The sequence below is a fragment of the Candidatus Nitrosopumilus sediminis genome (assembly GCF_000299395.1).
Lineage (GTDB): Archaea > Thermoproteota > Nitrososphaeria > Nitrososphaerales > Nitrosopumilaceae > Nitrosopumilus > Nitrosopumilus sediminis.
In genome coordinates, this window is sequence record NC_018656.1 from 672,745 (window position 1) to 724,931 (window position 52,187).

Sequence of the window (52,187 nt, forward strand, 5' to 3'; positions counted from 1 at the left end):
ATATTGGTTAGATAATTTGAGATTAAAACCTTTGAATTATTCTGCAGGTTTCTTTTCTTTTCTTTTTGCAGTATCTTTTTTCCGTCTTGCTCCGAAGCTTATCAGTACCAGTAAAAATCCAATACCAATTAAAATTCCTGATAACATCTGATAAGCTTGGTTTTGGTCTTCGGCTATCATAAGATCAATGATTTCCTCCTCACTCATTCCTGCTTGACCTGTTGGTTGTTCTGCATATGCGCCAGTAAGTACAATTCCTGCAATTATCATTGCAATTCCCCCTGATAGAATTCTCTTGTCTACTAAAACCAACTCTACTTATCTTTGATTTTTATCATATATTAGGTATTTTCTCATTTTAATTTTTGGCACTAGAAAAAAAATGGTCACTATGTTATATGTAATGTTTCAGAATTTTTAATCACTGAATTCAAAAATTGAATCATTGATTGTATTTGGAATGATGGGTGGAATACTTTTGCCTGCTAGATTACTCTTTGTGGAATTTGTTACAGATGATTGGTTGGGATCTTTTGGAATAATTGCATTGGTATCTATCTCTTTAATTCTTCTTGCAAAGAAGAACAAACTGGGCTTCTTTGGACCTATGCTTGAAAGGCAGATTTTCAAATTCCAAAAAGGCAAAAGAGGAATTTTGATTTTTGCTGAATCTGCATTCTTACTTGTAATATTAGGTACGATGATTTTTGCAATAGACCAAGGGCACTCTGTTTATGCTGAACAAAAAATGCAACACGTTTCTAATTCCCAAAACCAAAAAAATCAAGTAATTGAATCTGCAAAGAACATGACTCCTTCTGATTGGATATATGGGACAATTATGGCCCCTATGGGATTTGTGACTGCATTTCCTCAAATGAGTGCTGCCATGGCTTCAATTGATCAAAAATTAGATGGATGGCTAATGCATTTTTACACTGTGGGTTTTGTCGAATATTTGGAATTATTAGGAATTTTGACATATTACAGAATATCCTATAAACAAAAAATATCTCAGAATGTTTTCCAATTTAAAACTCCAATTCGATAATTATAATTTAAAAATATTTTAGATTCCCTCTTTGGTTTTTATTGCATTGATTATCCCATCTCGTTTTTTGTATTCAATTTGCAAATTTTTTTCTAGTCGTTTCATAGTTTCTAAAAGCCTTTGACTTTCTTCATTTGATTTGGGATTTTTTAATTGTGGTTCTATTGATTTTTTATGTTCTTCGAGTTTTTTGAGTCTTTGATTATTTATCTCCAATTCTTTTTTTAATAGGATCGAATCTTCGTCCATACTGTTTCACCAAATATGGTTAATTGCTTGGATTACTAAAATCCTTCAGGGGGTCTTTGGACAAAAACATTGCAAACTAGTGCATCTGTTTTTTCATCTCTGTATTGAACATTACATGAAACAAACTTTCCTTTTAGTGCACGTTCCAAATCTTCTTTAGTCTTTTCTTCATATTGTGGTTGTTCAGGATCATCAATTTTACTCATGATGATTTTTTCAATTTTTCCGTATTGTTCTTGATTATCTTTTCTTGTATGGCTAATTAGCAACTCAAAAGCATTGTTTGTTAGAATGTTAAGTACTGCTCCCCCGATTCCGTCTCCCATGTTTGGTAATTTTTTTCTGTTCTATAATTACTTGCTGGCAATGCTGATTTCAAAGTCTGGGACTAGGCCTTTCTCTTTTGCCATTTTGAATAACCTTCTAATGGCCTCTTCTCCTGGATCTCCCATGTTTACAGTAACTTTGTTCACATACATTTTTACAAATTTTTCAATCAAACTTCGTTCTTTTCCTCTAGCATATTGCATGGCATAATCTATGGCATCATCGAAATGTTCGATTCCAAACTCAATTGATGATTGGAGATATTTATCAAACTTTACAATTGTATCCATGCCTAGATCTGTTCTCATGACATTGATTCCTAGTGGGACTGGTAGCCCTCCGGTTGTTTTATCCCACCATTCCCCAACATCTAAAATTTTGACATTTCCTTCTTGTTCATATGATAATTGGGTTTCATGAATAACTAGCCCTACATCCACTTTGCCTGATTTTACAGCTTCTGGAATATCACTAAAATTCATTTCAACATAATCAAATTTCCCAATCATTAATTGCAATAGTAAAAATGCTGAAGTCATTTTTCCCGGTATGGCAATTTTACATTTTTTAATTTCATCAATTGTCATTTGTTTTCGAGCAGTTACAATCGGTCCATAGTTAATTCCAAAACTCCCGCCACTTCTCAAGATTGTATATCCTGGAATGAATGCACATGCATGAACTGAAACTGCGGTTACATCAAGCTCTGGATCTGTTGCTTTACGATTTAATTTCTCAATATCTTCAATAACGTGATTTACCTTAAAATCTGGTGATGGGACCTTTCCTGTAAACATTCCATAAAACATGAATGCGTCATCTGAATCAGGAGTATGTCCTACAGAAATTTCCATATCTTTTTGCTTAATTTTGGTAATAAATACCAAAACCTATGTTCAACAGTTTTTCTAATATATGCCAAAAACTGATTTTAATTATGAATTCAATTGATGCATTTGAGGAAGACATTCAATTACAATTAGATTTTCTGAAATCCTTCAAAAAACAAAAAACATTATCTATTGAAAAACAAAAAAATATTCTTTTCACAGGCAGTGGTGATTCACTTGTCTCTTGTTTACTGGCAGAGTCTTTTTCAGGAGGATTGGCAAAGGCAATAGATCCCCTCGATTTGTATCAAAATAAAGGAATGGCAAAATCAAAACATGTGTGTTTTGTATCTGTTTCTGGAAATACTATTACAAACATCAAGGTTGCAAAAACTGCACAAAAATCAACTGCAATCACATCTAAATCTCAAAGTAGATTGGCCAAAGTATCTGATAGTTCCATTATTCTTAATTCACCAAATAGTGGGGTTTTCACTGCTGGCAGTATCTCTTTTTTGGATAGCGCATTAACTTGCATCTCTTTGGTAAAAAATATCAAAATCCCTGATCCCTCATTATTTAAAACTGCAGAGTCATCTGCCAAAAAAGCTAAAATCTCAAAACGTATTTTTGTTTTGGGGAATCTTTTCACTTTTCCTGTGGCAATGTATTGCGCTGCAAAGTTTTATGAAATTCTAGGATACGATGTACATTATTCTAGAATTGAGCAGTTTTCACACATGGAGTTATTTTCAGTCAAAAAAGGTGACACTGTGATTATTTTTGAGGAGAAAAACATCCATGCAACACAATTAGGAAATAACCTCAAAAAAATTGGCATTAATGTAGTCCATCCTGCTATCCCATCAGAAAAACTATCTCAGGTGATCTATTGTATTTTCTTTTCACAATTAATTGCACTCTATGAAGCCAAAAAGATGCGAAAAAAAGAATGTCATTTTGTCACGGCAGAAAAAATTCGTGATGTTTCTAACCGTATGATTTACTGATCTTTTCAAAAACTAAGGTTTAATACCTGAATCCAAAGTTTTGCGAATATGGTAAAATTCAAGTCTACATCTGAGGTATTGAAAATTATCAAGAACAAAGACAATATTCGTAACTTTGGTGTTATTGCTCACGTAGACCATGGAAAAACAACGATGAGTGACAGCCTTTTGGCAAACTCTGGAATTATTGCCCCCTCAGCTGCTGGAAAAGCACTTGCTATGGACTTTGATAAAGAAGAGCAAGAAAGAGGAATTACAATTTACCAGGCAAATGTTACATTGCTATTTGCCCAAAAAGGTCAAGAATATGTAATTAATATGATTGACACACCTGGCCACGTAGATTTTAGTGGTAGGGTAATTCGTAGTCTTAGAGCAATTGATGGTGCAGTAGTTGTTTGTGATGCAGTTGAAGGTATCATGACACAAACTGAAACTGTAACTAGAATGGCCCTTGAAGAAAGAGTAAAACCTGTTTTGTTTATCAATAAAGTAGACCGACTTATCAAAGAACTAAGATTAACCCCAGAAAAAATGCAAGCCCAATTGGCAGAAGTAGTTTCAAATTTCAATACACTAGTTGACACATATGCAGAACCAGAATACAAAGAAAAATGGAAAGTTTCCATTCAAGATGCAAGTGTAACATTTGGTTCGGCCAAAGACAGATGGGCAATTAATACTGATTTAATGAAAGAGAGAGGTATCACATTCAAAGATGTAATTGATGCATATAATGATGAAAAACTTGAAGCTCTTATAGAGAAAGCACCACTAGCTGATGCAGTACTTGGAATGGTTGTAAAACATCATCCAGCCCCACATGATGCAATCAAGTATAGAATTCCACAAATTTGGAAAGGTGATTTAGATTCTGATGTTGGCAAAGCTTTGCTTGCAGGATCAGATGATGGTCCAACAATTATGATGGTTGTAAACATGGTTTTAGATCCTGCAGCAGGTCCTGTTGCAATTGGAAGATTATTTTCTGGTACCATCAAAGATGGTCAAACTTTACACATTATAGATGAGAAAAGAGAAGGTCGTGTTCAATCTGTCAACTTCTTTATGGGAAACCAAAGAGAGCAAGTTGGTGAACTAGGTGCAGGAAATATTCCCGCGTTATTGGGATTAACTGAATGTAGAGCAGGAAACACTCTATCCTCAATTAAAGACATTCCTATGTTTGAAGGAGTCAAATATGTTTCAGAACCTGTCGTTCAAATTGCAATAGAGCCAAAACATCCTAAAGATTTGCCTAAACTTGTTGAAATTTTAAAACAGCTAACTATTGAAGATCCAAATCTAATTGTAAAAATCGATGAGGAATCTGGTGAGACTATTGTCGCAGGAATGGGTGTATTACACCTTGATGTCGCAACACATAGAATCCAAGATGCAAAATGTGAAATTGTTACATCTGAGCCTTTGATTAACTATAGAGAAACTGTAAAGGGTGCCTGTGAGCCAATCATGGCAAAGTCTCCAAACAGACATAACAAAATTTTCATGAAAGTAGAGCCACTCGAACCAGAAATCGCACACATGCTAAGAACTGGAGAAATCAGTGATATCAAAGACAAAAAAGTTGTTGCAGATTTACTCAAAGGCGCTGGTTGGGATACTGACACAATCAAGAGAGTGATGAAATTTGATTCCCGTGGTAATGTTTTGATTAATGGTACAAAAGGTGTGCAGTTTGTTCAAGAATCTACTGATTCTATTAATTCTGGATTTGAAGAAGTTATGAAAGAAGGTCCTTTGTGTAAAGAACAGATGAGGGATTGTAAATTCATCTTTACTCACTTTGTACCTCACGAAGATACTGCACACAGAGGTTTGTCTCAATTGGGACCTGCATCAAGACGTGCATGTATGGGTGCATTACTTACTGCCGGTACTGCAGTATTGGAACCAACACTGGCAATCGAAGTTCGTGTCCCAACTGATTTGGTTGGAAACGTTGCAACCATTCTTTCTGGTAAACGTGGTAAAGTACTTGACATGTCACAAAAGGGTGCATCAAGTATTGTTGTTGGTGAAATTCCAGCTTCTGAAACATTTACTTTATCTGAAGCAATGAGAGGTCAAACTGCAGGTCGTGCAACCTGGAATACATCATTTAAGGCATGGACTGAAGTTCCAAAATCTATGTTAGCCGCAGCTGTAGCTGATATTAGAAAGAGAAAAGGATTAGCACCAGAACCACCAAGTGTTAACGAATTTCCCCCCATTTCGTGCTTAACTCACTGCTGTTTTTCGTTATGACTAGATAATTACGTGAATTATGATTTTTGAAATATGTTTATAGAATACACACTGTGAGAATTTTTGTGAAAACATTCAAAATTAGAAAAGAGACTGTAAGAAAAATTTCCATCCCATTATTACTGAAAATAGGAAGAACTCTAGAAGATGAGATCAAGAACATGGCAAAAAATGAATTTGAGCATTATCCTTATGTGAGATTTGAATTTGATGACAACTATGAAAGCCACTCGGATTCAAAAATAGATGAAGTATTGAAAGGACGTATTTTAAAAGAGAATACAAAAATTAATTTCCATTTATATGATGAAAAACGAGGTTTTTCTATTTATTTAGAATATGGCACAGTACTTACAAATATGCTAAAAATCATGATCCCTAAAGGACAGATTACATTAATGTCCGACGGAGGGGATCAAATATGGTGTGAAGGAATTTCTAATAAATTCTTGAGGTTGATTGAAACATTTGATGATGAATCTTTTGATGCCACTATGATAAAATCAGATGATAAAGAGAAGTCATTTCAAACTAATCAAACCAAACAAAAGTCTTTACCAAATCAAGAACCAAAAGTTGTACATCCTACATCCATCGTAAAAACTCACTTAACATCTATCGTAATTGGGACTGTAGCTAGTATAATAGGAGGAATTATTGTGTATTTTGTCATTACAAATTTGGACAAGTTCAATGGCAGTTAATTGTAAAACTTTTTGTTTGAAATTTTATATTCAAATTTGTTCAGTTTGTAAATAATTTAATGATATTGAAATTGATTTACACATCTTCTTTTCATTTATTGAACTAATTATTTCTAACCACATTCTCTTTCTATCTGCATTCAAATTCACTTCCCTGACATACTCTCTAATCTTTCCAATATTGGATATGCAATCCTGTAAAATGGATGATCTTAATCGGGAATTTCTCAAAACCTTGAATTTATAGTACAATTTCCCATTTTTCTCAAAAGTCTCTAGATGCTCTATTTCCTTGCTTCCTAATTTTCCAATTCCCCTCTGCTTCCATTTCTTATTGAACCGATAGAATCCATTCTGCAAGACAAAGACATCATCCGCAGACTCTTCTAGTGAAAATTCGCCTAGTTTCTCAGAATCAATGTCTAATTCCTTTGTAGTGCATACGGAATCTGTTGCAAAAAAGACCACCTTATCCTCAATGCCGTTTTCCATGACAAATCTGTACATACATGCACGAGTATACCCAGTAATTGAGGCAAAAATCACTGGATTAAACATATTCCCCATAATTCGATTAACCTTCTGACCTGTCTTGCCATAGATTGAATTCAGAATTATCTTGATTGGTAACTGCAACGGATTACCTTCATTTTTGAGTTTCATTCTTTTTTCATACATGGATTCAACAAACTCTTTGAATGGATAGATGACTTTGTCATTTGGAACAAACTGAAACGAGTCAATAATTTTGTAATATTTCGTATCAGTTGCTTTCAGTTCATCTAGTGTAACAAATGTCTCAAACTTTCCACTAGGAAATATTATCAAACCATTTGTTCTAAACGGAAACGGTGGGATGTACTTGCAGTCTGGAATGTCTGTAATTATTCTAAAGAATCCGAGTAACGCATTTTTATGAATGGATTTTCTTTTAATCCACTTTCCTTTTGTCAAGTCAGGAATCTTTGTCATTGAATATGGGTATGCTGAATTGATATCATACTTGTATGCAGTTCCAATGTATCCACGTTTAGTAATCTCAAATCTTCCTCCATAGTATGTCTTCCATGCCATTTCTTGAACCTCATATGGCGTATCATCAAACTTTGGAAAATTGATTCCGTTGTTGATCAAGACCTTTTCTGCCAGATATCCTGATGAGACCCACCTTGCAGGATAGAATCCAAATGCCTTGTAAAATAACTTAATCCAGTGTATGGTAAGTTCCTTTGTTAGCTTGCAGTCCTGTATGCAATAGTCTCTAACTTGTTTTGTGTTTCTCTTGTAGTATGTAATTGAAAACTGGCTTCTCTTTGATTTTATTTCCAGATATTTCTTTGGTAGTTTCTTTATGTTGTTTTGGTATGCATCTGTTAGACTAGCATGGTAAAACTGTGCAATGTCATAAAAAATCACAGAGTGGTGACCCTTTGAAATCTTTAGACACTTGTTTGGATGATATTCTATCTTGAATTTCTTAAATGAGAATTTCAGTTTGCCTGTATCTCTGTACTTGAACAGTTCCGATCCTAACAATTTCAAAATGACTTCTGCATCATATCCCAAATTGTAGCAAAAGCACCAAGACCCCTCATATTTTCTGCAAAACAGCCATTCTAGGCACGATTCAGGCGTAATTTCATCCAGATATCGACCGTCAGAATCTGCTATCAGAAAGATGTTGCCATTGTATGTCTCAGTGTCTATTGTGTAGACGGGTCTTTTGTGTGACTTTGCAGGGTCTCTATTCTGAGGCTTTTTTGTAAAAACCCTTTTCAGGTTCATACAGTCTGTTACGGGGACGGATTTTGCCATACTGCATCAGGAATTGAGACGTCATCACCACGCTTTCTTTTAGCAAACTGCTTTCTAATCTGGTTGTATGTTACATTTGGAAAGTTGTTTCTAATCTGTCTAATGTAATTGTGATATCTTTTGAGTTTGTTTGATCTAGAAAGGTTTGGATGTGGTTTTGGCTTTTCTGGTTTTGTATAATCTAATTTTTTTAATTTATTTTTAATCTGATTTTTTAATTCTCTTACTAGTTTGCTGTTGGGAAATATCTTTAGTGCATCTAACTGTTTCAAAAGTTTATCTTTGTCTTCTGTCATAATACATCACTATTGTCAAAAAAGGAGAAAGTCTAGATTTTCTCTAGACTGTATCTCCTTATTTTTCTTGAATTTTTTGATGTTCCAAGCCACGTCTTTAGATGTAGTCGTGCTCCTTTCTTGATGTCTTTTGAAAGTCTGCTCCACTGGTTTAGCAATGATGCGTTCTTTGACTCGTGGCTTTTCAGAGGGATGTTGCATTCAACCCATGTCTTTTTCTCTTTGATCAATGCCATGACATTGATTGAGAATTCAGTCTCAAAGGTTTCAGTCTCTGCTACCTTGAGTTCTATGATGTCTGGATTTTCTGGATCTTCAGATTTGTAGTTGCCCCATTTCAAAAAAGGTGGAAATGTTTCACTCAGTTTTCTCACCTCCTTTTGTTTTAGCCGGAGTAATTTTGAGAAATTTCTCCCCGTTTTGCAAAACTAGTTTCACAGATACCTGTGATGTGATTCCGCAGTTTTGCAGAGCAATTTTAGGCAGTGCCACGATTCTTGAAAAATTCTGGTGGGATACTTGCCTTTGACCAAAATCGGTTTCGATTGACTCTTCTGGTCTTGTTTTGGATTTTATTTTTGACTCCATAAATAATGGATATTAGTTGTTCTTAAATAATGCCGAAAAGTATAGTCATAACGTTGGTAAATCGACATAAACAAAAGGGAAAAGATTTGATGGAGCGTTTAGAATCGACATATTTGATTCGTAAGCGTGTCTCCAAACTTGACTTGGGAATCATCAATGATTCATCGTATTTTCCAGAAAATAGCAAACCAGACAGACATTACAATAATGGTGTTGTTCATGCCCGACAGGATTTGAAATTATTAGAATTTTTCATGGTTCAAATGAAGCCACGATATAGGATGAAAATTCTTCACAGTGACGAATTTAAAAATTTCATTGAAAGTGTTTTAGACATTGGAGTTACAAAATTCAACAAACAAACAAAGGAAGAAAATGAATCAAGTAGAGCATTTGCATTACAATTGATGAATTATTCTTTGCAAGTAATGTCAAAAACTATGCCTCCTGAATTTGCAAAACTACTCAACAATGCAATAGAACCATTAGATGATTTACTTAGTGCAATCTACGAGTATTCTAAAAACAACAATGTAAAGGATTTACCAAGATTTAGAGAGCTAAGATTGCCAAATAGAGGAATTGCATAGTCATAATCTGGTCTTATTACTCTGAAGTATCATAGAGGTATCATGAAATATGTTGTTTCAGTATCTAAAACTTACATTCACCGTGGCAATCACAGACATAAAAAATCTACAAAGAAGAGATGGCACATCTATTATTATGATGAAGAAGGAAACTTCAAGACTCAGCGAGTCAGTTGGCTATCTGCGATGTATTACAAGACTCAGAAGAGAAAGCGGTTAAAATATATCTGTACCTACTGTGGAAATGTGTTTTTGGGATTTGTTAAATCATACAAAGAAGAATTAGAATGTCCTTATTGTGAAATTTAATATATTTTCTTTTCATTTTCTGGTACTTTGGAATCAAATTCTTTTGCGAGGGTAGAATAATGAAGCGCAGCCTTTCTATTTGTGATTTGTTTTTTTGATATGTATTCTTTCATTACAATATATGATTTAACTAACATGACACTGTATAACTCAAAAATCATTTTTTTACTAACTAATTCTAGTGTGACCATTGCACATACTTTATCATAATTAGAAAGTAATTCTTCTACAATTGTTATGAGAGGAATGGATCTACCTTCGTAGATTACTTCTCTATCAAATTCGGGTTTCCCCTTACTTCGTTTCCATTCATCATAGATTAATCTTCTAAATGTTCTGCCTTTTTCGTTACTTAGTAATTCATAAATTTTAAACAATGTAGTTGTTTGAAGTTGTTTTTTTTGATATCTGTGATTGATTCTATTTGCAATAAATCCACATAGTCCTACAATGGCAGTAATCAAAATACCAAAAAGGGCAATCGAATTATCTGAGGAATTGTTCATCATAGTAATTTGGTTTTCAGTGGAATTTTGAGCAAATGCAGGAACAATCATTCCAATCAAAAATAACAACAATACAAATTTCATATTATTTCATGAACTAGAATGCTTATTTGCTTTGCCAATATGCTTAAGTTCATACAAAATTTAGATTATGGGGATGTTAGTCGAGATTAGTTTTTTTGAGTGGTTTGCAATTTTTGGAATTGTTCTTGAAATCTTTGGATTTTTGTTTGTTTTATGGTTTTGGAGGGTTCCTACATACCCTTCATTGAATAAATGGTTTCAATTGTTAAAAATATACAAAATATTTTTTCGTACAAAAAGATATGAAAACAAACTTACTGATATTGTAGAATTTGATACAGATGAAAAACAAATACAGGTAGGTACTTTAGGCTTGTCCGGTCCTGAATATTCACCTATAGTGCCTAGATCATTCATTCCATTCTGGAATAGAATGAGATGGTTTGGATTTATTTTGGTGATGTGTGGATTAGTTCTTCAAATTGTTCAAATGCTTGATGTTAATACTTGATATTTTTGTTAATTTTCCAATACTCTTAAGTTCACACACAAAATTAATTATTTATGACATACACAATTGCAGATTTAAAAATTTTAGATCAAGTGATGAATGATATTGATTTACAATTGAAAGATTTCAATTATATTATTCCATATGAATATAATCAAGAAGCATATTCTCCTCGATTGGTAAATTTACTGTTGACCACTTGTATTGTGATTGAAAGATATTGTAAAATTTTGCAAATAGAATGCCAATTACCCGAACCTGATGGGAATGGAGGAATACGAGGAGTGTTGAGAAATTTAGATGGTAATGGGGTATTAGCAAATATGAAATGGACCACATCATTTAATGAAGAATTTCAACCATTTGATGGAACATATGCATGGTGGCAAATGTACAATGATACAAAACATGAAGAAACTTTCAGTATCACTGATGTAAAATACCGTCAAGTTGTTACAGCTATTCTTGCATTACATTCGTTACAAAGATTGGCTTGGGCAAAACTAACTACAAATTGGACAAAATTAAACGGGATGGATTTGTTAGACATTGAAAAATGGGATGAAGAATCTGATCTTAGTTGGAGTACTAGACATGGGTTGTTTCATACATATTCTGGACCTAAGAAAGAACGATAAGGGTTAATTACAAACTATCTTTTTTCATAAGACAAAACTCCAATAGGCTTTGAATCAAAATTTTTGCAAGAGTAATCTCTTGAACTGATTTTAAACCTGATTCAGTCTTCTTTCCATATCTAAAATCATACTTTCTCTCCTGTGAAAACTGTCTTTCTAACAATTCCAAGAATCGCTTGATCAAAGCATGTTCAATTACTACAGTCCCATCTTTTGTGTACGAATACTCTTTGAGTTTGATTCTGTTTCTCTTCTCTTTGTTGTTGGCAATTTTATACACTGAATAATCCACTAACCATCGAAATGGCTCAATCAAATCATAGACCAGTGGCTGAAACCCTGTATGAGATTTATGCATAAATCCAAAGTATGGATCAAGACCAAACCCACAAACATATTTTGAAATTTCTCCAGCTAGAACGGAATACCCATAGTTTAGTAATGCATTGATGATATCAGTTGCATTATTTTTGGAATTTCTAATTTGGGATTGATTCCTTGATTGAAAACCATATTTTTCAGGAATGAATTTGGCAAATTCTTTCCAGTAGGTAATGGCTGAAACATTTTCCTTATCGGATAGTTCAGTTACTTCACTGCCAATTAATTTGAGCAGTTTTAGTTGAGATTCTTTTTTTGCTTGTATGATTTGTTGACTTAGATACTCACACTTACTTTCATCACGAAATGTATCATATTGTGCCATTCTGTATTTGGTGGCAGTTAGAGAATCCATCATGCCGTTCATGAATGTGACTGGTTTTCCGTGATTGTCTAGTAGAATGACATTTCGATTATTTTGAGATAGTAGTGATAGTGCCTCAGTTGAAACATACCCTTTGCCTGAAAGAACTATCTTCTCGTATGGCATGTTTTTGACAAACCATTCCTCAGTTGTAGGTTCTGAGAATGGATCATGATTGTCTTTGAGAATTATTTTGGAATTTTTAACAGATATGGAGTGACCGTAACCTTTGAGGAATTTTGTGTTATAATGGTTTTTTTGATTTTTAAGAGTCAATTAACTCGTACTGTTAACTAGTGTAACTAACCATGCAAATAATCCAATCATCACAATAAACCCAAAATACATTTGAGTAGACATAGCAAATGCAAATTTTCCCGAAGTATTATTTGTTCGAATTATTGTAACTATCCACCATGACAATACCCCTGCAGTAAACAACACTAACATTTCTTGAGAATGTTCTTTCATGTAAATTTGGAATGTGGATAGTATTGGAGCCATGATTAGTAAAAGCAGTTCTAACGAACTTACCAAATATAATATGATTAGATTATTTTTCACATATTTCCAATCCCTAAAAAAATGTAAAAAAAGTGCAATTATTCCTGTACCAATTGCATATGTTAAAAATCGATATTCGGTAGTTAAACTTTCGTTGAATTCTCCATACCATTGTGAAAAAAGACCCATTCCAATAACTAAAGGAATTCCAATAATCAGAACAAGTTTTTTGTTTTTTTGAGAATTAGTTGGAGAATTTATTGCCACAAATCACAAATTCATACTATCATTATAACAATTTTCCAACAAATCATAATTCACGTAATTATCTAGTCATAACGAAAAACAGCAGTGAGTTAAGCACGAAATGGGGGGATTCTATTTTTATCGATAAAGAATAAAAAGTGCATACCATTGACAGACGAAATTTTACCAATTTATAACTCGAAATGTTGAAAAAGAATAATTCTCCTCTTTGAAAATCAAAAATGACTATATTCGTATGAAATAATACAGAGAAATAATCTGCTTTTACAATGGAAAAAAAGTGTCTATGCTGTGGAAAATTATTTGAGAAACGAGCAAGTGATTGCTGCAGTCAAACATGTATGATATGTCATCTTGATCCTGCCATAACTTGCCCTAATGCAAATTAGAAAATTTTTTAGTATTGTCCATTATTTGCCTTACAAAATGTTTGTTCATTTGAACAAACAAAAATGGTGTTTGTTCATTTATACAAACAACGCCCTTTACGCCTAAAATCACCAATATCACTCACTATGTGTCATTTATTGACATTCATTACCACTCATTACCAATAGTATATATACCCGTGTTACAATGCCCCATCATGAGTACACAATCTCAAACTAGTGATGCATTTGCAATGTACAAGCAAAATGTTCAGAAATACTTTGAAAATATTTCAAAACTAACCCCCCAATATTTTCAATCTGCAACAGAATTGCAAAACGAATGTATGAAAACTTGCCAAAAAACAATTGATGCTGCAGTTTCAATATCACAAGAATTTGCAAAAAAGTCTGGAATAAACACTGAAATTCCTACCTCTGCAAAAACTGCAATTGTTGATACCAACAAGCAAATTGTACAAGCAAGTACTGTGAACAATCAATTAGTAAAAACTGCTATTGATACAACTGTTCAAAATTTCAAAACATTTAACGACAATGTCAATGCATTTGCTGAATTAAACAAAAACATTATCCAAACTTGGATAACCCCTTTCACACAAAAGAACTAGTGTGATTGATTTTCTTTTTTTATTTTTAAATTTCATGAAATTTGATGATCACTCATCAAACTCCACGGTGTGTTAGGTGATTTGTATTTCAAAATTTGTATTTAACCTCGATGGATGATTTCTCAGTAAATGAATTATTGTCTATTTAATTGACTGAATTATATCATATTTATTTCAAATTTGGAATCTCAAACAATTGCATTTCATTGAATATTTTCTGTGATTCCTAAGGCTAGAAAAATCTCCTATTTTAAGAAATTTTCTGAATTTAGAAGAGCTTATTTCATACCCATTTTATGATAATGTGATTTCTAATGGTTAAAGGCTACTGGGAAAAACGATTCAAGAAAGAACTTGTAGAGGAAGAAGATAGGCTCAAACAGGAAGTCGCTGAGGCGGTAAGGAAGAAACTAGACGAACTTGAAAAATCTGAATCTTAATTTTTCAAAAATACGAATACTTTTAGCCTAAATCCCTTATAGTAATAAATCCAAAACTAATTAATAGTTGACCTGTATTATATAGGTCGACCTATAAATGGTAAGTCAACATGAGCCTAACTTTGAAATGCATGAGCGTGAACGAATAGTTCTAGAAACTATCAAAAATAATCCTGAACTGCATCACAATGCATTGCTAAAAGAAATTGTTCCGGAATATATGGCGAAAACCACCTTTGAAAAAACAAGAGATTCTTTACTTGAAAAAGAAGTCATTTCTGTAAACAATAAAGGAAATATGAAATTTTATCTTCCTGTTGAAAATTATGAGGAAAAACTGCAACATCGAATTGAAAGAAATACAAATAATTCATACCATGATTTGAAATTAAAAATTAAAAAATTAGATGCTGATTATTCTCACAAAGATGTTGATGAAAAAATATCTATTGCAAATTCATTACTGAGAAATTTGATACTCGTTGATAACGGATTCACCGTCTTGGATTCTGCAAAAAATCCAAAAAAGACATTATACCACGATGAACATTTGACTATCCAGCAATTGATTCATCATGTTTTTGAACTAATCCGAAAAGACAATTCATGCGAGATTATTTTTCCAACCATTGTCAGCAATCTGGGTGTTCTCATGCCGCCGACATCATTGGATAAATAGGATTTCATCTAGTTATTTATTCGGGTTTATTCTATGTTGATCCTATGGGATTACTATATACCAAATTTTACATGGATTTTGATGATGATGAATGGAAGCAAATTTCAAACAATCCCATAGTTTTTCAAACTATCAAAAATGATGTTATCTTAGAAATAGAAGATACATCACATAAATCGTATAAAATTAATTTCAAACAAGGTGGGAAACTCAATATGTTTAGAGTTACGGGAAAATTTCGTCTAACGTGGGATGATGATGATGTTGTCTAACTCTATCAAATAATAATGGGGTGTGCAAATAATTTTCATGGCTTTAGAAGAAGAAATAAAAATAATTTTAAATAATTTTGAAAACACGTCCACGGAAAAATTCCTTGGTGTTTTAAATCAAATAAAACCTCATTTTAAAAATGAAATAATTTCTGATTATCTTCAAGGTAAAATTCAGAATATTGAAGACTCTGCAGAAGAATTTGAGAAAAAGAAACAATGTAAGGCATTATTGCCCTACTTTGATTGGTATTTACAAGGATTGTAAAACTATTCTGAAAAATTTCTTATTTTCTCTAATGCTGTCCTGATTGTTCTGAGATCTTCTCTTGCCCGGAGCATGTCTCCGACTAGATTTACGAAATACTCATGACCTGTATCTTCTGCTTTATGAATATCTGATTCATAACATGTTAGTGCTTTTTCTAAAAATTGTTTTTCTTCTTGAAGATCATTCATGACTTGAATGTCTTCAAGTCCATCATGGATTTTTACAATCACTTCATTGATTTTTGGAACTGTTTTTCTTGCTTGTTGATTTAAAACCGATGCAAACATTGCTGCCGAATCTTTCAACTCTGGACTATCATTGAGTGTTTTTAATCTATTTTTGTAGTGATTTAATGATTTTAAAATTATTTCATATCCTCCTTCTTCTTTGATGTAAATTCCACCTAGCCAAATTTTTTCTGACATGTCTGAATGTTTTTACATGTGTTGCTATAATTTAGTTTTCAAATTGGCACTAGTATGATTTCTTCTTGTTTTTAATATATTAGAAATTCATACTGAAAACATGAATGTTTCAAATGATTTTGGAATGAAAAAGCTTGCCGCACATTGCCCCATGTGCCTAATTGATTCGCTGTACTGCGGTACTATCCCTACTGAAATTAAATCTCTTACAAACAAAGAAGTGTTATTTTGTAAGAGCTGTAAATTCGTGATTGCGGTAGATGAATACAAGAATATGTTGTATCAGGTTTAAACACCAGAATGTTCCTTTAATGATGGCTCATTTTTGTTGATCAGATATAGCAAAACCCCTGCTAGAAATACGCCCATTCCACTAATGCCCACAAACGTTCCTGTATTTTTGATAAATCTCAAAAATGGGTCTGTTTGACCCAGTTCGATTGAATAAAACATTACTAGGCCTGACGAGAACATAACTATCCCAGTAATTGCAATCACTATGCCCATTTTCATACAATGAATGTAATTTTCTAATTAATAAATAACAAGAACAAAAATGTGTACCTTGATGAACAGAGTAAACTCTTTTAATTAATTTAGATTATGATCTATTATGAATCACTTGTTTGTTTTTTTGGTAATTGCATTATTATTTACTATTCCCCTGTCTGTTGAAATTTTTGCACAGACAGAATACGAGATTAAAATCCCATCTGGCGCCTCAGATCCTAATGCCCCATTCTTTTGGTCTGAAAAAAGCACTGGTGTGACAACTGGCGAAATCACTATTTATCCTGGTGATTCAGTTACATGGAAAAACGCAGACACTGCATTTCATACAATAACATCTGTATCTGCATCCAGTATTGAAACTGGTGATTTTGAGGTAGATGGATTATTTGATAGCGGATTTTTCACTGCAGGGAAATCTTATACTAGACAATTTAATGAACTGGGAGATTTTTACTATTATTGCAGTATCCATCCTTACATGAATGGAGTAGTTCATGTAATTAAAAATCCTGGTAGTGTTAAAACAATTGATAGGGTGGCATCAGGATATTCTGATGATGGTTTAGGATTTAATATAAAATATATCTTAGACACCAATTTGCAAAACACGGTTCATATTAATCCGGATGAAAAAAGCTTGACATTTACAATTTCAGGCGATACTGAAAGCGAACAATTAATTCTCATTTTACCACCCGAACTAATTGAAAATCCAAACACTGCATGGGTTGATGGGGATATGACTAATTTTGAAACTGAAGATACTACAACAGGAACAAAATTGATAATTCCAATTTCACCTAATTCTAAGGAAATTAAAATTATGGGTTCTCAAGTGATTCCTGAGTTTGGTCAAATTACTGTAATGATCCTCGGAGTATCTATCGTCTCAGTGATAATTTTGAGTCAAAGAACTAGGATTAGGATTTAGCAGCAAATTAGCCTCAAAACATATGGCCGTCTATTTTGCATATGAAAATTCTTTATAAAATCATCTAAAATTCATTTTTATGTGAATAATTTTTAAAAAGTTATTTTTACTAGATTCAATCAAAAATCAATCATAAGAAAAAATGACTGGATTAAAACATCTATCACTTTCTCAAACGATTCAAAAAGTAGATGCTCTCATTGATAATGGGAATGGGGATGCTGGACGTCTATATCATATATTGGAATTTTTAAAAAACAACAAACCTTTGTATCGTTCAGATAAAATTTATCTTGAAAATAAATTAAATGCTTCATTCTCTGTTGAAGATGAACCTGAAGAAGAAAACCCATTACTTCCAAAAATTAAAGAATTGATAGATTCTGGAAATGGGGATTTGGGAAGATTACAATCAATCTATGATGCAGTAGCAAGCAACAAACCTTTGTATTATTCAGATTCTCTTTATTTAGAATCAAAACTAAACTCACAAAATAATGTTCATGTTGTTGAATCTAGTTCTGAAATATATGGGGATGATGCATTGCCTACATCTCCGAAGATAACAATAGAGCCAGAAAATCCCAAAAAAATTCAAGGTACAATGCCTAAAGGTTGGTCTGTTGAAGCCAGACCTGAAGAATTAGAAAAAATCACTAAAGATATTTTAGATGAAGAGAAGAAAATTAAAAATCAACAGAAAATTAATGAGGAAATTAATCACCAACGTTCCAATTTGTCACACTTAATATCTCACAGAAAAGAATATGAGGAAAAAATTACTAAAGAAAAATCACTTCTTGAATCTCAAATTAAAGAAGAACGGATTAAAATTGAAACTCAAACAAAATTATCAAATGAAATAATTGCACAAAAAGAAGAGCTTGAAAAAGTAAAAAAAGATAGAGCGTCTATAATAAAAAAAATTGATTCTGAAAAAACAAAAATTTCTCGAGAACTTTTATCACAAAAACGGCAACTTGCACAAGCACAATTAGAGCAGGAAAAAATCGAAAAACAAGTCACTAGAGAACAAGAATTGTTGGCTAAAATGGCCTCTGAACAGAAATTACGTCTTCTGGAACAGGCACAAATTGCCCATGAAATAAAGTCTAGACAGGCTGAACTAGAAAAAACCAAACAAGATTATGATGAAATTGTTTCTCAGGTAAAAGAAGAAAAAGCAAAGTTTGCTGAATCTGAAAAATTAAAGAAATTGATAAAATCTCAGGAGCAAGAATTGATTATTGCCAAAGAAAATAGACTTGATCTTATCAATACTATAGCTAAAGAAAAAGAATTAATTCTAAAAAAGACAGAAGAGGAGAAATTAAAATTAAAATCTCAAACTGAATTAGGCAAACAGCTCAAAAAAGAAGAAAAAGCATATGATCTATTAAAAAAGAAGAGAGAAAAAATCGAATCTCAAATAAAAATTAAGAATAAGAAACTCAAAGAAAAACAAGACAAGTTGAAAAAACAAATTGCTGAAAAAAATAAAAAACTAAAATCGCTTGCAAAAAAACCCTCGGAAAAAAAGATAACGAAAAAACCTGTGCAAAAGAAAATTAGTAAAATGAAATAGCTATTTTATTTTGATTGTTATTTCTTCGCCATTACCAATGGGCAATGTTGTCGTTCTCACATTAGGATTGACTTTTAGATAGTCTGAGAATTTTTTCATATCTGCTCTATATTTTTCAGGATATAGCATATTGTCTGTTATTATTATTCCTCCTGTAGATGCCATTGGTAAAATCAGATCAAAGTATTCTATGATGTTTTCTTTGTCAGCATCAATTAAAACAAAATCAAAAAAATCTTTATTCTCTTCTTTCATGTTTAGTTCTTTTAAGATATTGATCGCAGTTCCCTCTTTTATTGTCACAATATCTGTCACCTCAGCTTTTTGAAAATTCTCATATGCTCTTTTTATTTTATCTGGGTTTTTCTCAATGGTAATGATTTTTCCAGAATTTTCGCTAATTGCCTCTGCACACCAAATTGCAGAATACCCTACTGATGTGCCTACCTCAAGCATGTATTTTGCCTTTTTTAGGCGTAATATCATATCTAGAAACTCCCCTGTCTCTTTTGTAATTGCCAACATTCTATCTTTTTGCGGCACATCCACTCTTCTTGATTTTTCAAGACTGGATTGTTTTTCTAATTCTTTTAAGACATTTGAAATTGAATTATTCATCTAATCTTTGTGATTGTGATGAAATTTAATTTTTCTTAAAAAATTCGTTTTTAAAACATTTCATAGCTTATATTTGCCAAATGATTTTTCTTAGTTAGATATGGCAACAAAAAAAGTGGATCTCCTTGATATAGTACAAAAAATCCTAAAATTGGACTCTAAAATGAGATTTGCAGCTATCATCGATGCTAAAGGCAATATACGAGAAGGAATTATGAAGACAGGTAAAACTAGTCTTAAATCTCAAAAAGAAGAAGAACATTTCTGTAAACAAGTTGCAGAAAGACGTTCTATGAGAAAAGAATTTGATAGTTCGCTTGGAAAAGTAAGATATGTTCATGTTGAAAGGGAAAAAGTTTCTCAGATGGTAATTTACACCAAAAGAAATATTATATATTTTACAATGGAGCCTGAAATGCCTATTAATACAAAAATTAGATTAATAACCAAAATCAAAAAAATAACTGCTGATCTTTAATATCTGAATATCTTAAATTCAAATTGATATGAATTCTTACAAATATTTGGGTGATTCAAAAATGTTTGAATACGACAAATATTACCGTGAATGTCAGCAACAAAACAAACCGTTTATCAAGGCAAAAATCAATCCATTACACAAAAATTATTTTGTTCAAATTGATTTAATGACATGTAATTACGAATTATCAAATTCTGAACAAACATCAATTAAAAAACTGGTTAAAAATGAAATTGATTATGTAAATTCAAATTCAAACTATGATTTCCAAGGATTTAGTATTGATGAAGAACTAGCTTGGTTTGACGGTATATCTTCAGAGCATCTTGATGAGTTTTGTAATGCCCTTTATGATTTGGCTCAAAAAAAAATCATAGTTAAAACCGTATTAAATTTTTCAAGATTTTATCAATGATTTGTATTTCTTCCCTTCTTTCTCTTATTGTAGATTTATTCCATTCTTTTGCAAATTCTGATTGCTTATCAATTCTTTCTAAAGCTTCGATATACTTTACAAGGTGGATTTTGTAGTCATGGAGCAGATCTAGATGCTTGTTGTGGTTTTTTTCAGTTGGTGTAGCCATCCCATTCACCTTCATTGATATCTGGAAACATGTCTCTTATTCGTTTTTTGTCTTTCTCCATGGCTTCTATCCTCTTTTCTAAATGATTTTTGATTGCAGGTTCTCTTTCAACCTCTCTTTCTTTTTGAATGTCTGAGATTACTCTGCAAAGTGACTTGTAATACGAAATGTGATTTTTTTTAGATTCTTCTGAGATATCTTCTTTTTTAACATCCAACATATTTCATGATTTGATTGAAAATAAGTACTTGATGATTGTGCTGTTGAAATTAAGAAATAATTTTGCATGGATTAAAATTATCATTGCATTTTAGTTAATTCTGAAATTTCACATATTGGTTTGAATTTTAATTTTTATTTTCGTGTCATTTTACGTCCCAAAAACGCAATAATCCAACCTACTCCAATTAGTCCTGATCCAAACAAAATATTCCATTCATAATATTTAGTATATTCTTCTTCAAATCTAGGATCTTCTAAAAATTGTTCTTGTGGTATGTCCGTAAGGAATAATGCCCAAAATGAAAATCCTACAAACAGAACTCCTAATGCAAAAAATGCAATCATGACATATTTTGGAGCTCCATGTATCATGCCATGCCTATAGAAATCCCCTATATGGACTGTAACTTTTTATTTTTTACAAATGTATTTTGAGCAAATTTCATTAAATATGATGAAAACTGTAATCACTGCATATGTCTGATAAAGAATTTCCAATTGAAGATATTAAAAATAAGATTGCAAATATTTTACTGGAACCTGAAATAAGATTTTGCGGCCTGATTGATAATACTGGTGAATTAGTTGCAGGTGACATGAAGGCTGGATTGGTTCCTTTTGAGACTGATGCAAGGCGGAAGCAAATGTACCAAGAATTAGCTCATCGAGTAGCAAATAGAACTGGCTTTGATGCTAATTTGGGCCGTGTAAAGTATTCTTCCTCTAGGAGGGAGAAAGTTGTAATGATGAGCTTTCCTATTGGAAAATACATCGTTTTGGTAATTGCAGAGCCTGGTGTAAATATAGATAGACTTGGTTGGAAGATAATAGACAAGCTTGGAAATCAGTGGTCTGAATTTCACGGATTTTAATTTTAATTTCATTTATGTTGAAAATGTTTTACACTAATATTGAAATTAAATAATTAATCTATATGAAAATTCTAGTTGATGAGAATTTAGATGGTATGGATGAGAGATTGAAGGGATTGGGGTTTGATGCGTACAGTGTAAGAAAATTACAAATGGAAGGAAAAAAACTTGCCTCTGATTATTCTATAATTAATTATGCCCGTGAAAATGACATGGTCATAGTTACAAAAGATACTGAATTTCGTAAAGCAAGCGAAGAAAATGACTTTCCTCTAATTTTACTTGATGATGAAGAAATCCTTAAAGTTATCATTGAAAAATTAAAAAAACTCTAGTTAACATTATTTGAATCAATTTGTGATATTCTTAAATTTGCAAGAACCTCGTTAAGAAAATCTTCTTCTTGTTGGTGTGTTATGTTAATCATGATGGATTCCCAACAATCATTAATTTTTCTGATAATCTGTGAATACATTTTGTCTTTTTTAAACGCAGGATAGTATGATAATAATTTCATTATTCCATCAGTTGACTGTACAATATTGATTTGATGAATAATTGATCTTAGTCTTTCATGAAATGAAAATTTTTCTTCTTTGATTGTTGTTTCAAAATTGGATATTTCATCATATATCATTTCTATCTCTTTATGCAAATTTTTGAGTTGAGCATTAACTGATTCGGATAAATTGATCAATTCGTATTCAATATGGGATCTGCTGTGAACTTTTTTGTCTATTTCACCTGATTCTACCAATGCGCTAATTTCTCTATAAACTATTTTTTCATTGCCTACTTTTTCTATGACTCTCTTGGCAAGTTCTGTCCCTCTAGTTTTGCCATTCTCATTTAGTATTCTGATGATTTCTGTTTTAATAATTTCTGAATTTTTATCCATGATCTTTCACTATTTTTGTTTTTGATATTTCTCTAGGACTGCCTTTTCTCCAATCTCATTAATCTCTAAAATTAAATCCTCTAAAATCTTAATTCCTTTTTGTATGGGCTCTTTTTCTAAATTTTTGTATTCTAGTTTTTGTTTGAGAACCATTCTTTCATTGTTTACAAAACTCAAAAGTGGAACATTTTCTCCCATATTCAGATTGGTAAAAAAATCGATGTATTCTTTTGTTGATTTGATTGCCATACTTTAGAATCTTGATGCTACTATTTGTTTGAAAGCCTGCAAACTAGGTTTATTTAGAATTTTTATGTATATTTCATATGGATAGTTGTGATAGGCGCGTTCGTTCTTACAAAAATGGCAAAACCTTTGATCAGTGCAGAGATGCTGCTGAATCTATGAATCCTGATTTCAAAAGACATATCGAAGAACACGGGAGAGTTCTGTGGAGTGAGATCTTAGATATGGTGGATCATGATGAGATTACTTACAAACTAACTTTGAAATTTCTTAGACGTGACGGCTATGATATTGGCAATCATAAAATTCCTGAAGTAAAAAAATTCATTTAGTATTGTTTACTTTGCAGCTTCCATCTGCATTTCTTAATTTTTTTGCCATCATATATGGTGTCACAAGTAGTATTGGGATTGATATTGCAATAAACACCGTTTGTAATTGTGATAGTGCAATAGATAATGCAATCCCACTTGCCGTCCCGACAAATATCGACAAAAATGTACCTGCACATGTCGGGCAAGCAATGAATAGCCCTGCCGCTGCTCCTATTGAACTAGCTCCTCGTCCTTTTTTAGAAATTGAATATGCATTTACTGCGATTGCTGTATTGAGTCCAACCAAATATGATACAATTACTTGTAACACTAGATTTATTGGGATTATTTGCAATCCTATATGCTCTGTCAAGTAAATGATTATTTTTGGCATATACCCTGGCCCATCACAACATGGCGCAATAAACCCCGATGGGATTGTTGCCCCGTAATGTATGGCAAAATTTACTTCTGGTTGATAAACTAATGTTCCTGAAACCAATGAAAAAAACACCCCGTACCCGATAAATGTGATGACCAAAACTTTTCGAGATTTAGAATTCCATGTTGTAAGAGCAATAATTGTTGAAAGATCTTTTCCTCCAATCTCTACTTTTTCTTTATGATACCTATACATTCCAAACGCAATTGCTCCGAAAGATATTACCAATATTACGTAAAATCCAAAGGCTATTCTTTGAATTGAATCAATAGCACTGGGTGTAAGTAATTCTGGATCTTGATATCTGCCATAAATCAGAAACAGAATTAGAATTGATACAAATCCGAAAACAATTAGTTTTTTCCCTTTTCCTGTACTTTTTTTCTCCACCGTCATAATTTTGATTTTACTCCATATGAAATTAAATTCTATCTTAGCTGAGTTTAGGAACAAAAATGTAGATTATTGCAATAATTTCTAATCTGCCAAAAATCATCAAAAATCCCAACACAACTTTTGTTGCAGGATCTGTTTCAAAATCGATTACTCCTGCTGAAAGTCCTCCTGTCGTAATTACTCCTACTGATTCAAAAAATGCATCTTGAAATGGGACATCTTCTATTGCTGAAAGGTGTAATCCTGAGATAGCTGATATTGTAGGAAACAATGCTAAAATGATGAGAGTCGATATGACCTCTTTTTTTGCTTGATGTGGCAACTCTGCTCTTCTTGCTTTGCTAAGTAATGCTCTTACATCTTTGAGGTGGAATAATCTAAATATTTTCAAACCTCCTGCTGTTGAAAATCCACACCCTCCAATAAACATCAAAATTATCAAAATAGTGTGTGCCCCACCATTTAATCCTGCAAGACTTTCTTGCTGTAGTCCTGCAGTGGTGCTTGCTGATACAGAATAAAACGCACTCTGCATTGGATCTAACCCACTAATTCCCATAAACAAAATTGTCGCACCACCTAAAATTGCAAAATACACTAAAACCTCTTTTCCAAGTTTTGGTGAAAGAAACTTCTTTCTTACAAATGCATAGTGGAATGTAAATGGTAATGCTCCTAGAATCATTGCTCCCATTAAGATTAAGTGTTCTTGCCAAACTAATCCATCAAGAATTGTCGATGTGGGTGTAAATCCTCCAGTTGCAAGAGTGCTCATTGCCAATGAAAAATTATCAATAATGTTTCCTTCTCCAAACACATACAACAAAGATGCCACAATTACAATGTAAATGGTGAAGATTACTGTGATTGTTGAAAATAGTTCTTTCATGTGAAGTGTTCTACCTGATATGAAACCACGCATTGACTGTAATTTTGATTCTGGGTAAAATGCTGTAATTACCAAGTAGATGAAACTCATTCCTCCTACAAGTTGGGTGTAACTTCTAAAGAATGTGAAACTCTGAGAGAGTTTTTCTGGCTCGTCAAACAATGATATTCCGCCCGTGGTAAATCCTGCGGCACTTGAAAAGAACGCGTTACTAAACATCTCTACAGTCGTTTCGGTACTTGGCAAAACATAGAGATACGGTACAGTTCCAAAAAGCGATAGTAAAAACAGGCTTGCAAATACCAGAATTGACGCTTGTTGTAGATTTAGACTGGATTTTTCACCATACGAATTCAGAAAAAAGCCAGTTACTAGTAAAAGTACTGTTGTCAGGTATATTCCAGTTGCAGTCGTGGTATCTTCTAATATTGTAGCCACAATTGCTGGAACAAGTAGTAAAACTCCTGCAAATTGTAACACAAAACCCAGGTTTCCTAAAATTGATTTTACTGGTGGGCTTAAAAGTCGTGGAGCAGTTGCAGTGGCATCTCTGATAACATTTGCAATGACTGATTGAAAAATCATTCCCACCACTTGATTCTTTTTTGATAGGACTGGAAGCTTTCTAATGTTGTTATCTCTCATTTTATGTAGTGCATCTTGTAGTGTAGATTTTTCATTTATTGTGATAAGTGGAGTACTCATAATATCTTTCAATTTTGTAGCTTCGGCATAGACTGTAACATCGCTGACTTTGCTTAAGATATCTTCATCTGTAACAATTCCTACTGGTTGATTGTCTTTGTCTGTTACAATAATGTCGTCTGTCTCATAATGTCTTAACATTCTGGCAGCTTCACTAGTTTGAGTATCAAGATCAAGTATCAACACATCCTTGTCCATGTAGTTTGAAACGTACTTGCTTAGAACATATGATACGGCACGTTCTGGATTTGTTGACATAAAGCTACCTCAGTTGGGGATTTTAAATAATTTGGGGTTGCGCATAAATTTTGATCGTTTAAAAATAATTCACCATTTTTTATTGTTGCTTTGATCTCGTATTTTTGCTATCTTTATAAGCACTGAAACATAAGTTTATGCGTAATACGATGCAAATTGATCAAGAACAAGATCCTGATTACGATTCTGTAAAAATTGATTATGTTGGGTTTGTTGACCCTTACGCTGTAGAAGGCATGGTTGTTCTAAAATCTGATGAGGGAAAGGAATTCCATATGAGGGCTTTTTCAGGAGAAGTAGCAAAACACATCTCAAGTTTTGGCGAAACACACGGAGAAGCGGCCCCATCAATTTACAAAATGATTGAGGAGATTTGTGAACAAAATGAATTGGTTCTAGTCAAAGTAAAAATCTATGAAAGTGGGGATGTATTGCGTGCAAATCTTTACTTTACAGGAAAGAAAGACCTTGTATTGAGAAATTATCGTGCCTCTGACGCAATGGCATTAGGCGCATTTTACAATATTCCAATTCTTGTAAGGAAAAATCTCCTAAAAGAAAGTGTAGAGGCAGAATAGTCTTAGAATTGATATTTTTTCGAATGGTTTTTCTTCTAGTGCATTAATGAGTAGTCATGAATGAACAAGAACAACTAATGGATAATCTACTGAATGTAGATCTTGAAATTATTGATGTTGTCCGTGAGCTACATCAGACTAATTGGGATTCTATGTCATTAAAACACCAAGTTGGAGATTTACTAAAAATTCGTGATGAGATGGTACAAAAATTAATGTCTCAAAAAGGTGATGACCACTCATGTGATTGTGGCCATGAGCATACACATGAATAATTAATTCAAATCTTCAAAAAAATTATCTGGAAACATATTCTTAATTTTTGTTATCTCTAACTGATAATTTTTAATCTTCAATTCAATTTTTTCCCTTTCATCTCCCTGTACCTTCTCTTTGGATTTCTCCAGCCTTTTGATTTGATTTGATAGTGTTTTGTACATGATGGAAAATTCTGGAAAGTTTTCAGGAAGTTCTGTCATTAAATAGATTAAATACACATCTTACTAATACTGGTTATGAAAATCTTGATTTTGTCAATACTTGTATTGTTCATTGGGGTTGGCACTGCTTTTGCAGATCCTATAACTGCTCAGACCTCTTCTGAGGATAAAATACATTTTGTTGATGAGCAAATCATGATCATGGCCGACATATCAAACAATCAAGACACACAACAAAATTTTGCATATATCACTCAAGTAAAAACTGATGAAGATGTGGTCGTCTCTCTTTCTTGGCTGACTGGCTCTCTGTCTCCTAGGCAATCTTTTTCTCCTGCACAATCGTGGATTCCTACAGAATCTGGGACATATCATATTCAGGTATATGTTTGGGAAAGTATTGATCATCCATCAGCTTTATCTCCCCCTTTGTCGATGACTGTTAATGTAATTGAACGGCAAACTTGATCTTAAAATGTGCTTCATAATTCGGCAAACTCATCATGTATCAGTTATAGCTTAGTTTGTTGGTTAATCATCAGCATTTTTCATTGTGATTTCTATGGTATATTATTATCCAATTAATAAAAATCAGAACCTTTTTGAAATGATTCGTTTTCATTACAATATGGTTAATTTTGAAAAAGTGTATCAACAAATTGCGTTGCAAATAATTAAGAGATGTCATGGTGCAATCAAAATTACCAAACATGGAAAAGTAATCGAAGTCTATGATACCAAGCGTCACATTTGGAGTCATGGATTAGCTGGTCTTATAATAAAGGAAGAATGCCGAAATGCAAATTTGCGTGAATGGGAATTTGCAAATGTCAGAACATATGTCATTAAAGAATTACTTGGAAAGCCTGAAAGTTAGTATGCTACTTTCCTGATTAAATGTGGTTCTTTTAACATAATTGTATCATCTCTAGTTGATGACAAATCCACTTGTTTGAGATTATAATTTGTAATTACAATTAATGCCTCGCATCTTGAACATAGGATTGTTTTTCCATTTGATCTTTCTTCTCTGATAACATCTTTTTCCAATCTGTCTTCTTTTTGACATGTTGGGCAGATTCTTGGTTCTTTCAATATTGTGATTATCTCTTTGATGAAGATTGTTTTGCCCATCATGTACAATTTTCAGAGGTTACTAATGAGTTGTATTGTTAATTGGTGTCAGCAATCCATTTTGAATGTCAAACCGTTTTAATCATTCAAAATTAGAACGAATGGTATTCAGCATATTCCCAATCTAACCAATTAACATTATTTTGTAGTTTTTCTTGAAAATATATTTTTGGACTTGTCAAATTGCTTTTTTAAGCAAGTCATTAATTGCCCGTGAATAACTATGTGACGAATTCTCTTTTTTCATGACTTTTGCCTGATATGCTCTGATTCTCTTATCTAACTCATCATCGACCATGATTGTTATTCTCCTTGCCATGTTGCAATTTCATGATTTCTATATTTAATCCAGAATAGTTTTTCTCCCTGTGGTAATTTCATGTATCTTTAATAGCTTGATTAAACACATTGATATGAATTTTATAATATTATGTTAAAAATCTTGAAATTACTCATATTAAATTTTAAATAGTTATTTGTCTTATACATAGTGATGTCGTTAGTTGTAAAATCTGGCGATTAGATTGCGCTGCCCCGCAGAACAAAAAAGGCAATCAAATGTTTAGACGTTTGACCACGAGAGGGAATCTCTCAAAGTTCTGCAGTTAGGGGTATGCGCCTTTACATTTTCTTGAATAATTCTTCATCTCGATTAAAAAATGATGTTATTGTTTTAGATTCTTAAATTACTATGTCACAATTTCATCTAAACGCCCTTCTTCTTGAGCACGTTTTATTTCCATTGCAATTCTTCTACCTACCCCAAACGTTTGTCCATACTGATATTTTGTATAAGGACTAGTTGTTGCAACAATAGGATTTCCTGGTACTCTTAACGATACATCATACACAACAAGTTCCAAATCTTTTGTTATTACACTTTGCAATGAAAATGGGCCAATGATTCCTGGGGTGTATTCTTTCTTTACTGCAGCTACAAATTTGTCACCCATTTTAAGCACCTTTTCAAGCAATGATTCTCTGATGCTTGCAGGAGTATGTCCTACTTCGATGTTTTGTAAATCAATATCCATCTCCAACTGTTCTTTTGCTGGGAGGGCATTGTAATCATGAATGTTGGTTTGTAACCTTCGCTCAATTCCAATAAAATCTACTTGGTCTGAAATTGGAGTATGGAAGAAATTAAAATTCATATATGTCCCTATCGCCAACTCTTCAATACTTGCATTTTGAAGATCTTTTCTTGCAATAACTCCTTGCTTAATTTTTGTTTCTGATTTTTTGATATAATCTTTGTAAGATGAAACAGTGAAGAATGCTCTTTCTAATGGTCTCTTTTTTTCTTGAACTTTAACAATACATGGTTTATTGATTCGTTTAGGATCTTTGAATAATTTTGGATATTTTATTCTGGCTTTTTCCAATAGGTAGTATTGTCCTTTTTTTGCTGTTCTTTCTTCTGCTTGAAACAGTTTCCTGTTTCCAAAAATTGGCACTTTGAATGAGTTTTCAATTGTTTTGTATCCCAGATAGACTGTAAGTGATCTATGCGGAACTATGATTGTGTTTGAATCTCTTAATTCTTTTTGATATTTCGATGATGCCATGTCTTTGAATTTATCTAATACTGTGATTTCATCTGCTATTCTTCCGAATCTTTTGTATGGTCCTTCACGTCCTTTTTGACAAAAAACCCTAGTCTGAAAATCTTCATCTTTTGCCCCATCCATTATTTCTAATGCTGAGTGACTACCAAGAACTCCGATCTTGACATCTATGTAGTCATTAACAATTTTTTTGATTTCAGAACTTTTAATCACATTATGCCTAGATAATGGGATCTAATATAGCTAATTTTTGATTATTCAGATCGGCATGAATCAATAACCTTTTCTCAATCGAAGTCTCATATCTTATCATGCTGTATTCTTTTGAACTGCAAATGGCTGGAATTATTCTACTTACTGCAATGGCAGCTGGTGGTATTTCTCTGTGGTTAAAACGGAGAAAGACTCAACAAGAAATTGTAGATCTCAAAAACAATGAATCTCAAAACCCATAGTGCCAATATGTCCATTCTATCTAATACATAAAATACTCTGGATTCTAAGGTTGTATTATGAAGCTAGTAATCGGAATCACTGGAAGTACTGGAGTAATTTATGGAATCCGAATGCTTGAAACTCTAAAAAAATTAAACATTGAAACACACTTGATTCTTTCTGAATGGGGTGAAAAATGTATTTCAATGGAAACCGACCATACTCCTGAATATGTAAAATCCCTTGCAACAAATATCTCTGATGAGAAAAACATGGCATCAAGTGTTTCTAGTGGAACTCATAGAATTGATGGTATGATTGTTGCTCCTTGTAGTATGAAAACATTAGCTGCCATTGCAAATGGCTATGACGATACACTTGTGGCAAGAGCAGCTGGTGTTACAATAAAGGAATCTCGAAAATTGATTTTAATGGTTAGAGAGACTCCGCTATCTGCAATTCATTTGGAGAATATGCTAAAATTATCTAGACTTGGGATTGTTATTTTACCTCCTGTAACAGAATTTTATACTAATCCAAAATCTATTGATGATATTGTAAATCATGGTGTTGGAAAATGTTTAGACCAGTTTGACATAGAGCACAATTTATACCCTCGATGGGGTACTCTTTAAACTGCTATTGCCAAAATTTTCTTTAGAAAAAATTGTTAACGCAAATAGAGATACAGTTTTTCAGATTTTCTCAAACTATGAACATTATCAAAAGTTAGTCCCTCAACATTTTCCTTCTGTTAGAGTTCGCTCTATTCGCGGTAATGTATCCGTAGTTGAAGAACATCTAATTCTTGGCAATATTGAATTGCTCATTATGGCAAAGCATGTTATTGATGAACCTATTTTGCATGATGTATTTGTAATCGGCGGTGATGTGAAGGGCAGTCATATCAAACAGGAATTCATTGAACTTGAAAAAGGTACCAAGGTCTTAGTTGACGTTGATTTAAAATTTAGAGGCAAATTAATGATATCTAATATTTTTGGAAGACGTGATTTTAAAGAAGATTACAGTAACATTTTAGATAATTTTGTAAAAATTGCTGAAAACTAGTCTGATTTTGATTTTTCTTCTTTGAACTCTTTAAGCTCTTTGTCTGCTTCAATTTTTCCTTTTTCAAATTCACCTTTGGCCTTACCAAAAGTTTTTGCAAGTTCTGGAATCTTTTTTGCACCAAAAATCAATACGCCGATAACAACTACCAAAACGATGATTTCTGTACTTCCTAACATGTTATACCATATTCTCTGATTTCAGATTTAAGTGTTCAACTTTTTTCTTTCTTTACGCTCAATCAATACCATGCCTGCGGCATACAATGCAATCATTGGTCCTGCAACAAACATCATAGTTACTCCTGTTCCATCTGGAGTAATTATTGCCCCAAAGATCACTATGATTACTATTGCATATCTGATATTTTTTCTCCAAAAATCTGCATCTACCATTCCTGATGCTGCTATGGCATACATTACAAGAGGAAGCTGAAATGAAAAACCAAATGCCAACAAAAACTGTAATACAAATGTCACAAACTCCATAACGTTTAGGAAAGTTACTAATCCTGCACCTTCCCCATATCTATACAAAAACTCTAACATGTATGGGATGACAAAATTGTAAGAAAACACACAGCCTGCTACAAATAATCCTAATGCTGGCAAGGATATGTTTCTACTAACATTAATTTCATTTTCTTTTAATGCTGGCTTGATGAATCCCACTAATTCTTTTATGATAACTGGCATTCCTACTACAATTCCAATGAGTGCTGCCACATACATTTGCGCAAAGAATGCTTGTCCTGGTGCAGTTTGAATCAGCTGTACTCCTTCTGGAACTAAATTAATTCTCATGTGGTTTGTAATTTGAGCCGCCATATTGTGAAGAGGCTCTGGTGTTGGATAATACAAAGTGAATTGGTTTATCTGAAATGGTTCTGCATGAAACATTAGAAGAAATGCTGAAATCCCTGCAATGACCAGAACAATTCTCACTAATCGTTTTCTTAATTCTTCAAGATGCTGATTAATCCCTTCCAATTCGGACATCTGGATATCTTTGATTCTAAACTATATCAATTATGTGGGGATTGGTAATAATTTTGCTTCAGGCAGTCCTGCCTCTTTGAGTTCATCTGCAGTAATCCCTCCAAATTCTAATGATATGATAGCTTTGGTGTTGAATTTGGACTCCATCTCTTTTGCTAGATCTGAAATATCTTTTGGTGAGTAGATTTCTTTTGAATCTTTTAGGAACACTCTTTCCCCTTTCTCCATCTCTTTGCCCCCAAATTTTTCTTGCAAAAATTTTGTAATTTCTGGTAATTCCTTTCTATCTATGTTGTTGTGAAAGTAACAAATTCCTTTAACTGATTCATAGTCATAGGCTGTTCCATTTCTATACATGAAAACACCGATAAAATGAGCTTCGTCTTCTGGTTCTCTTACGCATTTGATTTCCCAATTTAGCAAGTTCTTTTCATCATACGCATACCCTCCTAGTTCATCTGAGGTGATCTTCCAGTATCTCATTCTGCCTTTTGCCATTATGAAATATTGAGAATTATTCTGATATAAATTCCATCTCTATATGACTGGAAAATACTATCATCTTTTATAGTAAATATTGGTATTTGGCATGTGGGAATTAGAATCACTGTTGTATTGGACTATGGAAATGCTGAAAAACTCAGAAATATTCAAGCAAAGATGATTAGATCGTCTTCCAAGTCGGTAAGCTTTTCACATGTCCTAAATGAAGTTGTAAATGAAGGATTAAAAAAATTCAAAGTTTGATCTTAAAATAAAACTTGTTCAAGTTTTATTGCTATTTCTAATTAGATGCAATTTAAAAAATCTCCACATTCATCTTAATTTCTAAAACATCTCAAGATTCAGATATAGTTATTATCCTGATCAGAAAAATTCTGATATGGGATTCAAAAGAGGTATTAACAAATGCGTAGAATGTGAAAAGAAAATGAAAGAAGATCCTAATGAAACAGGTATGTGTAGTAAATGTGGCAAAGTCCAAAATCGTATTGAATCTACAATGTACAAAGAATTAATCGATGAAGGAAAATTTCCATAACATACATTTCTGAATTTACCGTGTACTCAGTCTAGAATGTCACAAATGTAAAATCCAGAGTTTAGATTCTAGTTGCCAGAACTGGGCTGATGATATCTTAACAACACGAGTCCTCAGTTCCGGAAACCTAGTCTATATCTGAAAATAACTATAAAAATACAATATTATTCGGAAGATAGATTAACCTCAAATCTATTTTTTAATTTGATAATGGCAATTTTTAGCGTTCATGTAACAATTGAAAATAAGCCTGGCATTAGTGATCCTGAAGGGGATACAATTCTAAATGATTTGGTTCTCAAAGGTACTCACAAAACAGTTTCAAAAATCAAAACTGCAAAAATGTTAAAATTTACCATCAAAGAAAAAGACAAAAAATCTGCACAATCAAAAGTTAAAGAGATATGCGATGATTTGAGAATATACAATCCAATGGTAAGCAAAGTTACCATTGATGTTTTTGAAAATTAGGCAAATCTGAATAATTTCCTGTTATAATTAATTTCTATGATGTATCTCCCTGATCGTCTACATCGCCAATTAATCATATAGTATTTGTATCTCTGAATACTAAATCCATTGTGAAAGTAGGAGTTGTAGTTTTTCCTGGTAGTAACTGTGATCGGGATATGTTTCATGTGCTTACTGATGTATTTCATTTTGACGCGCAATACTATTGGCATGAAAAAGGTCTTCCAAAAAACATTGATGCTGTAATTCTTCCTGGGGGTTTTTCATACGGTGATAGGCTCAGAGCAGGTGTAATTGCAGCCCATAGTCCAATTATCAAAGATATCAAAAAAATTGCAGAAAAAGGCATTCCTATTTTAGGCGTATGTAATGGGTTTCAAATTCTTGTAGAATCAGGATTACTTCCAGGAGTTTTGCTCAAAAATGAATCTCTTAATTTTATGTGTGAATGGACAAACTTGATTGTGGAAAACAACAAAACTCCATTTACAAATCAATTCAAACTACATGAAAAAATCCCAATCCCTATTGCAAACGGTGAGGGAAGATATTATGTTGATGATGACACCATGAAAAAGATAAAGAAAAACAATCAAATTGTTTTTAGATACAGTGAAGTTGTAAACGGTTCATCAAACAGAATTGCTGGTGTATGTAATGAAGATGGAAATGTTGTTGGAATGATGCCTCATCCAGAAAGAGCTGTAGAATCAGAAATAAATCCAATTGACAACAAACCATCTTCTCTGATTTTCAAGTCTCTGATGACAAAAATGGGTGTTAGTAAATGAGTTTGGAGTCACAAGAACTTTCTGAGTTAAAATCAAAAATCGGAAGAGAACCCACATCTACGGAATTACAAATTGTTGCTGCTGAATGGTCTGAGCACTGTTCTTACAAATCTTCTAAAAAACATCTCAAAATGTTACCTATGACAGGCCCTCTTGTTATTAATGAGAAGGGGTATGATTCTGGTGTTTTAGATGTTGGTGATGGATATGTTGTCACTGCACACATTGAAAGTCACAATCATCCATCCGCTGTAGAGCCCTATGGTGGTGCTGCAACCGGTGTCGGCGGAGTTATCCGCGATATTTTATCTGCAGGAACTAGACCCATTGCGATTTTTGATGGATTGAGATTTGGAAATATTGAAAAAGATTTGCAAGCTAGATGGCTATTCAAAAATGCTGTTACTGGAATTGCAGACTATGGAAACTGTCTTGGTATCCCTACCATTGGTGGAGAAGTTGAATTTGATGAATGCTATGAAAACTATGCTCTAGTAGATGTTGCAGCATTGGGATTTGGCAAAAAAGAACATTTGATAAAAAACCATGCTAGGAAGGGTGACTTGGTTGTATTGATGGGTGGTTCCACTGGTAGAGATGGTATTGGTGGCTCACAATTTGCTTCAGATTCATTAGAATCCGAAGACCGATCTGCAGTACAAATTCCTGATCCTTTCATTGAGAAATTAATTATCGAAGCAGTGTTGCAGGCAAGAAATGATGGTCTGATTCATGCTATGAAAGATCTTGGAGGCGGGGGTTTGTCTTGTGCTATTTCAGAAACTGCCGATGCTTTAGAAATTGGAATTGAGATGGATGTTGACAAAGTTCACACCCGTGAATCTGACATGAGTCCAGACGAAATCATGGTGTCTGAATCTCAAGAAAGAATGTTGATTGTAACTAGTAACACCAAATTAAAAAAACTACAGGCCATTTGTGAAAAATTCAGAATTGGCTGCTCTGTAATTGGTCAGGTGAAATCTGATAATCAAGTACACATCAAAAAAGGAAAAAAAACATTTGCTAATTTGGCTGCTGACATTGTAGCTAATGCAACGCTACTTGATTTGCCTTCAAAGAAACCTGCTTATCTGAAAACTATTGAAATTGAAAAAAAATTCAAACCCATTTCTGATTATTCTAAAATTTTGATGAAGTTACTTGCATCTCCAAACATCGCAAGCAAGATTTGGGTATATGGTCAATATGATCATGAGGTTGGAATTCGAACAGTTGTGAAACCTGGAAAAGATGCGTCTGTTTTGAGGCTAGATAATGGAAAATTCCTTTCTGCAAAAATTGATGGCAATCCAAAACAGTGCTACATCAATCCTCGAGAGGGTGCAATTGGCTGCTTTGAGGAGGCATGCCGAAATGTTGTTTGTACTGGCGCAAAACCTATTGGAATGCTTGATCATCTTCAATTTGGGAATCCCAAGGATCCTGAGATATTTTGGACATTTTTAGAATCCTTAAAGGGCTTGACTGATTTTGCCAAATTTTTTGAAATACCCTGTGTTGGTGGGAAAGTCAGTTTGTATAATGAGACTCCTGCAGGCCCAATAAAACCAACTCCTGTAATTGGTGTTATTGGATTAATTGATAAAAAACCATCTGTTCCTCAAAAAATTTCTAAAGATGATTGCTTGATCATTATCGGAGATACTAAAGATGAACTTGGGGGTTCTGAATTCTTTGAGTATATTCATAAATTTGTGGGAGGAAAATGCCCTGTCGTTAATTTTGAGGATTCTAAGAAAAACATGAAATCTGTTTTAGACTTGATTAAAAATAATCTGATAAAATCTGCACATGATTGTTCAAAAGGAGGATTGGCAGTTGCCATATCTGAAATGTGTATGACAAACCAAATTGGCTGTGTTGTATCTTTGGATAAAATACCTGGTGATAAACTTGATGTTGATAGAATCTTGTTTTCAGAAAGTCATTCTCGTTATTTGTTATCTTTTGACAAGAAAAATCTTTTAAAAATTCAGAGCCTTCTCAAAAAGAACAATGTATCTTTCCAAGAAATTGGCAAGTTTGGTGGTGAAAATATTCAGTTTGACAACAAAACAAAACATATCGTTAAACTAAATGTTGAAAAAACTCATAAAATTTGGTTGCACTCGCTTCCTGATTTGGTTCTTCATGGAAAGACTTTCTAGTATTTTTCATAATAACCTGCTCTTTTAGGCTCAAAATTACCTAGATACACTCTCATGATTTGCAATATGTTAGGATGCAACACTGAAGCTTATGCTCAAGTAATGTTTTATCACTTTGAGATGGGGAGGTCAAAACCCTACTGTAAACAGATCATGAGATTTTGTATATTTCATGCTAAACGAATTTCCAATGATTCTGAAATCAGGGTTCAAGTATTGCAATGAGGGAGATCAAAATTGATATTTTAGACAAAGACTATCTTGACTTTCTATCTGTTTGCGTTGACGAAGAATTATCTGTTGAGGAGAAACTCAAAAACATAATTCGTTATCATTTGATTACGTATAGAAATCAAAAAAAGATGCGAAATGCCACGCTTTTCTCATTTGATAAGAAATACCCTGATCGCACAAAGTGATGAGCATTTTTATTGTTCAAAGTTAGATCATGGATCAGGGAATGGAGTCATCATTTGATTATTCAGTAGAGTTTTACGCTTTTCCTAATTTTTCAACATTGCCTAAAATATGGGGGCTGAAGTAGAGTTGCCTAAAGTAAAGGAAAATTGCGGTGTTGTTGGAATTTACAGTTTATCTGGGACAAATGTAGTCCCAATGGTATTTGATGCTTTACGTGCATTGCAACATAGAGGACAAGAAGCTTGGGGTTTTGCAGTTCCAAACAAGCCTCCTTTTAAAAAAGTAGGATTAGTTTCACACTCTTCATCTGAATTTAAAAAAATTGCCCAAGAGTATGCATCTCCTTGTGTAATTGGCCATGTCCGGTATTCTACAATGGGAACAAGCACTCTAGAAAACGCGCAGCCATTGAAAGTAAAGGATCTCTGCATTGCACACAATGGAACTATTGCCAATGCTCAAGAACTATCAAATTTGGTAGGGGGGTGTTCTTTTACTCCTCAAAATGCAAGTGACACTTTGGTTGCTGCTCAACGACTGGTATCATTAATTTCTGAAAATGGTCAAATGGGAAAAGCCCTTTCCATTTTGAAAAATGAAATGGTGGGTTCGTATTGCTTTACTTTTATTTCTGATGATAATTCTGTATTTGCTGCTAGAGATCCTAAAGGATTTCGTCCTATGGTTTTGGGACACAAAGAATCTGATGACACATACATTGTAACCTCTGAATCAGCTGCTGTAACTGCAGTAGGTGCAACTCTTCAAAGAGACGTAATACCTGGCGAATTAATCAAACTAAGTAAAAGTGGATTAGAAACTGAAATGTTTTCAGATGATACTTCTCGTGCGCATTGTTCTTTTGAATTCACTTACTTTGCTCATCCATCAAGTAACATGGAAGGACACAACATTTACCTTTCAAGAAAAAGAATTGGGCAATTTATGGCAAAAAAATTTCCAATCAAAGATGCAGATTTAGTAATTCCGGTACCTGATTCTGCTAGACCTGCAGCGTTAGGTTATGCACAAGAACTTGGTGTGTCTTTTGATGAAGGTTTACTAAAAGACAGATACAGCAAGAAAGGTCCATTGCGAAGTTTCATTGAGCCTCATCAAAGTGATAGAGTTGAAATCAATCGTTGGATAATTCCAATTACTGAAATAATTAAAGATAAACACGTCGTAGTGATTGATGACAGTCTAGTTAGGGGTACTAGTTCTAAGGCCATTATCAAGGCGCTTCGTCGTGCTGGGGCTAAAAAAATAAGCATGTTGATCACATATCCGCAAATTAATTATCCTTGCTATGCTGGAATTGATTTTCCTTCACAAGAAGAACTTGCCACGTATACTGATGGTAAAAATATGTCTGTTGATCAAATCACTGAAATGGTCAGACAAAGTATTGGTGTTGACTTTTTAGGATATAATGACGCTGAAAATCTGGCAAACGCAGTTGGAATGCCAAAAGATTCCATGTGCTTTACATGTTCTTCTGGAAATTATGATTCATTGGGAATAAAACCTGACTTTACAAAACGTGAACAAGTCAAGGCCAAAATCTAGAATCTCTATTTGGAGATTTGATTAAATATAGTTCAAAATATTCTATATTTGTGAAAGCAATCTGGAATGATGTAGTAATTGCAGAAAGCAATGACACTGTAGAGGTTGAAGGCAACCATTATTTTCCTTTTGATTCAATCAAACAGGAATATTTCAAAAAGACTGATTTAACTACTTTTTGTGGTTGGAAAGGAATGGCAAATTACTATTCTGTTAATGTAAATGGAAAAATAAACAAAGATTGCGCATGGTATTATGCAAAACCGAATGATGCTGCCTCTAAAATTAAAGGAATGGTGGCTTTTTGGAATGGTATTAAAATAAAATAAAATATTTGTTCCATAATAGATTATGATCATACTTGTTTGTTAATTAAAACATGATATGTTAGGTATTTCTAAATTGATTATTCGAATTTGAATCTATTTGTATAAAACTTGTTTTTATGATTTGTATTGTTAATCTGATTTTTTGTTAATGATCTAATTGTCTAATCCTGTTCTACTTTTTTGTTATATTTGTCTACTTGACGATTATACTCATCAATTTCTTTATTTTCTTCATCAATACTATCTTCAAAAAGTTCTGGATTTTCCTCTTGAGCTTTTTTCATAAGTTTCTTGAATGTATCCGGATCATCTCTTTGGAGTTCCAAAAGCATTTTTCCTATTGATTCATCAAGATTACTCATTTAATTTTGGTTAAATTGAGGGGTATTTTTGAATATCGTTACACTAAGTTTTATTCTCTATTTTCTTAATGTTCTCTTTTTTGGCAGTGTTATGGTGAATGTGGTGGGATTATTTTTCACACTAATTATACCTCCATGATTTTTTACAATGTTTTGACAACTTGCAAGCCCTAACCCTGTACCTTTGCTTTTAAAAGTGACTAATGGATCAAAGATTTGATCAATGTATTGTTCCGGTATACCTGATCCAGAATCTTGAATTTTGATAATTATCTCCTTTGCTGTCTCTTTTGATTCTATTTTTACGGTTCCTTCTCCGTCAATTGACTCTATGGAGTTTTTTATTAAATTTAGAAATACAATTTCCATCTGTTCTTTATCGCAACAAACTAGCAAATTTTCCGCTGGTAGCGATATTTTTATTGTATTTGGAATCTTGATTTGATTCATTGATTCCTGTATGATTGAATTTAGATTCCATGTGGAGATGCTTGGTTCTTTTGTTCTTACAAAATCTAACACATTTTCAATCTGATGAGTGATTCTGTCTATTGATCTTTTCATGATTTTCAATTTATCTCGTGATGACTCATCTGTAATTCTGGCATCAATTAATTCTAGAGACATCTTTAGATTTGAAAGTGGGTTGCGCATATCGTGAGACAATCTGGCCGAAAGTTCTCCTATGACTGCTAATTTCTCTAATTTCTTGCTTTTTTCAAATTCATTTTTGTAAATATGAGTTACGATAATAATTAGTTCGACATGGACTGCTACATTGAAAATTAATAACAATAATTGAAGAATAATTAATCTCTCTGATAATTTTTTGACCTGGTTTCCAAGTTTTTCTACTAGTTGATCTGAAGACTTGAGAAACAAACTAAAATTCTGTTCGACATTTGCCATTTCCTCATATGTAAAATTAAAATTTTCTTTCTCTTTGAAAACTAAATATTCTGTTTCCAACGCAATGAAATTTGCCTCTATTTCATTCCACTCTTTTTCAAATTCAGGATTAAGCATTGGTATTTTGTTTTCATTTAACATTCCTCCGTTTTTTAAAAGATGGATATTCTCTTCAAGGGCTGCAAGTTTGTCTTGAGGGTTGGCTTCTGGGTTTTTCAAATATGTATAATCTTTAATTTCATTTACAAATTCACTTGATAAAAGTCGATTTTTTCCTGCAATATTGATCGAATTTCCTAGTAACGCTGTTTCTGATTCGAAAATTGCTAATGTTAAAAAACTACCTATTATTATCCCTATTTGGATTAAAATAATAATTGTAACCTTGAATTTATTTTTCAATGTATGACCTGTGTAATCTGAGAATCACTCATATTCATATTTTCAAATCTGATTCTTTAACCCATGTTTATCAAATCCGTATATCATCCTAGCAGTTAAATTCCATCAAAATCAGGCATAATTGTTTGAAGTTTCTTACAAGTGGTAAAGTAAAGGATCTTTACGATGTTGATGAATCTACCATCCTATTCAAATTTTCAGATAGGGTGTCTGCATACGATGTCAAATTCAAACAGAGTATCCCTAGAAAGGGAGAAGTGTTATGCAAATTTGCAGAGTTTTGGTTTAATGAATTATCCGTACCAAATCATTTCATCAGAAGAGAGTCTGATACGGAAATAATTGTAAAAAAGATGAAGATGCTTCCAATAGAATGTGTGGTTAGAGGATATTTTTACGGTAGCTTGGTTAGCAGGTGGAAGGATGGTAATGTGAAGGTACCTGAAGGAACTGATACAACATTAGCTGCAAAACTTCCAGAACCTCTGTTTGATCCTACGACAAAATCTGAACACGATGTTCCAATCAACAAAACAAAAGCATTGGAGATGAATCTAGTTACTGAAGAACAATATGACTGGTTGGAGAAAACATCTATTGACATTTACAAAAAGATGGCTCAGATTGTAGACGGTGCAGGATTTATTCTAGCTGATTTGAAATTAGAATTTGGTTTACTTGATAATCAAATCATATTAGGTGATTCTATTGGACCTGATGAATATCGTTTATGGTCCAAAGATTCCTTTGAGGTTGGAAAAATACAAGAGGCATATGACAAACAACTGTTGCGTGATTGGTTGACTGCAAATGGATACCAAAAACAATTCGATGATCAACGTGATGCAGGAGAAGAACCTACTCCTCCTGAAATTCCACAAGCAATTATTTCAAAGATGACTCAACGCTATGTCATTGCATATGAGAAGATCACTGGATGTCTTCTGTAATTCTTATTGTTTGTTGATTCTTGACTAGAAGCTAACATTCAACTCGAATTTGATTTTTGACAATTCACAAAATATCTCTCTGATGGGGGATTTGGCGACATTGTTTCCAGGATCTGATATTTCTGATATTTTTTCAAATTTTTTAAACCGCTACAATAATTGTTCTATCTATATCATAATTATTGTAGCACTATCAATAATATTGGATATATTACAAGATTTATTGTACTGGTTATCTCATATTGATACCGCTACAACAGTTCTTAAAGTAAACAAAAATTGATGCGATTAGACAAAAAAATATGATACAAGGATCTTTTAGATCGGATTGAAAGGTAATCCTGTATGTCAACGCTACTAGAAAAGCAAATCAAAGTTAATCGTATTGTTACGACAAGTACTGAACACGCACGTGCAATTGAAGACCCTGCACGGGCAAAAATCGTGGAAATTTTGTACCATCAGGCATTATCAGCTGACCAGATTTCTACTGCTCTGAAAAAGACCGGATACAAAAAAGCACTAACTACCGTACGTCATCATTTAGAAATTCTAAAAGCCTCTGGATTGATTGAAATTGCTAGAATTGAAGAATCCCGTGGAGCCATCACAAAATTCTACAGTACATCTACAAAATTGTTAGATTTTCAGACTCCTGAAGATTTTGATTCCACATATTCCAAAATCATTAACAACACATCTGAAAAAATTGAGAAAATTCTCAAAGGTCTTACACCAAAGACTATCAAATCAAAAGGTAAGAAATCAGAAGAATACTCGCAATATTTGGTAATGGAGATTATGAATCGGGCAGTTACCAATGTTCTTGAAAAATCAAATAAAAAATGATCAGAGGGATCAATTCCTTCTCTAATTGTTAGAAACCGATCTAACTTTGATTTGTGATTTTTTTAATATTGTGCCAAAAAGAGCAGAAAAAATGCCTTTTTGAAAACAATCTTCCAAAACTATTATCAACGGTATACTTTATTGAAAAATAGATGGATGAGAAAGTAATCAAATTATTTTCAGAAAAAAACTTGGTCTTTATTGCAACTGTCATGAAAGATGGTTCACCACAGGTTTCCCCTGTTTGGGCAAATTACGAAGATGGATACGTGCTGGTCAATACTGCAGAGGGTCGAATAAAACACAAAAATGTTTTACGTGATTCGCGAGTTGCAGTTTCTGTTGTTTCAAAAGACAATCCACTTGACATGACAACCATTCGTGGTGTTGTAGAAGAGTTAATTCCTGATTATGATTACAAACATGCAGACAAACTTACACAGCAATACATGGGACGAGAACACTATCCTTTCAAATGTGATGATGAGAAAAGAGTAATTCTAAAAATAAAACCTAACAAAGTTTTTGTCTTGCCTGAATTGAAGATGAACGAGTAGCAATTTAGAATATTTCTAAACTCGAATTTAGAAACATAATACATTCAGTATGGTAAATAGAAAAAAGATAGCATAGACAGCTTAACGTCGACGTTTAGCTGCCTTTCTCTTTGGAGCGGCTTTGCGTTTAGAAGCAGCCTTTCTCTTAGGTGCTGCTTTTCTTTTAGCTGCCTTTCTCTTTGGAGCTGCTTTTTTAGCTGCAGTTTTTCTCTTTGGAGCGGCTCTGCGTTTTGCTGCTGCCTTTCTCTTTGGAGCTGCTTTTCGTTTAGCTGCAGTTTTACGTTTTGGAGCGGCTTTTCTTTTAGCTGCTTTTCTCTTAGGTGCTGCTTTAGCTGCATTTTTCCTTCGAGTTGCTGCTGCCTTTCTCTTACGTGCTGCTGCGGCTTTTAATGCTTCAGCTGCTGCTTTAGCTGCATTTCTCTTTCGAGTTCTTGCTGCTTTTTTAGCTGCTTCGGCTCTCTTGGCTTTGGATACTGCCATGATTGTTTGCAAAAATCATCGGTGTTATATGGTAAAAGTCACACATTACTACGCAGTATATAGAAAAATTTGACACATTTTTTGTTTTTTTGAAAATTACGATCAGCAATTTGTAATGCAAATCAAAGCTGTATCGACAGTTGATTGATCTTTTTGCGGACGAATAATTATTTTGTATTGTTTCTCTTCATCAAATGGAATATCAAACTGTGTTGTTCTTTCAATTGATTGATCGGGTTCTAACCATTCTAAAAGTAGGTCTTTGGATGAAAATTCTCCGTAAACTGCTTCGTGTTTCTGCTCTTTTTCATCAACAATGTATAATTGTCCTCCTGAAAACAGAGTTTTTTCATCACCAATGTTTTTTGCAGTGATCCCGATCATTACAAACGTGTTTTCAGGTGTAACTTGCTTGCTTCCTTCATGTGTTCCCTCAAAAGTTACCATATATTCTACTGGTCCAACAGTTACTGTTTCTCCAACTGTGGACTCTATGAAATTTGTCGTATATTGCGTATACATTATCATTGCAAATCCCATCGAAGCTATAATTGCTCCAATTACTATCACAACACCAATTCCGCCCATCATTCATCTTGGATTATTTTTGGTATATAGTTGAAACTGCTCTTTTTTGTACAAATTTGTACCAAAAAACCCTGGGGTATTTTGGTAAAATGAGATCAACTTATGAGTGTCATATATTCATTAGACATTCCGTTATTCTTTTATTTCCCATATTTGGGACTTGTATCAATGAATAAAACAGTATTCCTAGGAGTTACTTTTACTGTATTATTTACAGTAATGATGGTATCTCCGGTTGTTGCTGACGACAGCACTCATCTCGATATCGAAAAAGCAGAAGTCAAAGTAATTGATGATGGCTTTAAAGTAGAAATTGAGACTGGTGCAGAAATCCCTCAAGATGGTTCTGCAGGTGCATTTGGATATGGTGTTTTGACAGCTGGTGCCTCTAACGTACTAGCTATTACAACTCACAAATGTGCCTCTGATAGTTTTGAACAAGGTTCTGCTGATGACTGTGATGCAACTGTAGGTTTACTACGTCTATTTGGAGGAGATGAATCTGAACATAATGATGCTACTTTCCATCCACACATTTTAGATCTAAAAGCACCTGAAGAAGGTACTTTTTGTGCTGATGAAGGTACTCCATTTGAAGTAGATATTTCTGGAACTGTAAGTACTGGAAACAATGTTTCTCCTAGTGACTATGAATTGGAAGTAAAAGATGACAAAATTGGAGTCATTACTACCATGGATGAATCAAACGTTGATCCTGATGGAAGTGCTATTGCAATTGCATCTTTTAACATTATTCCAAATACAGATGAAGATGGTTTGATAACTCATCTTTGTGTTGCTGTTGATAACTTAGTTGAAGCAGAAATAGGCAAAGTAAACAAACACGGCAAATAAGCCGATTTTTTCTTTATTTTTTCATTAAATTAGAGGGGTTTAGCTTTTACGCACGACTCTAAAAGATCATACTAGTCTAGCTGGGAGAGCTTGGTAGAATTAGGGTTGCATATTGTATCCAGGCACAAGTGTTCAACCCCCCATCAAAACTCCTATTTTTGAAAATTTCACATTATGCCTAAACATGCTAATTTTCAGGGGGGGTTTAACGCCTAGGCTTAATTTTGTAAAATTATTATTTTAGAAAATTTTGTGTCATGATGGTAATCCCTTCCAAAATCTGTGAAAATAAATTAGATGTAAACAATCTGAACTGATCAAATACATCGTTTGTGGATTCAAATGATTCGTTTATTGCGGTTTCACTGATTTGCAGAACTAAATTTTTCACGTTTTACTTTGCTTAAATCCTGATTTTACTAATTGCTTGTGCATTTGGACACACATTTGATGTGAAATAAGGGGGGTTTAGAAGAAAAATTTAACTCAAAACCCTCTATTTTTAGTGTGATGTGACTCATTTCTTTCTATTTGTCTGTGACATACTGTGATATTTTATGATTGAAAAATGGATGTTCCCTAAAATACAGAATTTTAGGGCATCGTCATTTGTTTACTATTTGAATTCTTTTTGGACTGTTTTTACGATATAGTGTACTGCCAAGGCAAGCCCAATCATTTTAAAGAAATTATTCATTTGATTGGGCCTCCTTATTCTCATATGTTTCAAGAATTTCGTCTATCATTTTGAGGATGTTCAATTCTGAATTGCCTCCAATTTTGTAGTGTTTTCAAGCTGCAGTTTGCTGACCTTTACGTTTACGTTGATCTCAAAATTCTTTGTCGAATGTCTGAACAGTATATTGAAGGCGTTCATTTTACGAACACCATCAAACTAGCAATAACTGTCAAAACAAAAACCTTGTTCTTTGAAGCCTTGAATCTGAGAATTTGGCTTTCTATGAAACCTGCTTTTGGTTTACATATTGTTGTGTGTTTCGTTGTAAATTTTGTTGCTTTCATACTAGATAATTATGAAATTATAATAAAAGAGCCGCGTAGAACTGATAAATCGTCTATTTTTTTAAAATGTTTTTAACAAAAATCTAGCTGTTTTATCGTATTTTTCAGATACGCTATCTATTGCCTCAAGCATTGTTTGTTGATTGATGTTTTCCTTATCGTCTAAAACAACATAGACTCCGATTTTCTGTTTTCCATCTTCTGTGATGATTTTGTTAATTGCCTGAATTGAATAGCAAAAGTCTGCCACTTTTTTCTCAAATTTCTCCTTCTCTTCAGGACTAAATCCTAAATATCTTGCAATTTGGTTATTTTTCATTACAACTTTGGCCCCTATCACTAGAATTCCTGGTTGGCCTTTTGGTTCAAACACGTCTATTGGTATTCCATACTGTCCTGCATGTTTTACAAGAATTTGAAAATTATTTTCAGGATTTTTTACTTCTTCAAATGAGAGTCCCTCGTGAATTACCCACCTCTCAACATTATCTCGCATTCTGGATGCAGTCATAGAAAATATTCTAAACTAGTTCTATATGATTCTAAATGGGAATGATTCCCATGCTAAATTTAGAATGTTTCTAAATTCGAGTTTAGAAATATTGATTATCTTTACATGAAAAACAAGTTAATTTTTACTAGATGTTCACATTAAAACCTGAATCTAAATCAGGAATAGCTGCTCCAATGAACAAATTTAGTATAATTCCAAAAACCATAAAGGCAATTCCCAAATACAAACAATTTTTTGCTTTACGAGGATCATCTTTACGTAAAATAAAGAAAGCAATTATTCCTCCAATTACTCCGAAAAAAATTGGTAACAAAAACCAAACATTGCTTCTTATTTTCTCTGGATATGACATTATCTTCTATACCATTATTTTGCAATTATTGCTTTTTTCTGTAATTGTGTAATTTCAATTTCCACTGTCTCTAAGGGATCCTCTACTTGATTACGTCTGATTGAAAACATTTTTGGTTTTTCAAAGTCATCTGTACAATCTGGACATGCATAGACTAGTACTCTGTGTTCATTTGGTGCTTTTGGGTTTGATAGTCTTGGATAATACACTAATCTTGCGCCACAATCAACACAGTATCTGTTGGCCCTTCTAGTTCTGACCAATGTAAACCTCCTGCATTATTCTTAATGTGCGATCATCTATTAGATCTATGTTGTCTAATAGAGTAAACCAATTACTAACAACCGATCAATATTTCTAAATTCGAATTTAGAAATATGATTATTTTTATCTATTGTTTAAATTATATCTATATGAAAAAATATTTCAAAACTCGAGTTTAGAAATAAGAGCGCCTCCCACCAGACTTGAACTGGTGACCAACCGGTTAACAGCCGGTTGCTCTACCACGCTGAGCTAGGGAGGCACAAATTAAGACCTTGGCAAAAGTGATTTAATCTTTGCGACTATGCAAAAAAGACCAAAATTATAAAATGTTCAGTTAAATTTTGCAAAAAACTCTTTGATTTCTTTTGCATGACTTTCAACTAATGCTATAATTTCCAGATGTTCATCTGCTGTTGGTTCTCTTTGATGAACAATTTGAAATGCACTAAGTGCAGAACCTACCATTTCTCCAACAAAAAATCCACACAAAAAATCCCCTATGTTGCCACATTCCCAAGTTTCACCTATTCTTGGAGATGCTCCTGCAGATTTGTATAATTCTAATGTTTGTTGGATTAAATCAGTAGTTTGTTTTGAAAATTCAGGATCAAGGGTCATTTGTTAAATTTGAATTTTATTTTTCTATACCTTTATTCTTTTCAAATGAATAGATGCCGTCTAAGAAAACTCTATGATCTTTATTCTTCACTTTAGATTTTAGTTCAATGTTAGCTGCAGTTTGTGTAACGTCCGTCCAGACTTCTCCAGTTAAAATGACATCTTCCCCTTTAGGAATTACTTTGGTATTTCCTACACTATGTGTAATTCTTGGTGCACGTTCTCCTTGGAAATTTTCAATTAAGATTTTCTTCCCTTCAACTTTTACAGTAATTGGAAAGTGAGAAAACACAACTTTCATTTTAATTGTATATCCTGTAACTAGACCTTCACAGATATTTCTGATAATTGATCTTGCAGTATGTAAGATTGCATAGTCTTTTTTCTTTTGATTGATTGCTGTAAGCAAAACTTTTCCTTCGTTTACTTCTATGTTGATTGGAATGTTTCTGAAACTTTTGTGCGTTTTTCCTAATGGTCCAACAAAGGATACCATGTGTTTGTTTACTGTGACAGTCACCCCTTCAGGAATATCTACCTGATCTTTGAATTCTTCAATTTGTTTAGTAGACATATCCTATCAAAAATCCCCCAATTCCTTTTTGTGATGCTTCATGATGGGACATTACTCCTTGATTTGTTGTTACAAGAAGCATTCCTCTGTCATATGCAGGCAAATATTGTTGTTCCCAATTATTGTATTCATCGTTTTTGACTTTGAATCTTGGAGATATTGCTCCACATTTGTTAATTTTTGCTAATAATTTAATTTTGAATTTACCTCCTCTTTTGTCGTCAATATGCTCAAATTCTCCAATATAGCCATCTTTCTGAAGTGTTTTCAAAACTTCAATTCCTAACTTTGATGTTGGAAGAATTACGCAGTCTGACTTTCTTCTGGCTTCGTTGTTGTAAAGTGTGACAAATAGATTTGCTAAGATGTTTGTTGCTGGCATAGTATCTCACTTATTTTTCCTGAACCCTAAAGATGTTGCGACTTCTCTGAAGCATCGTCTACATAACATTAAATCATATTTTTGAATAACTGCGGTATAATCTCCACACCTTTTACACCATCTTGAACCTCTGCCAAAGTCATGTTTTTTTCTACCAGTTGCTTCGTAGGATCTATCTTTTGCCATTATGTTACGGTCACTCCAAATTCTTTTGTTAGATAATCCTTTGCCTCTTGACTTTTGATGACATGAGTTTTACCTACTCTTGCTTTATGTTTACTTCTAGTTCTAATTCCATATCCTGGTCTAGTCAATGTAATTGAAATCCCAAGACCTAAAATTCCTATTTGAGGATCGTATTTTACATCTGGTATGTCTATGTGTTCGTTAATTCCAAATGAAAAATTACCAAAATTATCAAATGATTTTCCGTTTACTGTGTTTCCTTTAGCTTCTAACAATCTTTTCAATAATGCTACTGCGTCATCACCTCTAATTGTAACAGCTACACCTATTGGTTCTCCTTTTCTAACTCCCCAGTCTCTATATGCTGCTTTAGCATTTCGTGTAGATGGTTTTTTCCCGGATATTTGTTCTAAAGCCTTTTGTGCGATATTGATGACGTCGCCGGATTTACCTAACCCCATGTTTAAAACAACTTTCTCTAAAGAGATTTTTTTCATTGGGGATTCTGTTACTTGAGACATATGATCACTTTAATTGAATTATTGGCTCCTTTTTTCCAATTGGCATAATAATGTCTGCAGGTATTTCGATTTTTCTATCTCCTAATGATAAGATGACTCTTTTAGGTAGAATGAAAGTTCCTTTTTCAATGGTTTCAATTTTTCCAATCTGTCCTGCGTTGTTTCCTCGTGTAACTAAACCTTGACAACCTGTTTCTAGTTTGATGATCTCGATAATTTTTTGATCTGGAATTTGTATTAGACAACTATCACCTACATTTACTTTAGCATCTGAAATCGTTGAACGACCATCATGGAATCCAATCTGTTGTCTTCCTTTGCTGATTGTTGTTTTACTTGTTACTCTTACAAGTTTTTTCGATTTTTCTGATTCATTAATCTTAATTGGTTTTAGTAATTTCTCTTCAGTTGGAACTAGACGATAAATGTCTGAAACATCTTGTAGTTCTATAACATCCATTAATCCAATTGCATGATGAAGTGATTTTCTTACAACTCCGTCAATCTTTACTCTGCCAGAATAAATTGCAGATTTTGCTTCTCTTAAACTTGTGACAATGTTTAGCATGTCTCTGAGGAATACTGCTGTTGGAACTGAATGGTTCTTTTTGTGTGGGCCTGGTTTTACAGTAATTACGAACCTCTTGTCTTTTCTAGTGATTCCCCAGAACTGTGGGGCCATTTGACGTTTGAGTTTTTTACTTCCTGATATGCTTACCATTATTCTTTATCTCCTTCTTTTTTGGCATTATCTGCTACTTTTGTTTCTTTAGGGGCTTCTTTAGCTGGGTCTGATTTAGTTTCAGTTTTAGTTGTTTTTGGTTGTTTTCGTGGATCCTTTCCTTCTAATTTAGAAATTCTCCATTTATCTTCACTGTTAAGTGAAGTGACAACTAGATTAGATGTGTGAATGTAAACATCAAATTTATCTCCTTTAGTTTTTTCTTTTTTAACCCCTTCAATTGCAACACTGCTTTTTTCTGTAGATACGTTTGATACTTTACCATCAACTCCTTTGAATTCGCCTCTCAGAATTGTGACGCTGTCACCTTCGACCACTCTGACACTTCTTTTTCCATATTTTTTACGAAGATCTTTAGAGAGTGCACTTCCAAGTTGTTTATTTTTTGTTTGGAATGTTGCTTGGTAAATCATTTGATTGCGCATTTTAGTTGGTTTCATTTTTTATACCACCATTGATGCCAAGTTAGCTACTCTTGGCCATTTCTCTGAGGCTTCTGCAGCTACTGGTCCTTTGATGTCTGTTCCTTTCGTTTCTCCTTCTGGAGTGATGAGTACTGCTGCATTATCTTCAAAACAAACTCTTACACCGTTTAATCTACGAACTGCATATTTTTGTCTGATGATCACTGCACCATAAACTTGTTTTCTAAGTTCTGCAGGACCTTTCTTTACTACAACATTACAAAAATCACCAACTGATGCTGATGCAAGTCTTGATGATCTAGTGTGATGTCTTGGTACATTAATTACTTCTAAAATTTTAGCACCTGAGTTATCTGCACATACAATATTTGCTCCAATTGGAATTACTTTGGTTACATATGGTCGAAATTCTTCTACTCCTTTGCCTGCTTGCTTTGCCATTATGCTTTAACCTCCACAACTACATATGAAACAGATTTTGATATTGGTCTGCATTCTGCGGTTAGAACGTGATCTCCTGTTTCAACATCGATACAACTTGGGACGTGTGCATGAATTGTACTTGTTCCTCTTGCATATCTCTTAAATTTGCTAAAGTAAAGGGGGGCATCTTTTTGTAAGGTGATTGTTTGTCTTGCCTTGCTTCCGGTTACTTTACCGTCAAACAGTTTTCCTCTTACTGATAAACCGCCATGGAATGGACAATGTTTATCTTCACATTCTCTAGTTGGCTCTTTAACTTTTAATCCTATATTTTGAGTCATGCTTTTCCTCCAATTCTATCGAATGGTCTTTTTGTAATTTTTGAGCCTGCAATAACAATTTCTTTTCCTCCAATTGAAAATTTCCAACTGTTGGTAGATTTTGCTATTGATTTTACGCCCTTTTCTGTGTTTATTGAAAACATTGATTTTGTTTCATTGATAATTCTTCCATTTAATCCTACTACTTGAGGGTTAGTTGACTGTATAATTTCGGTGTGTAGTCCGATAAATTCATGTGAAACTATGTTATCTGCAGTAATCATTTCTCTCTCCTCAATTCATTTAATCTTGTTAACATTCTTGCAATATCATGACGTAGTGGTTTTAGTTTACCGCTCTCTTTTCTCAACGTTCCTTTAGATCCGTCAATTCTTAGTTTGGCCAGTTCAGTACGTGTTTCTTGAACTTTACTCTTGAGGTCTTTTTCGTTTAATTGTTTAATTGTCTTCATGCTAAGTCTGGTCATTTCATTTGACCCTCCTCTTCTTCTAATGTTTCAAGTTCCTCCATCTTCTTTGCTTCAAGTGCAATTCTTTCAGATTCTGATTTTGCTTTGTCCGCTTTACCTTTTACTTTT

At 33.3% G+C, this 52,187-nt stretch carries 85 protein-coding genes and 1 tRNA gene (1 of these 86 running past the window's edge); 39 read left to right on the forward strand and 47 right to left on the reverse strand.

Translation table 11 applies throughout. From position 1 onward, the window contains the following. Positions 1–36: 36 nt before the first annotated feature. A complete protein-coding gene (locus NSED_RS04105; RefSeq protein ID WP_014964988.1) occupies positions 37–312 on the reverse strand; it encodes a hypothetical protein in 276 nt (91 codons plus the stop codon). A gap of 133 nt (positions 313–445) precedes the next feature. Here NSED_RS04105 and NSED_RS04110 point away from each other — a divergent pair, with 133 nt between their 5' ends. Beyond that, on the forward strand, positions 446–1,051 hold the full coding sequence (locus NSED_RS04110) for a hypothetical protein (RefSeq protein ID WP_014964989.1): 606 nt from the start codon (positions 446–448) through the stop codon (positions 1,049–1,051). Between the two features lie 18 nt (positions 1,052–1,069). On the opposite strand, the gene NSED_RS04115 is transcribed toward NSED_RS04110, so the two are convergent. From NSED_RS04115 to NSED_RS04125, 3 genes are read right to left on the reverse strand one after another with little or no spacing between them, the layout of a single operon-like run. Next, on the reverse strand, positions 1,070–1,300 hold the full coding sequence (locus NSED_RS04115) for a hypothetical protein (RefSeq protein ID WP_014964990.1): 231 nt from the start codon (positions 1,298–1,300) through the stop codon (positions 1,070–1,072). 35 nt (positions 1,301–1,335) lie between these two features. Continuing rightward, positions 1,336–1,626 (reverse strand): hypothetical protein, encoded by a 291-nt coding sequence (locus tag NSED_RS04120; protein WP_014964991.1) that lies wholly within the window; start codon positions 1,624–1,626, stop codon positions 1,336–1,338. Positions 1,627–1,653: 27 nt separating this feature from the next. Then, a complete protein-coding gene (locus tag NSED_RS04125) occupies positions 1,654–2,481 on the reverse strand; it encodes an MqnA/MqnD/SBP family protein (RefSeq protein ID WP_026089888.1) in 828 nt (275 codons plus the stop codon). Between the two features lie 83 nt (positions 2,482–2,564). Here NSED_RS04125 and NSED_RS04130 point away from each other — a divergent pair, with 83 nt between their 5' ends. From NSED_RS04130 to NSED_RS04140, 3 genes are all read left to right on the forward strand, one after another. Beyond that, the gene (locus NSED_RS04130) at positions 2,565–3,467 is read left to right on the forward strand and encodes a sugar isomerase (protein ID WP_014964993.1); all 903 of its coding nucleotides are present in this window, start codon (positions 2,565–2,567) and stop codon (positions 3,465–3,467) included. A gap of 48 nt (positions 3,468–3,515) precedes the next feature. Next, the gene (locus NSED_RS04135) at positions 3,516–5,735 is read left to right on the forward strand and encodes an elongation factor EF-2 (protein ID WP_014964994.1); all 2,220 of its coding nucleotides are present in this window, start codon (positions 3,516–3,518) and stop codon (positions 5,733–5,735) included. Between the two features lie 65 nt (positions 5,736–5,800). Continuing rightward, positions 5,801–6,439 (forward strand): hypothetical protein, encoded by a 639-nt coding sequence (locus NSED_RS04140; protein WP_016940375.1) that lies wholly within the window; start codon positions 5,801–5,803, stop codon positions 6,437–6,439. Between the two features lie 30 nt (positions 6,440–6,469). On the opposite strand, the gene NSED_RS04145 is transcribed toward NSED_RS04140, so the two are convergent. The 4 genes from NSED_RS04145 to NSED_RS04160 are packed head-to-tail and all read right to left on the reverse strand — an operon-like array spanning position 6,470 to position 9,138. Next, positions 6,470–8,254 carry a DNA polymerase gene (locus tag NSED_RS04145; RefSeq protein ID WP_026090135.1) on the reverse strand — a complete coding sequence of 595 codons (1,785 nt, stop codon included), beginning with the start codon at positions 8,252–8,254 and terminating at the stop codon, positions 6,470–6,472. Continuing rightward, entirely contained in the window at positions 8,233–8,550 is a 318-nt protein-coding gene (locus tag NSED_RS04150; protein ID WP_014964997.1) for a hypothetical protein, read from the reverse strand. The genes NSED_RS04145 and NSED_RS04150 overlap by 22 nt, the downstream gene beginning before the upstream one ends. A gap of 32 nt (positions 8,551–8,582) precedes the next feature. Continuing rightward, complete coding sequence (locus tag NSED_RS04155; RefSeq protein WP_237737709.1) at positions 8,583–8,891, reverse strand: hypothetical protein; 309 nt, start codon at positions 8,889–8,891, stop codon at positions 8,583–8,585. Positions 8,892–8,907: 16 nt separating this feature from the next. Continuing rightward, entirely contained in the window at positions 8,908–9,138 is a 231-nt protein-coding gene (locus tag NSED_RS04160; RefSeq protein ID WP_014964999.1) for a hypothetical protein, read from the reverse strand. A gap of 89 nt (positions 9,139–9,227) precedes the next feature. Here NSED_RS04160 and NSED_RS04165 point away from each other — a divergent pair, with 89 nt between their 5' ends. Further along, positions 9,228–9,728, forward strand: coding sequence for a hypothetical protein (locus NSED_RS04165; RefSeq protein ID WP_237737710.1), 501 nt, complete (start codon positions 9,228–9,230; stop codon positions 9,726–9,728). 42 nt (positions 9,729–9,770) lie between these two features. After that, positions 9,771–10,037: a hypothetical protein gene (locus NSED_RS04170; RefSeq protein ID WP_014965001.1), complete on the forward strand. Its 267-nt coding sequence runs from the start codon at positions 9,771–9,773 to the stop codon at positions 10,035–10,037. Here NSED_RS04170 and NSED_RS04175 read toward each other — a convergent pair. Next, positions 10,034–10,627: a hypothetical protein gene (locus NSED_RS04175; protein ID WP_014965002.1), complete on the reverse strand. Its 594-nt coding sequence runs from the start codon at positions 10,625–10,627 to the stop codon at positions 10,034–10,036. The genes NSED_RS04170 and NSED_RS04175 overlap by 4 nt on opposite strands. Before the next feature lie 73 nt (positions 10,628–10,700). On the opposite strand from NSED_RS04175, the gene NSED_RS04180 reads away from it, so the two are divergent. After that, the gene (locus tag NSED_RS04180) at positions 10,701–11,078 is read left to right on the forward strand and encodes a hypothetical protein (RefSeq protein WP_232212416.1); all 378 of its coding nucleotides are present in this window, start codon (positions 10,701–10,703) and stop codon (positions 11,076–11,078) included. A gap of 53 nt (positions 11,079–11,131) precedes the next feature. Next, on the forward strand, positions 11,132–11,716 hold the full coding sequence (locus tag NSED_RS04185; protein ID WP_014965004.1) for a hypothetical protein: 585 nt from the start codon (positions 11,132–11,134) through the stop codon (positions 11,714–11,716). A 7-nt stretch (positions 11,717–11,723) separates the two neighbouring features. Here NSED_RS04185 and cas1 read toward each other — a convergent pair whose 3' ends face one another. Further along, positions 11,724–12,737 carry a CRISPR-associated endonuclease Cas1 gene (cas1, locus tag NSED_RS04190; RefSeq protein WP_014965005.1) on the reverse strand — a complete coding sequence of 338 codons (1,014 nt, stop codon included), beginning with the start codon at positions 12,735–12,737 and terminating at the stop codon, positions 11,724–11,726. Then, positions 12,738–13,232, reverse strand: a complete 495-nt coding sequence (locus NSED_RS04195; RefSeq protein WP_014965006.1) for a hypothetical protein — start codon at positions 13,230–13,232, stop codon at positions 12,738–12,740. A 586-nt stretch (positions 13,233–13,818) separates the two neighbouring features. Here NSED_RS04195 and NSED_RS04200 point away from each other — a divergent pair. The 5 genes from NSED_RS04200 (at position 13,819) to NSED_RS04215 (ending at position 15,891) form a co-directional block, all read left to right on the forward strand. Continuing rightward, positions 13,819–14,232 (forward strand): hypothetical protein, encoded by a 414-nt coding sequence (locus NSED_RS04200; RefSeq protein ID WP_014965007.1) that lies wholly within the window; start codon positions 13,819–13,821, stop codon positions 14,230–14,232. Between the two features lie 314 nt (positions 14,233–14,546). Further along, positions 14,547–14,672: a hypothetical protein gene (locus NSED_RS10950; protein ID WP_016940374.1), complete on the forward strand. Its 126-nt coding sequence runs from the start codon at positions 14,547–14,549 to the stop codon at positions 14,670–14,672. A 97-nt stretch (positions 14,673–14,769) separates the two neighbouring features. Beyond that, positions 14,770–15,351, forward strand: a complete 582-nt coding sequence (locus NSED_RS04205) for a hypothetical protein (protein ID WP_014965008.1) — start codon at positions 14,770–14,772, stop codon at positions 15,349–15,351. 44 nt (positions 15,352–15,395) lie between these two features. After that, a complete protein-coding gene (locus tag NSED_RS04210) occupies positions 15,396–15,623 on the forward strand; it encodes a hypothetical protein (protein WP_026090134.1) in 228 nt (75 codons plus the stop codon). A 37-nt stretch (positions 15,624–15,660) separates the two neighbouring features. Continuing rightward, positions 15,661–15,891 carry a hypothetical protein gene (locus NSED_RS04215; protein ID WP_014965010.1) on the forward strand — a complete coding sequence of 77 codons (231 nt, stop codon included), beginning with the start codon at positions 15,661–15,663 and terminating at the stop codon, positions 15,889–15,891. Between the two features lie 2 nt (positions 15,892–15,893). Here the strand turns inward: NSED_RS04215 and NSED_RS04220 are convergent, their stop codons facing one another. Beyond that, positions 15,894–16,319, reverse strand: a complete 426-nt coding sequence (locus tag NSED_RS04220; protein WP_014965011.1) for a hypothetical protein — start codon at positions 16,317–16,319, stop codon at positions 15,894–15,896. 288 nt (positions 16,320–16,607) lie between these two features. Beyond that, positions 16,608–16,832 carry a hypothetical protein gene (locus NSED_RS04230; protein ID WP_014965013.1) on the reverse strand — a complete coding sequence of 75 codons (225 nt, stop codon included), beginning with the start codon at positions 16,830–16,832 and terminating at the stop codon, positions 16,608–16,610. A 100-nt stretch (positions 16,833–16,932) separates the two neighbouring features. Between NSED_RS04230 and NSED_RS04235 the strand changes: the two genes are divergently transcribed. Then, a complete protein-coding gene (locus NSED_RS04235) occupies positions 16,933–17,763 on the forward strand; it encodes a PEFG-CTERM sorting domain-containing protein (RefSeq protein ID WP_016940373.1) in 831 nt (276 codons plus the stop codon). Between the two features lie 142 nt (positions 17,764–17,905). Next, a complete protein-coding gene (locus tag NSED_RS04240; RefSeq protein WP_014965015.1) occupies positions 17,906–19,348 on the forward strand; it encodes a coiled-coil domain-containing protein in 1,443 nt (480 codons plus the stop codon). Here the strand turns inward: NSED_RS04240 and NSED_RS04245 are convergent, their stop codons facing one another. Further along, complete coding sequence (locus NSED_RS04245; RefSeq protein WP_014965016.1) at positions 19,349–19,966, reverse strand: O-methyltransferase; 618 nt, start codon at positions 19,964–19,966, stop codon at positions 19,349–19,351. It lies immediately after the preceding gene. 100 nt (positions 19,967–20,066) lie between these two features. Here NSED_RS04245 and NSED_RS04250 point away from each other — a divergent pair, with 100 nt between their 5' ends. Both NSED_RS04250 and NSED_RS04255 read left to right on the forward strand, forming a co-directional pair. Further along, positions 20,067–20,444, forward strand: coding sequence for a DUF6659 family protein (locus NSED_RS04250; protein WP_014965017.1), 378 nt, complete (start codon positions 20,067–20,069; stop codon positions 20,442–20,444). A 28-nt stretch (positions 20,445–20,472) separates the two neighbouring features. Then, positions 20,473–20,862: a hypothetical protein gene (locus tag NSED_RS04255; RefSeq protein WP_014965018.1), complete on the forward strand. Its 390-nt coding sequence runs from the start codon at positions 20,473–20,475 to the stop codon at positions 20,860–20,862. Positions 20,863–21,014: 152 nt separating this feature from the next. On the opposite strand, the gene NSED_RS04265 is transcribed toward NSED_RS04255, so the two are convergent. Both NSED_RS04265 and NSED_RS04270 read right to left on the reverse strand, forming a co-directional pair. Then, positions 21,015–21,251, reverse strand: coding sequence for a hypothetical protein (locus NSED_RS04265; RefSeq protein ID WP_014965020.1), 237 nt, complete (start codon positions 21,249–21,251; stop codon positions 21,015–21,017). A gap of 134 nt (positions 21,252–21,385) precedes the next feature. Next, complete coding sequence (locus tag NSED_RS04270) at positions 21,386–21,625, reverse strand: hypothetical protein (protein WP_014965021.1); 240 nt, start codon at positions 21,623–21,625, stop codon at positions 21,386–21,388. A gap of 104 nt (positions 21,626–21,729) precedes the next feature. On the opposite strand from NSED_RS04270, the gene NSED_RS04275 reads away from it, so the two are divergent. Both NSED_RS04275 and NSED_RS04280 read left to right on the forward strand, forming a co-directional pair. Continuing rightward, positions 21,730–22,125 (forward strand): DUF6659 family protein, encoded by a 396-nt coding sequence (locus NSED_RS04275; RefSeq protein ID WP_014965022.1) that lies wholly within the window; start codon positions 21,730–21,732, stop codon positions 22,123–22,125. A 62-nt stretch (positions 22,126–22,187) separates the two neighbouring features. After that, positions 22,188–22,460: a DUF5615 family PIN-like protein gene (locus NSED_RS04280; RefSeq protein WP_014965023.1), complete on the forward strand. Its 273-nt coding sequence runs from the start codon at positions 22,188–22,190 to the stop codon at positions 22,458–22,460. Here the strand turns inward: NSED_RS04280 and NSED_RS04285 are convergent. Beyond that, complete coding sequence (locus NSED_RS04285; protein WP_014965024.1) at positions 22,457–23,023, reverse strand: hypothetical protein; 567 nt, start codon at positions 23,021–23,023, stop codon at positions 22,457–22,459. The genes NSED_RS04280 and NSED_RS04285 overlap by 4 nt on opposite strands. Before the next feature lie 9 nt (positions 23,024–23,032). After that, the gene (locus NSED_RS04290) at positions 23,033–23,272 is read right to left on the reverse strand and encodes a hypothetical protein (RefSeq protein WP_014965025.1); all 240 of its coding nucleotides are present in this window, start codon (positions 23,270–23,272) and stop codon (positions 23,033–23,035) included. Between the two features lie 77 nt (positions 23,273–23,349). On the opposite strand from NSED_RS04290, the gene NSED_RS04295 reads away from it, so the two are divergent. Beyond that, positions 23,350–23,601, forward strand: coding sequence for a hypothetical protein (locus NSED_RS04295; RefSeq protein WP_014965026.1), 252 nt, complete (start codon positions 23,350–23,352; stop codon positions 23,599–23,601). Here NSED_RS04295 and NSED_RS04300 read toward each other — a convergent pair. Together NSED_RS04300 and NSED_RS04305 are read right to left on the reverse strand one after the other, a co-directional pair. Beyond that, positions 23,594–24,421, reverse strand: a complete 828-nt coding sequence (locus NSED_RS04300) for a hypothetical protein (protein WP_193353273.1) — start codon at positions 24,419–24,421, stop codon at positions 23,594–23,596. The two genes, NSED_RS04295 and NSED_RS04300, sit on opposite strands and share 8 nt — an antisense overlap. A 37-nt stretch (positions 24,422–24,458) precedes the next feature. Then, the gene (locus NSED_RS04305; RefSeq protein ID WP_016940372.1) at positions 24,459–26,273 is read right to left on the reverse strand and encodes a CBS domain-containing protein; all 1,815 of its coding nucleotides are present in this window, start codon (positions 26,271–26,273) and stop codon (positions 24,459–24,461) included. 149 nt (positions 26,274–26,422) lie between these two features. Here NSED_RS04305 and NSED_RS04310 point away from each other — a divergent pair, with 149 nt between their 5' ends. Both NSED_RS04310 and NSED_RS04315 read left to right on the forward strand, forming a co-directional pair. Continuing rightward, positions 26,423–26,851: a bifunctional nuclease family protein gene (locus tag NSED_RS04310; protein WP_014965029.1), complete on the forward strand. Its 429-nt coding sequence runs from the start codon at positions 26,423–26,425 to the stop codon at positions 26,849–26,851. A gap of 56 nt (positions 26,852–26,907) precedes the next feature. Further along, positions 26,908–27,126, forward strand: coding sequence for a hypothetical protein (locus tag NSED_RS04315; RefSeq protein WP_014965030.1), 219 nt, complete (start codon positions 26,908–26,910; stop codon positions 27,124–27,126). Here the strand turns inward: NSED_RS04315 and NSED_RS04320 are convergent, their stop codons facing one another. Beyond that, on the reverse strand, positions 27,127–27,330 hold the full coding sequence (locus tag NSED_RS04320) for a hypothetical protein (RefSeq protein WP_014965031.1): 204 nt from the start codon (positions 27,328–27,330) through the stop codon (positions 27,127–27,129). 36 nt (positions 27,331–27,366) lie between these two features. On the opposite strand from NSED_RS04320, the gene NSED_RS04325 reads away from it, so the two are divergent. Then, complete coding sequence (locus NSED_RS04325) at positions 27,367–27,759, forward strand: hypothetical protein (protein ID WP_026090132.1); 393 nt, start codon at positions 27,367–27,369, stop codon at positions 27,757–27,759. A gap of 160 nt (positions 27,760–27,919) precedes the next feature. Then, a complete protein-coding gene (locus NSED_RS04330) occupies positions 27,920–28,168 on the forward strand; it encodes a hypothetical protein (protein ID WP_014965033.1) in 249 nt (82 codons plus the stop codon). On the opposite strand, the gene NSED_RS04335 is transcribed toward NSED_RS04330, so the two are convergent. The 3 genes from NSED_RS04335 to NSED_RS04340 all read right to left on the reverse strand — a co-directional run bounded on the left by NSED_RS04335 (position 28,165) and on the right by NSED_RS04340 (position 30,206). Then, the gene (locus NSED_RS04335; RefSeq protein WP_014965034.1) at positions 28,165–28,425 is read right to left on the reverse strand and encodes a hypothetical protein; all 261 of its coding nucleotides are present in this window, start codon (positions 28,423–28,425) and stop codon (positions 28,165–28,167) included. The two genes, NSED_RS04330 and NSED_RS04335, sit on opposite strands and share 4 nt — an antisense overlap. A gap of 178 nt (positions 28,426–28,603) precedes the next feature. Further along, positions 28,604–28,744 carry a hypothetical protein gene (locus tag NSED_RS10460; protein WP_016940369.1) on the reverse strand — a complete coding sequence of 47 codons (141 nt, stop codon included), beginning with the start codon at positions 28,742–28,744 and terminating at the stop codon, positions 28,604–28,606. A 370-nt stretch (positions 28,745–29,114) separates the two neighbouring features. Next, a complete protein-coding gene (locus NSED_RS04340) occupies positions 29,115–30,206 on the reverse strand; it encodes a formate--phosphoribosylaminoimidazolecarboxamide ligase family protein (protein WP_014965035.1) in 1,092 nt (363 codons plus the stop codon). Positions 30,207–30,304: 98 nt separating this feature from the next. Here NSED_RS04340 and NSED_RS10465 point away from each other — a divergent pair, with 98 nt between their 5' ends. From NSED_RS10465 to NSED_RS04350, 3 genes are read left to right on the forward strand one after another with little or no spacing between them, the layout of a single operon-like run. After that, the gene (locus tag NSED_RS10465) at positions 30,305–30,448 is read left to right on the forward strand and encodes a hypothetical protein (protein ID WP_016940368.1); all 144 of its coding nucleotides are present in this window, start codon (positions 30,305–30,307) and stop codon (positions 30,446–30,448) included. A 57-nt stretch (positions 30,449–30,505) separates the two neighbouring features. Then, complete coding sequence (locus tag NSED_RS04345) at positions 30,506–31,063, forward strand: UbiX family flavin prenyltransferase (RefSeq protein ID WP_014965036.1); 558 nt, start codon at positions 30,506–30,508, stop codon at positions 31,061–31,063. 7 nt (positions 31,064–31,070) lie between these two features. Then, complete coding sequence (locus tag NSED_RS04350) at positions 31,071–31,499, forward strand: SRPBCC family protein (protein WP_014965037.1); 429 nt, start codon at positions 31,071–31,073, stop codon at positions 31,497–31,499. On the opposite strand, the gene NSED_RS04355 is transcribed toward NSED_RS04350, so the two are convergent. The 3 genes from NSED_RS04355 to NSED_RS04365 are packed head-to-tail and all read right to left on the reverse strand — an operon-like array spanning position 31,496 to position 32,995. Further along, positions 31,496–31,678: a twin-arginine translocase TatA/TatE family subunit gene (locus NSED_RS04355; protein WP_014965038.1), complete on the reverse strand. Its 183-nt coding sequence runs from the start codon at positions 31,676–31,678 to the stop codon at positions 31,496–31,498. The two genes, NSED_RS04350 and NSED_RS04355, sit on opposite strands and share 4 nt — an antisense overlap. 27 nt (positions 31,679–31,705) lie before the next feature. Next, positions 31,706–32,497, reverse strand: a complete 792-nt coding sequence (gene tatC, locus NSED_RS04360) for a twin-arginine translocase subunit TatC (protein WP_014965039.1) — start codon at positions 32,495–32,497, stop codon at positions 31,706–31,708. Between the two features lie 30 nt (positions 32,498–32,527). Then, positions 32,528–32,995, reverse strand: coding sequence for a hypothetical protein (locus NSED_RS04365; protein ID WP_014965040.1), 468 nt, complete (start codon positions 32,993–32,995; stop codon positions 32,528–32,530). Positions 32,996–33,088: 93 nt separating this feature from the next. Here NSED_RS04365 and NSED_RS10470 point away from each other — a divergent pair, with 93 nt between their 5' ends. From NSED_RS10470 to NSED_RS04395, 8 genes are all read left to right on the forward strand, one after another. Then, positions 33,089–33,244, forward strand: a complete 156-nt coding sequence (locus tag NSED_RS10470) for a hypothetical protein (protein WP_016940367.1) — start codon at positions 33,089–33,091, stop codon at positions 33,242–33,244. Between the two features lie 136 nt (positions 33,245–33,380). Further along, entirely contained in the window at positions 33,381–33,539 is a 159-nt protein-coding gene (locus NSED_RS10265) for a hypothetical protein (RefSeq protein ID WP_016940366.1), read from the forward strand. Between the two features lie 210 nt (positions 33,540–33,749). Further along, positions 33,750–34,010 (forward strand): phosphoribosylformylglycinamidine synthase subunit PurS, encoded by a 261-nt coding sequence (gene purS / locus NSED_RS04370; RefSeq protein ID WP_014965041.1) that lies wholly within the window; start codon positions 33,750–33,752, stop codon positions 34,008–34,010. A 110-nt stretch (positions 34,011–34,120) separates the two neighbouring features. Then, positions 34,121–34,801 carry a phosphoribosylformylglycinamidine synthase subunit PurQ gene (purQ, locus tag NSED_RS04375; protein ID WP_014965042.1) on the forward strand — a complete coding sequence of 227 codons (681 nt, stop codon included), beginning with the start codon at positions 34,121–34,123 and terminating at the stop codon, positions 34,799–34,801. Next, positions 34,798–36,972: a phosphoribosylformylglycinamidine synthase subunit PurL gene (gene purL / locus NSED_RS04380; protein WP_014965043.1), complete on the forward strand. Its 2,175-nt coding sequence runs from the start codon at positions 34,798–34,800 to the stop codon at positions 36,970–36,972. The genes purQ and purL overlap by 4 nt, the downstream gene beginning before the upstream one ends. Positions 36,973–37,193: 221 nt before the next feature. Next, positions 37,194–37,391 carry a hypothetical protein gene (locus NSED_RS04385; RefSeq protein WP_014965044.1) on the forward strand — a complete coding sequence of 66 codons (198 nt, stop codon included), beginning with the start codon at positions 37,194–37,196 and terminating at the stop codon, positions 37,389–37,391. A gap of 109 nt (positions 37,392–37,500) precedes the next feature. Continuing rightward, positions 37,501–38,961 (forward strand): amidophosphoribosyltransferase, encoded by a 1,461-nt coding sequence (locus NSED_RS04390; protein WP_014965045.1) that lies wholly within the window; start codon positions 37,501–37,503, stop codon positions 38,959–38,961. A 50-nt stretch (positions 38,962–39,011) separates the two neighbouring features. Next, positions 39,012–39,290 (forward strand): DUF427 domain-containing protein, encoded by a 279-nt coding sequence (locus NSED_RS04395; RefSeq protein ID WP_014965046.1) that lies wholly within the window; start codon positions 39,012–39,014, stop codon positions 39,288–39,290. Positions 39,291–39,451: 161 nt separating this feature from the next. On the opposite strand, the gene NSED_RS04400 is transcribed toward NSED_RS04395, so the two are convergent. Further along, positions 39,452–39,652, reverse strand: coding sequence for a hypothetical protein (locus tag NSED_RS04400; protein ID WP_014965047.1), 201 nt, complete (start codon positions 39,650–39,652; stop codon positions 39,452–39,454). Positions 39,653–39,709: 57 nt separating this feature from the next. Further along, positions 39,710–40,963, reverse strand: coding sequence for a two-component system sensor histidine kinase NtrB (locus NSED_RS04405; RefSeq protein ID WP_014965048.1), 1,254 nt, complete (start codon positions 40,961–40,963; stop codon positions 39,710–39,712). 125 nt (positions 40,964–41,088) lie between these two features. Between NSED_RS04405 and purC the strand changes: the two genes are divergently transcribed. From purC to NSED_RS04420, 3 genes are all read left to right on the forward strand, one after another. After that, a complete protein-coding gene (gene purC, locus NSED_RS04410) occupies positions 41,089–41,913 on the forward strand; it encodes a phosphoribosylaminoimidazolesuccinocarboxamide synthase (protein ID WP_014965049.1) in 825 nt (274 codons plus the stop codon). A 345-nt stretch (positions 41,914–42,258) separates the two neighbouring features. Further along, the gene (locus NSED_RS04415) at positions 42,259–42,762 is read left to right on the forward strand and encodes a helix-turn-helix domain-containing protein (protein ID WP_014965050.1); all 504 of its coding nucleotides are present in this window, start codon (positions 42,259–42,261) and stop codon (positions 42,760–42,762) included. 152 nt (positions 42,763–42,914) lie between these two features. After that, complete coding sequence (locus NSED_RS04420; RefSeq protein ID WP_014965051.1) at positions 42,915–43,319, forward strand: PPOX class F420-dependent oxidoreductase; 405 nt, start codon at positions 42,915–42,917, stop codon at positions 43,317–43,319. A gap of 81 nt (positions 43,320–43,400) precedes the next feature. Here NSED_RS04420 and NSED_RS04425 read toward each other — a convergent pair whose 3' ends face one another. Both NSED_RS04425 and NSED_RS04430 read right to left on the reverse strand, forming a co-directional pair. Continuing rightward, entirely contained in the window at positions 43,401–43,799 is a 399-nt protein-coding gene (locus NSED_RS04425) for a hypothetical protein (RefSeq protein WP_014965052.1), read from the reverse strand. 102 nt (positions 43,800–43,901) lie between these two features. Beyond that, positions 43,902–44,387, reverse strand: a complete 486-nt coding sequence (locus NSED_RS04430) for a DUF4352 domain-containing protein (protein ID WP_014965053.1) — start codon at positions 44,385–44,387, stop codon at positions 43,902–43,904. Positions 44,388–44,489: 102 nt separating this feature from the next. Here NSED_RS04430 and NSED_RS04435 point away from each other — a divergent pair, with 102 nt between their 5' ends. Then, the gene (locus tag NSED_RS04435) at positions 44,490–45,242 is read left to right on the forward strand and encodes a hypothetical protein (protein ID WP_014965054.1); all 753 of its coding nucleotides are present in this window, start codon (positions 44,490–44,492) and stop codon (positions 45,240–45,242) included. Positions 45,243–46,326: 1,084 nt separating this feature from the next. On the opposite strand, the gene NSED_RS04445 is transcribed toward NSED_RS04435, so the two are convergent. The 16 genes from NSED_RS04445 to NSED_RS04520 all read right to left on the reverse strand — a co-directional run. After that, positions 46,327–46,776 carry a DUF2299 family protein gene (locus tag NSED_RS04445; protein WP_014965056.1) on the reverse strand — a complete coding sequence of 150 codons (450 nt, stop codon included), beginning with the start codon at positions 46,774–46,776 and terminating at the stop codon, positions 46,327–46,329. Positions 46,777–46,903: 127 nt separating this feature from the next. Beyond that, on the reverse strand, positions 46,904–47,131 hold the full coding sequence (locus NSED_RS04450; RefSeq protein ID WP_014965057.1) for a hypothetical protein: 228 nt from the start codon (positions 47,129–47,131) through the stop codon (positions 46,904–46,906). 14 nt (positions 47,132–47,145) lie between these two features. Beyond that, a complete protein-coding gene (locus NSED_RS04455) occupies positions 47,146–47,394 on the reverse strand; it encodes a hypothetical protein (protein WP_014965058.1) in 249 nt (82 codons plus the stop codon). Positions 47,395–47,583: 189 nt separating this feature from the next. Then, positions 47,584–47,657, reverse strand: a tRNA-Asn gene (locus NSED_RS04460). 71 nt (positions 47,658–47,728) lie between these two features. After that, complete coding sequence (locus tag NSED_RS04465; protein ID WP_014965059.1) at positions 47,729–48,016, reverse strand: hypothetical protein; 288 nt, start codon at positions 48,014–48,016, stop codon at positions 47,729–47,731. 16 nt (positions 48,017–48,032) lie between these two features. Next, positions 48,033–48,590, reverse strand: coding sequence for a 50S ribosomal protein L6 (locus tag NSED_RS04470; RefSeq protein WP_014965060.1), 558 nt, complete (start codon positions 48,588–48,590; stop codon positions 48,033–48,035). Then, on the reverse strand, positions 48,580–48,972 hold the full coding sequence (locus NSED_RS04475; RefSeq protein WP_014965061.1) for a 30S ribosomal protein S8: 393 nt from the start codon (positions 48,970–48,972) through the stop codon (positions 48,580–48,582). The genes NSED_RS04470 and NSED_RS04475 overlap by 11 nt, the downstream gene beginning before the upstream one ends. A 6-nt stretch (positions 48,973–48,978) precedes the next feature. Next, positions 48,979–49,158 carry a 30S ribosomal protein S14 gene (locus tag NSED_RS04480; RefSeq protein WP_008300270.1) on the reverse strand — a complete coding sequence of 60 codons (180 nt, stop codon included), beginning with the start codon at positions 49,156–49,158 and terminating at the stop codon, positions 48,979–48,981. Then, positions 49,158–49,679, reverse strand: a complete 522-nt coding sequence (locus NSED_RS04485; RefSeq protein ID WP_014965062.1) for a 50S ribosomal protein L5 — start codon at positions 49,677–49,679, stop codon at positions 49,158–49,160. Before NSED_RS04485 ends, NSED_RS04480 begins: the two co-directional genes overlap by 1 nt. 4 nt (positions 49,680–49,683) lie before the next feature. After that, entirely contained in the window at positions 49,684–50,400 is a 717-nt protein-coding gene (locus NSED_RS04490; protein WP_014965063.1) for a 30S ribosomal protein S4e, read from the reverse strand. Beyond that, entirely contained in the window at positions 50,400–50,861 is a 462-nt protein-coding gene (gene rplX / locus NSED_RS04495) for a 50S ribosomal protein L24 (RefSeq protein ID WP_014965064.1), read from the reverse strand. The genes NSED_RS04490 and rplX overlap by 1 nt, the downstream gene beginning before the upstream one ends. A gap of 3 nt (positions 50,862–50,864) precedes the next feature. Then, entirely contained in the window at positions 50,865–51,287 is a 423-nt protein-coding gene (locus NSED_RS04500) for a 50S ribosomal protein L14 (RefSeq protein WP_014965065.1), read from the reverse strand. After that, positions 51,287–51,610, reverse strand: coding sequence for a 30S ribosomal protein S17 (locus NSED_RS04505; protein ID WP_014965066.1), 324 nt, complete (start codon positions 51,608–51,610; stop codon positions 51,287–51,289). Before NSED_RS04505 ends, NSED_RS04500 begins: the two co-directional genes overlap by 1 nt. Then, positions 51,607–51,873: a ribonuclease P protein component 1 gene (locus NSED_RS04510; protein WP_014965067.1), complete on the reverse strand. Its 267-nt coding sequence runs from the start codon at positions 51,871–51,873 to the stop codon at positions 51,607–51,609. Before NSED_RS04510 ends, NSED_RS04505 begins: the two co-directional genes overlap by 4 nt. Next, positions 51,870–52,076, reverse strand: a complete 207-nt coding sequence (rpmC, locus tag NSED_RS04515; RefSeq protein WP_014965068.1) for a 50S ribosomal protein L29 — start codon at positions 52,074–52,076, stop codon at positions 51,870–51,872. Before rpmC ends, NSED_RS04510 begins: the two co-directional genes overlap by 4 nt. Further along, on the reverse strand, positions 52,073–52,187 hold the 3' portion of the coding sequence (locus NSED_RS04520; RefSeq protein WP_014965069.1) for a 30S ribosomal protein S3. Its footprint extends 674 nt past the window's final position; only the last 115 of its 789 coding nucleotides appear in the window; its start codon lies beyond the right edge, outside the window; its stop codon occupies positions 52,073–52,075. Before NSED_RS04520 ends, rpmC begins: the two co-directional genes overlap by 4 nt.

Bases quoted from the DNA above. Each gene is read 5' to 3' on its own strand.
- NSED_RS04115 (WP_014964990.1), bottom strand. From the start codon at position 1,300: ATGGACGAAGATTCGATCCTATTAAAAAAAGAATTGGAGATAAATAAT.
- NSED_RS04120 (WP_014964991.1), bottom strand. From the start codon at position 1,626: ATGGGAGACGGAATCGGGGGAGCAGTACTTAACATTCTAACAAACAAT.
- NSED_RS04125 (WP_026089888.1), bottom strand. From the start codon at position 2,481: ATGGAAATTTCTGTAGGACATACTCCTGATTCAGATGACGCATTCATG.
- NSED_RS04130 (WP_014964993.1), top strand. From the start codon at position 2,565: ATGAATTCAATTGATGCATTTGAGGAAGACATTCAATTACAATTAGAT.
- NSED_RS04135 (WP_014964994.1), top strand. From the start codon at position 3,516: ATGGTAAAATTCAAGTCTACATCTGAGGTATTGAAAATTATCAAGAAC.
- NSED_RS04145 (WP_026090135.1), bottom strand. From the start codon at position 8,254: ATGGCAAAATCCGTCCCCGTAACAGACTGTATGAACCTGAAAAGGGTT.
- NSED_RS04150 (WP_014964997.1), bottom strand. From the start codon at position 8,550: ATGACAGAAGACAAAGATAAACTTTTGAAACAGTTAGATGCACTAAAG.
- NSED_RS04160 (WP_014964999.1), bottom strand. From the start codon at position 9,138: ATGGAGTCAAAAATAAAATCCAAAACAAGACCAGAAGAGTCAATCGAA.
- NSED_RS04165 (WP_237737710.1), top strand. From the start codon at position 9,228: ATGGAGCGTTTAGAATCGACATATTTGATTCGTAAGCGTGTCTCCAAA.
- NSED_RS04170 (WP_014965001.1), top strand. From the start codon at position 9,771: ATGAAATATGTTGTTTCAGTATCTAAAACTTACATTCACCGTGGCAAT.
- NSED_RS04175 (WP_014965002.1), bottom strand. From the start codon at position 10,627: ATGAAATTTGTATTGTTGTTATTTTTGATTGGAATGATTGTTCCTGCA.
- NSED_RS04180 (WP_232212416.1), top strand. From the start codon at position 10,701: ATGTTAGTCGAGATTAGTTTTTTTGAGTGGTTTGCAATTTTTGGAATT.
- NSED_RS04185 (WP_014965004.1), top strand. From the start codon at position 11,132: ATGACATACACAATTGCAGATTTAAAAATTTTAGATCAAGTGATGAAT.
- NSED_RS04200 (WP_014965007.1), top strand. From the start codon at position 13,819: ATGAGTACACAATCTCAAACTAGTGATGCATTTGCAATGTACAAGCAA.
- NSED_RS10950 (WP_016940374.1), top strand. From the start codon at position 14,547: ATGGTTAAAGGCTACTGGGAAAAACGATTCAAGAAAGAACTTGTAGAG.
- NSED_RS04205 (WP_014965008.1), top strand. From the start codon at position 14,770: ATGGTAAGTCAACATGAGCCTAACTTTGAAATGCATGAGCGTGAACGA.
- NSED_RS04210 (WP_026090134.1), top strand. From the start codon at position 15,396: ATGGGATTACTATATACCAAATTTTACATGGATTTTGATGATGATGAA.
- NSED_RS04215 (WP_014965010.1), top strand. From the start codon at position 15,661: ATGGCTTTAGAAGAAGAAATAAAAATAATTTTAAATAATTTTGAAAAC.
- NSED_RS04220 (WP_014965011.1), bottom strand. From the start codon at position 16,319: ATGTCAGAAAAAATTTGGCTAGGTGGAATTTACATCAAAGAAGAAGGA.
- NSED_RS04230 (WP_014965013.1), bottom strand. From the start codon at position 16,832: ATGAAAATGGGCATAGTGATTGCAATTACTGGGATAGTTATGTTCTCG.
- NSED_RS04235 (WP_016940373.1), top strand. From the start codon at position 16,933: ATGAATCACTTGTTTGTTTTTTTGGTAATTGCATTATTATTTACTATT.
- NSED_RS04240 (WP_014965015.1), top strand. From the start codon at position 17,906: ATGACTGGATTAAAACATCTATCACTTTCTCAAACGATTCAAAAAGTA.
- NSED_RS04245 (WP_014965016.1), bottom strand. From the start codon at position 19,966: ATGAATAATTCAATTTCAAATGTCTTAAAAGAATTAGAAAAACAATCC.
- NSED_RS04250 (WP_014965017.1), top strand. From the start codon at position 20,067: ATGGCAACAAAAAAAGTGGATCTCCTTGATATAGTACAAAAAATCCTA.
- NSED_RS04255 (WP_014965018.1), top strand. From the start codon at position 20,473: ATGAATTCTTACAAATATTTGGGTGATTCAAAAATGTTTGAATACGAC.
- NSED_RS04265 (WP_014965020.1), bottom strand. From the start codon at position 21,251: ATGTTGGATGTTAAAAAAGAAGATATCTCAGAAGAATCTAAAAAAAAT.
- NSED_RS04270 (WP_014965021.1), bottom strand. From the start codon at position 21,625: ATGATACATGGAGCTCCAAAATATGTCATGATTGCATTTTTTGCATTA.
- NSED_RS04275 (WP_014965022.1), top strand. From the start codon at position 21,730: ATGTCTGATAAAGAATTTCCAATTGAAGATATTAAAAATAAGATTGCA.
- NSED_RS04280 (WP_014965023.1), top strand. From the start codon at position 22,188: ATGAAAATTCTAGTTGATGAGAATTTAGATGGTATGGATGAGAGATTG.
- NSED_RS04285 (WP_014965024.1), bottom strand. From the start codon at position 23,023: ATGGATAAAAATTCAGAAATTATTAAAACAGAAATCATCAGAATACTA.
- NSED_RS04290 (WP_014965025.1), bottom strand. From the start codon at position 23,272: ATGGCAATCAAATCAACAAAAGAATACATCGATTTTTTTACCAATCTG.
- NSED_RS04295 (WP_014965026.1), top strand. From the start codon at position 23,350: ATGGATAGTTGTGATAGGCGCGTTCGTTCTTACAAAAATGGCAAAACC.
- NSED_RS04300 (WP_193353273.1), bottom strand. From the start codon at position 24,421: ATGACGGTGGAGAAAAAAAGTACAGGAAAAGGGAAAAAACTAATTGTT.
- NSED_RS04305 (WP_016940372.1), bottom strand. From the start codon at position 26,273: ATGTCAACAAATCCAGAACGTGCCGTATCATATGTTCTAAGCAAGTAC.
- NSED_RS04310 (WP_014965029.1), top strand. From the start codon at position 26,423: ATGCAAATTGATCAAGAACAAGATCCTGATTACGATTCTGTAAAAATT.
- NSED_RS04315 (WP_014965030.1), top strand. From the start codon at position 26,908: ATGAATGAACAAGAACAACTAATGGATAATCTACTGAATGTAGATCTT.
- NSED_RS04320 (WP_014965031.1), bottom strand. From the start codon at position 27,330: ATGACAGAACTTCCTGAAAACTTTCCAGAATTTTCCATCATGTACAAA.
- NSED_RS04325 (WP_026090132.1), top strand. From the start codon at position 27,367: ATGAAAATCTTGATTTTGTCAATACTTGTATTGTTCATTGGGGTTGGC.
- NSED_RS04330 (WP_014965033.1), top strand. From the start codon at position 27,920: ATGGTTAATTTTGAAAAAGTGTATCAACAAATTGCGTTGCAAATAATT.
- NSED_RS04335 (WP_014965034.1), bottom strand. From the start codon at position 28,425: ATGGGCAAAACAATCTTCATCAAAGAGATAATCACAATATTGAAAGAA.
- NSED_RS10460 (WP_016940369.1), bottom strand. From the start codon at position 28,744: ATGGCAAGGAGAATAACAATCATGGTCGATGATGAGTTAGATAAGAGA.
- NSED_RS10465 (WP_016940368.1), top strand. From the start codon at position 30,305: ATGCTGTATTCTTTTGAACTGCAAATGGCTGGAATTATTCTACTTACT.
- NSED_RS04345 (WP_014965036.1), top strand. From the start codon at position 30,506: ATGAAGCTAGTAATCGGAATCACTGGAAGTACTGGAGTAATTTATGGA.
- NSED_RS04355 (WP_014965038.1), bottom strand. From the start codon at position 31,678: ATGTTAGGAAGTACAGAAATCATCGTTTTGGTAGTTGTTATCGGCGTA.
- tatC (WP_014965039.1), bottom strand. From the start codon at position 32,497: ATGTCCGAATTGGAAGGGATTAATCAGCATCTTGAAGAATTAAGAAAA.
- NSED_RS04365 (WP_014965040.1), bottom strand. From the start codon at position 32,995: ATGGCAAAAGGCAGAATGAGATACTGGAAGATCACCTCAGATGAACTA.
- NSED_RS10265 (WP_016940366.1), top strand. From the start codon at position 33,381: ATGGGATTCAAAAGAGGTATTAACAAATGCGTAGAATGTGAAAAGAAA.
- purS (WP_014965041.1), top strand. From the start codon at position 33,750: ATGGCAATTTTTAGCGTTCATGTAACAATTGAAAATAAGCCTGGCATT.
- purL (WP_014965043.1), top strand. From the start codon at position 34,798: ATGAGTTTGGAGTCACAAGAACTTTCTGAGTTAAAATCAAAAATCGGA.
- NSED_RS04385 (WP_014965044.1), top strand. From the start codon at position 37,194: ATGAGGGAGATCAAAATTGATATTTTAGACAAAGACTATCTTGACTTT.
- NSED_RS04390 (WP_014965045.1), top strand. From the start codon at position 37,501: ATGGGGGCTGAAGTAGAGTTGCCTAAAGTAAAGGAAAATTGCGGTGTT.
- NSED_RS04400 (WP_014965047.1), bottom strand. From the start codon at position 39,652: ATGAGTAATCTTGATGAATCAATAGGAAAAATGCTTTTGGAACTCCAA.
- NSED_RS04415 (WP_014965050.1), top strand. From the start codon at position 42,259: ATGTCAACGCTACTAGAAAAGCAAATCAAAGTTAATCGTATTGTTACG.
- NSED_RS04420 (WP_014965051.1), top strand. From the start codon at position 42,915: ATGGATGAGAAAGTAATCAAATTATTTTCAGAAAAAAACTTGGTCTTT.
- NSED_RS04425 (WP_014965052.1), bottom strand. From the start codon at position 43,799: ATGGCAGTATCCAAAGCCAAGAGAGCCGAAGCAGCTAAAAAAGCAGCA.
- NSED_RS04430 (WP_014965053.1), bottom strand. From the start codon at position 44,387: ATGGGCGGAATTGGTGTTGTGATAGTAATTGGAGCAATTATAGCTTCG.
- NSED_RS04435 (WP_014965054.1), top strand. From the start codon at position 44,490: ATGAGTGTCATATATTCATTAGACATTCCGTTATTCTTTTATTTCCCA.
- NSED_RS04445 (WP_014965056.1), bottom strand. From the start codon at position 46,776: ATGACTGCATCCAGAATGCGAGATAATGTTGAGAGGTGGGTAATTCAC.
- NSED_RS04450 (WP_014965057.1), bottom strand. From the start codon at position 47,131: ATGTCATATCCAGAGAAAATAAGAAGCAATGTTTGGTTTTTGTTACCA.
- NSED_RS04465 (WP_014965059.1), bottom strand. From the start codon at position 48,016: ATGACCCTTGATCCTGAATTTTCAAAACAAACTACTGATTTAATCCAA.
- NSED_RS04470 (WP_014965060.1), bottom strand. From the start codon at position 48,590: ATGTCTACTAAACAAATTGAAGAATTCAAAGATCAGGTAGATATTCCT.
- NSED_RS04475 (WP_014965061.1), bottom strand. From the start codon at position 48,972: ATGCCAGCAACAAACATCTTAGCAAATCTATTTGTCACACTTTACAAC.
- NSED_RS04480 (WP_008300270.1), bottom strand. From the start codon at position 49,158: ATGGCAAAAGATAGATCCTACGAAGCAACTGGTAGAAAAAAACATGAC.
- NSED_RS04485 (WP_014965062.1), bottom strand. From the start codon at position 49,679: ATGTCTCAAGTAACAGAATCCCCAATGAAAAAAATCTCTTTAGAGAAA.
- NSED_RS04490 (WP_014965063.1), bottom strand. From the start codon at position 50,400: ATGGTAAGCATATCAGGAAGTAAAAAACTCAAACGTCAAATGGCCCCA.
- rplX (WP_014965064.1), bottom strand. From the start codon at position 50,861: ATGAAACCAACTAAAATGCGCAATCAAATGATTTACCAAGCAACATTC.
- NSED_RS04500 (WP_014965065.1), bottom strand. From the start codon at position 51,287: ATGGCAAAGCAAGCAGGCAAAGGAGTAGAAGAATTTCGACCATATGTA.
- NSED_RS04505 (WP_014965066.1), bottom strand. From the start codon at position 51,610: ATGACTCAAAATATAGGATTAAAAGTTAAAGAGCCAACTAGAGAATGT.
- NSED_RS04510 (WP_014965067.1), bottom strand. From the start codon at position 51,873: ATGATTACTGCAGATAACATAGTTTCACATGAATTTATCGGACTACAC.
- rpmC (WP_014965068.1), bottom strand. From the start codon at position 52,076: ATGACCAGACTTAGCATGAAGACAATTAAACAATTAAACGAAAAAGAC.